Annotated in this window: 61 protein-coding genes, 1 tRNA gene and 1 pseudogene (2 of these 63 cut by a window edge); 39 read left to right on the top strand and 24 right to left on the bottom strand. The window is 55.1% G+C overall.

From position 1 onward, the window contains the following. The 8 genes from ACOCF6_RS02435 to ACOCF6_RS02470 form a co-directional block, all read right to left on the bottom strand. Positions 1-608, bottom strand: the 5' portion of a protein-coding gene (locus ACOCF6_RS02435; RefSeq protein ID WP_482458798.1) for a cytochrome c3 family protein. The gene continues 157 nt to the left of window position 1, outside the view; the window shows 608 of its 765 coding nt (coding positions 1-608); it begins with the start codon at positions 606-608; its stop codon lies beyond the left edge, outside the window. An 85-nt stretch (positions 609-693) separates the two neighbouring features. After that, the gene (locus ACOCF6_RS02440) at positions 694-2,028 is read right to left on the bottom strand and encodes a polysulfide reductase NrfD family protein (protein ID WP_482458799.1); all 1,335 of its coding nucleotides are present in this window, start codon (positions 2,026-2,028) and stop codon (positions 694-696) included. Next, entirely contained in the window at positions 2,025-2,942 is a 918-nt protein-coding gene (locus ACOCF6_RS02445; protein WP_482458800.1) for a 4Fe-4S dicluster domain-containing protein, read from the bottom strand. The genes ACOCF6_RS02440 and ACOCF6_RS02445 overlap by 4 nt, the downstream gene beginning before the upstream one ends. 47 nt (positions 2,943-2,989) lie before the next feature. Next, entirely contained in the window at positions 2,990-3,514 is a 525-nt protein-coding gene (locus ACOCF6_RS02450; protein ID WP_482458801.1) for a cytochrome c3 family protein, read from the bottom strand. 130 nt (positions 3,515-3,644) lie between these two features. Next, entirely contained in the window at positions 3,645-3,824 is a 180-nt protein-coding gene (locus ACOCF6_RS02455) for a hypothetical protein (RefSeq protein WP_482458802.1), read from the bottom strand. 66 nt (positions 3,825-3,890) lie between these two features. Beyond that, complete coding sequence (locus tag ACOCF6_RS02460) at positions 3,891-4,139, bottom strand: hypothetical protein (RefSeq protein ID WP_482458803.1); 249 nt, start codon at positions 4,137-4,139, stop codon at positions 3,891-3,893. Between the two features lie 55 nt (positions 4,140-4,194). Then, a complete protein-coding gene (locus ACOCF6_RS02465) occupies positions 4,195-4,587 on the bottom strand; it encodes a response regulator (protein WP_482458804.1) in 393 nt (130 codons plus the stop codon). Positions 4,588-4,635: 48 nt separating this feature from the next. After that, complete coding sequence (locus tag ACOCF6_RS02470) at positions 4,636-4,866, bottom strand: hypothetical protein (protein WP_482458805.1); 231 nt, start codon at positions 4,864-4,866, stop codon at positions 4,636-4,638. A gap of 535 nt (positions 4,867-5,401) precedes the next feature. On the opposite strand from ACOCF6_RS02470, the gene ACOCF6_RS02475 reads away from it, so the two are divergent. Further along, a complete protein-coding gene (locus ACOCF6_RS02475) occupies positions 5,402-6,814 on the top strand; it encodes a sigma-54-dependent transcriptional regulator (RefSeq protein WP_482458806.1) in 1,413 nt (470 codons plus the stop codon). A gap of 37 nt (positions 6,815-6,851) precedes the next feature. On the opposite strand, the gene ACOCF6_RS02480 is transcribed toward ACOCF6_RS02475, so the two are convergent. Then, positions 6,852-8,417, bottom strand: coding sequence for an ATP-binding protein (locus ACOCF6_RS02480; protein WP_482458807.1), 1,566 nt, complete (start codon positions 8,415-8,417; stop codon positions 6,852-6,854). 418 nt (positions 8,418-8,835) lie between these two features. Between ACOCF6_RS02480 and ACOCF6_RS02485 the strand changes: the two genes are divergently transcribed. The 7 genes from ACOCF6_RS02485 to ACOCF6_RS02515 all read left to right on the top strand — a co-directional run bounded on the left by ACOCF6_RS02485 (position 8,836) and on the right by ACOCF6_RS02515 (position 17,969). Beyond that, positions 8,836-9,405, top strand: coding sequence for an anthranilate synthase component II (locus tag ACOCF6_RS02485; RefSeq protein ID WP_482458808.1), 570 nt, complete (start codon positions 8,836-8,838; stop codon positions 9,403-9,405). A gap of 127 nt (positions 9,406-9,532) precedes the next feature. Then, the gene (locus ACOCF6_RS02490) at positions 9,533-9,688 is read left to right on the top strand and encodes a dienelactone hydrolase family protein (protein ID WP_482458809.1); all 156 of its coding nucleotides are present in this window, start codon (positions 9,533-9,535) and stop codon (positions 9,686-9,688) included. Between the two features lie 127 nt (positions 9,689-9,815). Continuing rightward, positions 9,816-12,479: a valine--tRNA ligase gene (locus tag ACOCF6_RS02495; protein ID WP_482463248.1), complete on the top strand. Its 2,664-nt coding sequence runs from the start codon at positions 9,816-9,818 to the stop codon at positions 12,477-12,479. 13 nt (positions 12,480-12,492) lie between these two features. Next, positions 12,493-13,350 (top strand): NAD(+)/NADH kinase, encoded by an 858-nt coding sequence (locus ACOCF6_RS02500; protein ID WP_482463250.1) that lies wholly within the window; start codon positions 12,493-12,495, stop codon positions 13,348-13,350. 7 nt (positions 13,351-13,357) lie between these two features. Further along, a complete protein-coding gene (recN, locus tag ACOCF6_RS02505) occupies positions 13,358-15,019 on the top strand; it encodes a DNA repair protein RecN (protein ID WP_482458810.1) in 1,662 nt (553 codons plus the stop codon). Positions 15,020-15,344: 325 nt separating this feature from the next. Further along, positions 15,345-15,863, top strand: a complete 519-nt coding sequence (locus ACOCF6_RS02510; RefSeq protein WP_482458811.1) for a prepilin-type N-terminal cleavage/methylation domain-containing protein — start codon at positions 15,345-15,347, stop codon at positions 15,861-15,863. Positions 15,864-15,869: 6 nt separating this feature from the next. Next, on the top strand, positions 15,870-17,969 hold the full coding sequence (locus tag ACOCF6_RS02515) for an HD-GYP domain-containing protein (protein WP_482458812.1): 2,100 nt from the start codon (positions 15,870-15,872) through the stop codon (positions 17,967-17,969). A gap of 32 nt (positions 17,970-18,001) precedes the next feature. On the opposite strand, the gene ACOCF6_RS02520 is transcribed toward ACOCF6_RS02515, so the two are convergent. From ACOCF6_RS02520 to mobA, 5 genes are all read right to left on the bottom strand, one after another. Next, positions 18,002-18,844 carry a formate dehydrogenase accessory protein FdhE gene (locus ACOCF6_RS02520; protein ID WP_482458813.1) on the bottom strand — a complete coding sequence of 281 codons (843 nt, stop codon included), beginning with the start codon at positions 18,842-18,844 and terminating at the stop codon, positions 18,002-18,004. 72 nt (positions 18,845-18,916) lie between these two features. Next, entirely contained in the window at positions 18,917-19,537 is a 621-nt protein-coding gene (locus ACOCF6_RS02525) for a formate dehydrogenase subunit gamma (RefSeq protein ID WP_482458814.1), read from the bottom strand. Beyond that, on the bottom strand, positions 19,530-20,339 hold the full coding sequence (locus tag ACOCF6_RS02530) for a 4Fe-4S dicluster domain-containing protein (RefSeq protein WP_482458815.1): 810 nt from the start codon (positions 20,337-20,339) through the stop codon (positions 19,530-19,532). The genes ACOCF6_RS02525 and ACOCF6_RS02530 overlap by 8 nt, the downstream gene beginning before the upstream one ends. Positions 20,340-20,342: 3 nt before the next feature. Next, positions 20,343-23,522, bottom strand: a complete 3,180-nt coding sequence (gene fdnG / locus ACOCF6_RS02535; RefSeq protein ID WP_482463252.1) for a formate dehydrogenase-N subunit alpha — start codon at positions 23,520-23,522, stop codon at positions 20,343-20,345. A gap of 72 nt (positions 23,523-23,594) precedes the next feature. Next, the gene (gene mobA / locus ACOCF6_RS02540; RefSeq protein ID WP_482458816.1) at positions 23,595-24,263 is read right to left on the bottom strand and encodes a molybdenum cofactor guanylyltransferase; all 669 of its coding nucleotides are present in this window, start codon (positions 24,261-24,263) and stop codon (positions 23,595-23,597) included. Between the two features lie 392 nt (positions 24,264-24,655). On the opposite strand from mobA, the gene ACOCF6_RS02545 reads away from it, so the two are divergent. The 16 genes and pseudogenes from ACOCF6_RS02545 (at position 24,656) to ACOCF6_RS02620 (ending at position 35,484) form a co-directional block, all read left to right on the top strand. Continuing rightward, the gene (locus ACOCF6_RS02545; RefSeq protein ID WP_482458817.1) at positions 24,656-26,038 is read left to right on the top strand and encodes a sigma-54-dependent transcriptional regulator; all 1,383 of its coding nucleotides are present in this window, start codon (positions 24,656-24,658) and stop codon (positions 26,036-26,038) included. 3 nt (positions 26,039-26,041) lie between these two features. Then, a complete protein-coding gene (locus tag ACOCF6_RS02550) occupies positions 26,042-28,042 on the top strand; it encodes a sensor histidine kinase (protein WP_482458818.1) in 2,001 nt (666 codons plus the stop codon). A 117-nt stretch (positions 28,043-28,159) separates the two neighbouring features. After that, positions 28,160-28,501: a cupin domain-containing protein gene (locus ACOCF6_RS02555; protein WP_482458819.1), complete on the top strand. Its 342-nt coding sequence runs from the start codon at positions 28,160-28,162 to the stop codon at positions 28,499-28,501. After that, the gene (locus ACOCF6_RS02560) at positions 28,498-29,118 is read left to right on the top strand and encodes an HAD family hydrolase (protein WP_482458820.1); all 621 of its coding nucleotides are present in this window, start codon (positions 28,498-28,500) and stop codon (positions 29,116-29,118) included. The genes ACOCF6_RS02555 and ACOCF6_RS02560 overlap by 4 nt, the downstream gene beginning before the upstream one ends. Before the next feature lie 157 nt (positions 29,119-29,275). Beyond that, entirely contained in the window at positions 29,276-30,187 is a 912-nt protein-coding gene (locus ACOCF6_RS02565; protein WP_482458821.1) for a DMT family transporter, read from the top strand. A gap of 42 nt (positions 30,188-30,229) precedes the next feature. Further along, positions 30,230-31,114 (top strand): zinc dependent phospholipase C family protein, encoded by an 885-nt coding sequence (locus ACOCF6_RS02570; RefSeq protein WP_482458822.1) that lies wholly within the window; start codon positions 30,230-30,232, stop codon positions 31,112-31,114. Between the two features lie 57 nt (positions 31,115-31,171). Further along, a complete protein-coding gene (locus ACOCF6_RS02575) occupies positions 31,172-31,624 on the top strand; it encodes a tetratricopeptide repeat protein (protein WP_482458823.1) in 453 nt (150 codons plus the stop codon). Between the two features lie 79 nt (positions 31,625-31,703). Further along, a pseudogene (locus ACOCF6_RS02580) lies at positions 31,704-31,787 on the top strand (DUF2786 domain-containing protein); the annotation flags it as partial. A 15-nt stretch (positions 31,788-31,802) separates the two neighbouring features. After that, entirely contained in the window at positions 31,803-32,375 is a 573-nt protein-coding gene (locus ACOCF6_RS02585) for a DUF7168 domain-containing protein (protein ID WP_482458824.1), read from the top strand. An 83-nt stretch (positions 32,376-32,458) separates the two neighbouring features. Further along, positions 32,459-32,546 (top strand) — tRNA-Ser (locus tag ACOCF6_RS02590). A 108-nt stretch (positions 32,547-32,654) separates the two neighbouring features. Beyond that, entirely contained in the window at positions 32,655-32,921 is a 267-nt protein-coding gene (locus ACOCF6_RS02595; RefSeq protein ID WP_482458825.1) for an HU family DNA-binding protein, read from the top strand. Positions 32,922-33,271: 350 nt separating this feature from the next. Further along, positions 33,272-33,391, top strand: a complete 120-nt coding sequence (locus tag ACOCF6_RS02600; RefSeq protein WP_482458826.1) for a DUF3309 family protein — start codon at positions 33,272-33,274, stop codon at positions 33,389-33,391. A gap of 104 nt (positions 33,392-33,495) precedes the next feature. Beyond that, positions 33,496-33,870 (top strand): carboxypeptidase-like regulatory domain-containing protein, encoded by a 375-nt coding sequence (locus tag ACOCF6_RS02605; protein ID WP_482458827.1) that lies wholly within the window; start codon positions 33,496-33,498, stop codon positions 33,868-33,870. 127 nt (positions 33,871-33,997) lie between these two features. Next, positions 33,998-34,204 carry a MerR family transcriptional regulator gene (locus tag ACOCF6_RS02610; protein WP_482458828.1) on the top strand — a complete coding sequence of 69 codons (207 nt, stop codon included), beginning with the start codon at positions 33,998-34,000 and terminating at the stop codon, positions 34,202-34,204. Positions 34,205-34,351: 147 nt separating this feature from the next. Beyond that, entirely contained in the window at positions 34,352-34,876 is a 525-nt protein-coding gene (locus ACOCF6_RS02615; RefSeq protein WP_482458829.1) for a YeeE/YedE thiosulfate transporter family protein, read from the top strand. Then, the gene (locus tag ACOCF6_RS02620) at positions 34,873-35,484 is read left to right on the top strand and encodes a YeeE/YedE thiosulfate transporter family protein (RefSeq protein ID WP_482458830.1); all 612 of its coding nucleotides are present in this window, start codon (positions 34,873-34,875) and stop codon (positions 35,482-35,484) included. The genes ACOCF6_RS02615 and ACOCF6_RS02620 overlap by 4 nt, the downstream gene beginning before the upstream one ends. Positions 35,485-35,608: 124 nt before the next feature. On the opposite strand, the gene ACOCF6_RS02625 is transcribed toward ACOCF6_RS02620, so the two are convergent. Both ACOCF6_RS02625 and ACOCF6_RS02630 read right to left on the bottom strand, forming a co-directional pair. Further along, positions 35,609-36,238, bottom strand: a complete 630-nt coding sequence (locus tag ACOCF6_RS02625) for an SOUL family heme-binding protein (RefSeq protein ID WP_482458831.1) — start codon at positions 36,236-36,238, stop codon at positions 35,609-35,611. A 120-nt stretch (positions 36,239-36,358) separates the two neighbouring features. Then, positions 36,359-37,273: an NAD(P)H-binding protein gene (locus tag ACOCF6_RS02630; protein WP_482458832.1), complete on the bottom strand. Its 915-nt coding sequence runs from the start codon at positions 37,271-37,273 to the stop codon at positions 36,359-36,361. Between the two features lie 78 nt (positions 37,274-37,351). Here ACOCF6_RS02630 and ACOCF6_RS02635 point away from each other — a divergent pair, with 78 nt between their 5' ends. The 7 genes from ACOCF6_RS02635 (at position 37,352) to ACOCF6_RS02665 (ending at position 44,806) form a co-directional block, all read left to right on the top strand. Beyond that, positions 37,352-38,719: an MFS transporter gene (locus ACOCF6_RS02635; protein WP_482458833.1), complete on the top strand. Its 1,368-nt coding sequence runs from the start codon at positions 37,352-37,354 to the stop codon at positions 38,717-38,719. 199 nt (positions 38,720-38,918) lie between these two features. Then, positions 38,919-39,272 carry a hypothetical protein gene (locus ACOCF6_RS02640; protein ID WP_482458834.1) on the top strand — a complete coding sequence of 118 codons (354 nt, stop codon included), beginning with the start codon at positions 38,919-38,921 and terminating at the stop codon, positions 39,270-39,272. Between the two features lie 294 nt (positions 39,273-39,566). Beyond that, complete coding sequence (locus ACOCF6_RS02645; protein WP_482458835.1) at positions 39,567-40,022, top strand: hypothetical protein; 456 nt, start codon at positions 39,567-39,569, stop codon at positions 40,020-40,022. Between the two features lie 398 nt (positions 40,023-40,420). Continuing rightward, the gene (gene lexA / locus ACOCF6_RS02650; protein ID WP_482458836.1) at positions 40,421-41,047 is read left to right on the top strand and encodes a transcriptional repressor LexA; all 627 of its coding nucleotides are present in this window, start codon (positions 40,421-40,423) and stop codon (positions 41,045-41,047) included. A gap of 648 nt (positions 41,048-41,695) precedes the next feature. Continuing rightward, positions 41,696-42,940, top strand: coding sequence for a DUF3300 domain-containing protein (locus ACOCF6_RS02655; protein WP_482458837.1), 1,245 nt, complete (start codon positions 41,696-41,698; stop codon positions 42,938-42,940). A gap of 44 nt (positions 42,941-42,984) precedes the next feature. Next, entirely contained in the window at positions 42,985-43,995 is a 1,011-nt protein-coding gene (locus ACOCF6_RS02660; RefSeq protein WP_482458838.1) for a DUF2950 domain-containing protein, read from the top strand. A 625-nt stretch (positions 43,996-44,620) separates the two neighbouring features. Then, entirely contained in the window at positions 44,621-44,806 is a 186-nt protein-coding gene (locus ACOCF6_RS02665; protein ID WP_482458839.1) for a hypothetical protein, read from the top strand. A gap of 44 nt (positions 44,807-44,850) precedes the next feature. Here the strand turns inward: ACOCF6_RS02665 and ACOCF6_RS02670 are convergent, their stop codons facing one another. Next, on the bottom strand, positions 44,851-45,051 hold the full coding sequence (locus tag ACOCF6_RS02670) for a cold-shock protein (RefSeq protein WP_482458840.1): 201 nt from the start codon (positions 45,049-45,051) through the stop codon (positions 44,851-44,853). A gap of 253 nt (positions 45,052-45,304) precedes the next feature. Between ACOCF6_RS02670 and ACOCF6_RS02675 the strand changes: the two genes are divergently transcribed. After that, positions 45,305-45,487 (top strand): hypothetical protein, encoded by a 183-nt coding sequence (locus tag ACOCF6_RS02675; protein ID WP_482458841.1) that lies wholly within the window; start codon positions 45,305-45,307, stop codon positions 45,485-45,487. A 42-nt stretch (positions 45,488-45,529) separates the two neighbouring features. After that, complete coding sequence (locus tag ACOCF6_RS02680) at positions 45,530-45,901, top strand: hypothetical protein (RefSeq protein ID WP_482458842.1); 372 nt, start codon at positions 45,530-45,532, stop codon at positions 45,899-45,901. Positions 45,902-46,097: 196 nt separating this feature from the next. Here the strand turns inward: ACOCF6_RS02680 and ACOCF6_RS02685 are convergent, their stop codons facing one another. Further along, the gene (locus tag ACOCF6_RS02685; RefSeq protein ID WP_482458843.1) at positions 46,098-46,727 is read right to left on the bottom strand and encodes a dTMP kinase; all 630 of its coding nucleotides are present in this window, start codon (positions 46,725-46,727) and stop codon (positions 46,098-46,100) included. Between the two features lie 327 nt (positions 46,728-47,054). Between ACOCF6_RS02685 and ACOCF6_RS02690 the strand changes: the two genes are divergently transcribed. The 5 genes from ACOCF6_RS02690 to ACOCF6_RS02710 all read left to right on the top strand — a co-directional run bounded on the left by ACOCF6_RS02690 (position 47,055) and on the right by ACOCF6_RS02710 (position 51,158). Beyond that, positions 47,055-47,687, top strand: coding sequence for a paraquat-inducible protein A (locus ACOCF6_RS02690; RefSeq protein ID WP_482458844.1), 633 nt, complete (start codon positions 47,055-47,057; stop codon positions 47,685-47,687). Further along, positions 47,684-48,319: a paraquat-inducible protein A gene (locus tag ACOCF6_RS02695; protein WP_482458845.1), complete on the top strand. Its 636-nt coding sequence runs from the start codon at positions 47,684-47,686 to the stop codon at positions 48,317-48,319. The genes ACOCF6_RS02690 and ACOCF6_RS02695 overlap by 4 nt, the downstream gene beginning before the upstream one ends. Then, on the top strand, positions 48,316-49,989 hold the full coding sequence (locus ACOCF6_RS02700) for a PqiB family protein (RefSeq protein ID WP_482458846.1): 1,674 nt from the start codon (positions 48,316-48,318) through the stop codon (positions 49,987-49,989). The genes ACOCF6_RS02695 and ACOCF6_RS02700 overlap by 4 nt, the downstream gene beginning before the upstream one ends. 2 nt (positions 49,990-49,991) lie before the next feature. Continuing rightward, a complete protein-coding gene (locus ACOCF6_RS02705) occupies positions 49,992-50,591 on the top strand; it encodes a PqiC family protein (RefSeq protein ID WP_482458847.1) in 600 nt (199 codons plus the stop codon). 177 nt (positions 50,592-50,768) lie between these two features. Beyond that, on the top strand, positions 50,769-51,158 hold the full coding sequence (locus ACOCF6_RS02710) for a bacteriohemerythrin (protein ID WP_482458848.1): 390 nt from the start codon (positions 50,769-50,771) through the stop codon (positions 51,156-51,158). Positions 51,159-51,318: 160 nt separating this feature from the next. Here ACOCF6_RS02710 and ACOCF6_RS02715 read toward each other — a convergent pair whose 3' ends face one another. Next, positions 51,319-51,759, bottom strand: coding sequence for a hypothetical protein (locus ACOCF6_RS02715; RefSeq protein WP_482458849.1), 441 nt, complete (start codon positions 51,757-51,759; stop codon positions 51,319-51,321). Between the two features lie 286 nt (positions 51,760-52,045). Here ACOCF6_RS02715 and ACOCF6_RS02720 point away from each other — a divergent pair, with 286 nt between their 5' ends. Further along, complete coding sequence (locus ACOCF6_RS02720; RefSeq protein WP_482458850.1) at positions 52,046-52,285, top strand: DUF378 domain-containing protein; 240 nt, start codon at positions 52,046-52,048, stop codon at positions 52,283-52,285. 117 nt (positions 52,286-52,402) lie between these two features. On the opposite strand, the gene ACOCF6_RS02725 is transcribed toward ACOCF6_RS02720, so the two are convergent. The 5 genes in view from ACOCF6_RS02725 to ACOCF6_RS02745 are tightly spaced (at most 31 nt apart) and all read right to left on the bottom strand, a layout consistent with a single transcriptional unit that may run on beyond the window. Further along, a complete protein-coding gene (locus ACOCF6_RS02725; RefSeq protein WP_482458851.1) occupies positions 52,403-53,221 on the bottom strand; it encodes a CoA-transferase subunit beta in 819 nt (272 codons plus the stop codon). A gap of 1 nt (position 53,222) precedes the next feature. Then, entirely contained in the window at positions 53,223-54,191 is a 969-nt protein-coding gene (locus ACOCF6_RS02730) for a CoA transferase subunit A (protein ID WP_482458852.1), read from the bottom strand. A 31-nt stretch (positions 54,192-54,222) separates the two neighbouring features. Then, complete coding sequence (locus ACOCF6_RS02735) at positions 54,223-55,449, bottom strand: acyl-CoA dehydrogenase family protein (protein ID WP_482458853.1); 1,227 nt, start codon at positions 55,447-55,449, stop codon at positions 54,223-54,225. After that, entirely contained in the window at positions 55,433-56,254 is an 822-nt protein-coding gene (locus ACOCF6_RS02740; RefSeq protein ID WP_482458854.1) for a CoA transferase, read from the bottom strand. The genes ACOCF6_RS02735 and ACOCF6_RS02740 overlap by 17 nt, the downstream gene beginning before the upstream one ends. 27 nt (positions 56,255-56,281) lie before the next feature. Beyond that, positions 56,282-56,690, bottom strand: partial view of an electron transfer flavoprotein subunit alpha/FixB family protein gene (locus ACOCF6_RS02745; RefSeq protein WP_482458855.1) — the end only. 503 nt of this gene lie beyond the right edge of the window; only the last 409 of its 912 coding nucleotides appear in the window; the start codon falls outside the window, past its right edge — the gene reads right to left on this strand; it ends in the stop codon at positions 56,282-56,284.

Below are 56,690 nucleotides of genomic sequence, written 5' to 3' on the forward strand. Positions count from 1 at the left end.
TTATACATGCCTAGATGGGATGTGTGGCTGAACGTGACATTTCCCGCATCTTTATCAACAAAGGTGAGTTCTTTGACCGGGTGACACTTGGTGCAGTTTGATAAGGCAAATGCTTTTTTGCCGTTATGGCAGGCACCACAGGATTTCCCTTTTTCCATGGAGTTCATGCTTACCCGCGGATTGGGACCTGTTTTATACAGTGCGTTATGGCATGAGCTGCATTGCGGGTTTTTCGCAAGATGGACAGAATGCTTGAATGCAACGGGCCCGGTTTCTTTGACTTTGAAAATGACATCCTTAACCTTGTGACATGCGGTGCACTTTGCCAGTGCAAAAGCCTGTTTTCCATTGTGACACTGTCCGCACGACAGCCCCTTGCCCATTTGAGCCATGGTATAATGGACGCCCTTTTTCATGGCATCATTGTGACAGGATTTGCAGCTGATGTTTGGAGTTTTGGCATTCTTCTTCTTTAAGTGAGAGGCGTGACTGAACACAACCTTACCGGCATTTTCCGTGGTAAATGTTTTGTCCTTGATATCAAGCGCCACGGCGGGGATGGTACAGCACATTATCGCTGCTGTGAGGACTATCCAGCGCAGTTTCATGATCGGTCTCCTGTCAATAGATCTGGTATGCAGCAGCTACAAAGCAACATGGGGGCCAAGCCCCCATGTACCGGCACATCAATAATTACGATGTAAGCAATTCCGTGTTTGTGAGAACCTTTGTTTCTGTTTCAGTAACAGTAGCGGTAGCATAGGCTGGTGCAACGGCTTCCGCTGTCCGCCACTGGTAAAAGATCGGAAGTCTGTAGAGTATAAAACGATATACCACAATGTAAATGCAGTACACCGTCAGTGAGATGACAAATTCTCTCCAGTGTGGAATCTCCCGGTAGGGCAGCTTCCAGTTAAAAGTAATGAGAGCGGTATTAAGTCTGTTCAGGAATATTCCGATCACGACGAGGAAAGCGCTGAAACGAATAATTGCCATATGTTTGTTGCGGATGGCATACGCAAACAATACCATCGGAATGACGACACCGATCATGATCTCAACCAGGTACCATTGTCCCCAACCGGTTGCAAAATATCCCCACTTATTATCATGGGCAATACTCACCAATTTGATGGTCAGGTAGGTTGCAAGCCCCATACTGGCGCCTTTAGCCAATGAAATCGTTATACGATCCAGGCTGTCCCTGAATCTTTTGTCGAAACGCCATGACATGGTTTTGCTGGCAATCGTGCTGACAGTAATCACCATACAGAGCCCGCCGGGCAGTGATGAGACAAAGAAGTGTATCCACTGGAACGATGACGAATACCAGAGAGGATGAACCTTACCCGGTGCATAGGTGAAAAGGGCACCAAGGGCTCCCTGGTGCAGGGTTGAGAGGATGATGCCGGATACGGTAAGCCCCAGGGTAATGCGTTTTATGCCACGCTTGCCGGCCGGAAAACCGATCCATTCGAAAAACGCGGTGGAAACCTCGGCGATCTGCACTGACAGATAGGTGGAAACATGCCAGGCAACCAGGAAGAGTACTGCTGCCGGCCCGAACGACACGACCATCGGATACGGCAAGCGCCATGGCTGCCCGAGATCGCACATCAGAAACACGACAGCGAAGAAGTATCCCAGGAGACCATTCAGGAGTCCCAGGCGTTCGATCGGTTCCAGATCATGCCGCCCGAAAAGCTCGCAGGCTGTGCCAAGCTGAAATCCTGATGACGAGAGCGGCACCATGCCGAACAGACCAAAGCCGAGAAACAATCCCCAGGCGTAGTCATTGGAGCTGTGCGTTACCCAGGAAAGACCGAAAATAAAGCGGCCGATGATTATCGGTATGCCAATCGCAAAGATAATACCGAAAATCCAGTTGAGCGGATTCCGTAAGGCCTGCCCGATGTATTGCTGCAGCGACAGACCGAGAAAAAGCTTCTCCATGATGGTCCAGTTTCGACCGGGCGATTTTTGAAGCGAATCAACCGTTACTGCCCCACTTGCGATCAAAGTTTTCATTGTTTGCCATCCTCCTGATCAGAATGGTTATGGTGATCATCACCGTGGTCCTTGTTGCGTGTGGCGAGGAGGTGGATCCCGGAAAAGAGTGCCGGCCAGATGGTCAGTACCATCGGTACCATCCCCAGGAATTCCTTGACGTTCGAAATTATCGGTTCGTTGCCGACGGTTTCATCCAGACCGATTTTTTCGGCCGGCACCTTGGAGAGATACAGCCAACTGGTACCGCCCAACTCCTTTTCACCATATACATGATCATAATAACGGTCCGGAGTAGCCCTGATCCGTTCGTGGCCGAGCTTTATCAGGTCATTGCGAAGACCGAAGGTAAGCGCTTCCTGGGGACATATTTCGACACATGCCGGCGGCTTGCCGAATTTCAGGCGGGTGTCGTAGCAGAAAATGCATTTTTTTATGAGAGGATTGATGGCGCTGGAATAACTGTAGGCCGGTATATTGAATGGGCAGGCGACCATGCAGGTACGGCATCCCACACAAACTTTGCCGTTATAGATTACGGCACCTTCTTTGGTTTTTGTATAGGCGTTGACAAAACAGGACGTCAGACAGGCAGGCTCATTGCAGTGATTGCACTGCATTTTACGATAGGGCGGTTTTTGACCGTCAGCGGCCTCATAACGATTTACAACGGTATACGCCTTTTCAGTGGTTCTGCGTTTATTTTCAAATACTGAGGTGTCGTCAAACGGAAGATCCGGTTCGGGAAGCTTTTGCTCCTTGTTGCAGGCCGCTTCACAACTCCGGCAGCCGATACAGCGAGTTGTATCCACCAGAACCCCCATTGCATCCGGGTATCCTTCGAAGGAACCGACCGCCCAGCTCTTGGATGCAGTGCCAAGAGAGGCCGCTGCTCCACTTATCAGACAGCCTTTCAGAAAATCTCTACGTTTCATGATATTCTCCTTCAGTTCGTATGTGCTTATTCCGTATATGCTGTCTGTCAGTGGCCGCCGTGTCCATTCTTGGCCGGTTTGTTTTTGGGAGCAAAAGTCCCCGAGTTATAGAAGGCGTCTCCAGCTTTTGTGCGCTGGTGACAATCCTGACAGCCAACCGGTCCGTTTGATTTTTCATGACAGCTAATACAGTTCCGATGCATGGCCGCCTTGAGGCTTGGCTTATCAAGATGATAGGCTTTCGGATCTTTTTCCTTGATGGCTGCTGCCGAGAAAGGATCTGCCCGATGGCAGCCCTTGCACGAGACTTCCTTCGTTTCGCCGCTGTTACGGTGACACCTGATGCAGTTGGGATCCTGCACCAGCGTTCCGGTGGTATGATGATGGCAATCGGAGCATTCCTTCGTTAGCTGGATATGCTTGGCATGGTTGAAATTGAATGGCTCATACAGCTTGCTTTGACCGTTCAGGATAACCGTGTCCGGAACGGATATCCCCCGGCTGGTGCCCGGAACTGCGACTAGCAACATAATGACCATTACTCCGGCGAACCAGAACCCTGTAGTTTGCATAACTGGCGTTCTCCTTTACATGCTGAGTAAGCTCTAATTTATCGTATATACAATATGGCTGCACACGCCGTAATTCAGTCAGGCGTGTGCATTTTCTATCGCTGCTGAGTGTTACGCGACGAAATTTGGCCTAATGAACGGTATCGGAGACAACAGTTTCTTCCCTTTTATTTATGTAGCGGTAAAACATGGGAAACCCGACAAAAAAGGCCACGCAGATAAGGTATTCCACGCTTTTGATATATTGGTAATAATCGACCATGGTAAAAACTTCCTTGACCTCGCCAACTGATGACAATAATTGATTCATGTTACATCTCCTTCCTTCTTGTAAATTCTAATGTTACAGACGCTTGGTCCGATAAATATGTTTGCATTACCTGGCGTTGACGGTTGCTTTTTCCTTGTCGCTGGCAACACCTTTGATCATGCCATACAGCATAATGATTGACGGAATGCACTGAACAACCACCACCAGGGCGCAGAAGCCGAGAAAAAGCAGAATCAGGGGGCCGCTTACAAAAACCTTGTTGGTTACACCCGCTGAGGCAAAGGCCCCGGTGCTGGTTGCGAGGCTGAGGGCAACGGCACTGCACACTGCTGTCAAAGTTTGTTTCACGTTCATGGTAATCTCCTTTTTGTGGGATATCTGCGTATGTCAGATGCAGAAATAAATTGCATTACGCCGGATGGAGCCGCAAGTTTTTGAAGGCACAGTGCACAGCCTGGCGGATCTCTTCACAGTCTTCACTGTCGACCGGTTTCAAAGCGTGATAAAAGATGCCTTCACTTCTCAACCTGCGGACCTGCGGCAGGGAGGCATTTGCCGAAACGACGATTATCGGAAGCTTGCGGTTGCACTGTTTCAGAAGCGGGATGATGTCGGCCGCTGTAAACTCTTCAAATTTAGTTCCAAGCAATACTACCTGCACCGTCTTCTTGAGAATGTTGTACAATGCGCCTGCGATAGAGTTGGTGGCCGTTACACGATACCCATCTTCGGTGAACATATCCGCCATCTGTGTTCGACACTCTATGTCTTCATCTACTATGAGGAGTCCTGGTTCTTGCATGGTAATTCCCCCCGTGAACCCAGTCTCACTGGCCGGTTGCGAAGCTGCTTATTTGCTGTTGGCAACCGGTGCCTTCTTGTCGGCCGGCGAGAAGATACCTTTGAGCATCCCGCCCAGAAGCATAAGTCCGGGAATGAACTGGAACATGACGATCAATACACCAAAGGCTATGAAGAATGTTGTCACCAGCCCCAGCCCTTCAATTCCGGCGCCTTCGGAAGCCAATGCATAGGTTCCGGTTACCAGCAGTGACAGTACGAATGTTAGTATGGTTTTCATGGCAGTCTCCTTTTCATACAGATTGCGTAACTCCTGACTACTTCCTGGGAGCCAGCATGCTCTCTACTGATACTAAAGCACTGAGTGTGCCAACACGGCTTCAGCGCGCAATTACGTACGTAACAAGCATGAATTACTAGATAATTAAATTAAGCGGTCATTGTTTTAGGGTGGGTCAGGTGGCGAAGGGAGGGCGACAAGTATACTGACTGTATACAATTGCACGTGCAGCCAAAAAATGGACTGTCAGCACAACATACTGTTATTGTTACGCAATATTACTGTTTCGTGCGGCAGTTGTATGCATATAAATTCTATACACCAGTAAAGAAACAGCTGAACCTTTCCTTTGTATATATGGCTCACTTTTGATGGATCCGTCGATCCATTAACAGCAGATTCGATCTGACCTGTTAAATCAAAAAGAGCAGTAAAATATTGACTTTATAGTGTAAACAGGAGTAATAATCGCTTTCAAAAATTGGCACTTTCAGTTGCTATCGGTGCTTTTGTATACGGGTGGAGGAAGTTTAAAATGGAAAAGATTGTCATCCTTGTTATAGACGATGAATCAGTTATACGTGACGGCCTTCAACGTATTCTGCAAGGGGACCGATTCGAAGTAGAAACATGCAAGAGTGGTCACATTGCTCTTGAACGTTTACAGGAAAAAGATTTTGGATTGATCATTACGGACCTGAAGATGCCGGGAATGAACGGCATAGAAGTCCTGAAAGCGGTCAAGGCCCTCCAACCCGATATTCCCGTAATCATGATTACTGGGTACGCAACGGTAGACACGGCTGTGGAGGCAATGAAAAATGGTGCCATCGATTATATCGCCAAGCCGTTTACCCCTGACCAGATACATGAAAAAATTGAACGGGCTTTAGAACTGCGAACGATCATGGTAGATGAAATCTACCTAAAAAAAGAGATTTCCAGTCACCATGGTTTTGATTCATTCGTCGGTGAAAGCCGTGAAATGCAGAAGGTATATCGTCGGATCATCCAGGTAGCGCCGACGGACAGCACTGTGTTGATTACAGGTGAGAGCGGCACCGGAAAAGAGCTGGTCGCCCGTGCCATCCACAGAAACAGCCCGCGTCGTGAACAGCCCTTCGTAGCGGTTGATTGCACGGCACTTGCAGAGAATCTTCTCGAAAGTGAACTGTTCGGCCACGTCAAGGGTTCATTTACCGGTGCGATTCAGACCAAAATGGGGCTGTTCCGGGTTGCCGACGGCGGATCACTGTTTCTGGATGAGATTTCCAACATCAGTTTAGCAACCCAGGCAAAACTGCTCAGGGTTTTACAGGAACGCCAGGTCACGCCGATTGGCAGTACCCAGCCGATTCCTATCAATATCCATCTGCTTGCTGCAACCAACAAGAACCTGAAAACCATGGTTGCAAACGGTACGTTCCGTGAGGACCTGTTTTTTCGACTCAATATCATTCCGATTGAACTTCCTGCGCTGCGGGAGCGCAAGAGCGATATCCCGCTGCTCGTCAGCCATTTCCTGAAGAAATACACGGCCGAGATCGGCAAGGAAATTCGCGGAATCGCCCCCGATGCCTTGGCTTTTCTCGAAGAGTATCCATTCCCCGGCAATGTTCGCGAGCTAGAGAACACCATTGAACGTGCCGTTGTTCTGGTTGAGGGAGATATCATCAGCAAGGATGACCTTGAGCTTGCTGATGGAGAAGAGCAGGAATCTACCCCAGGAGGCTATGTTCCGACCAGCGCGGAAGAGTTGAAAGAGATGAAGCGGCATATACGGGGCAAATCGGTAGAGACTATTGAAAAGGCCTTTGTCATGAACGCACTGGAGCGTAACAACTGGAATGTTACCCGGGCTGCTGAAGAGACCGGGATACTGCGACCTAATTTTCAAGGCATGCTGAAACGACTCGGCATTTCAATCAGGTCAATGACAGATAAATAACCAACCGCATCTTGATGTATTTTCAGGTTTCAGCGAATTAATCGTGCACCGGCAGCAGTACCGTAAAGGTTGTCCCTTTCCCAAGCCTGCTTTTCACTTCGATTTTCCCGTCATTATTTTCTACAATCCCATACGAAATGGAAAGCCCCAAACCGGTTCCTTCGGATTTTGTCGTAAAGAAGGGATCAAAAATATGGGCAAGATCCTCCTCTGAAATCCCGCATCCGGTATCCGAAAATTCTGCACAGACGAACGAGCGGTCATCGGAGAGGTAGCTTGTAATCGTCAGGGTGCCTCCCCCTACGGACATGGCCTGACTGGCATTCAGCATGATATTGATGAACACCTGCTGCATCTGCCCCAGGTCAACCAGAACATTTGGCAGGTCATCGGCATAGCATTTTTCTATGGTGATGTCATGAAAGCTTGGCTGGTTGTGAATTAGATCCAGTACCTTATCAATCAGCGAGTTCAGGGATACTGCTTCCTTGTGGGGTGTCGACTCACGGGAAAATTCGAGCAGCCTGCAGACAATATCTGCGCAGCGGCGGCTCTCAGAGATGACCTTCTCTATATCCGGTTTAAGATCACTATCCAGGCGCTTGTCACTATTTACAATGGAAGAGTACAGCAGCACCCCTGTCAGCGGGTTGTTGATCTCATGGGCGATTCCGGCCACCAGTTTTCCCAGTGACGCCAGCTTTTCAGAGCGGCGCAGATGCTGTTCAATCTGTTTGATTTCCCTGGTGCGCTCTTCGACCTTTTGCTCCAGGCTGCTGCCCCACTCTTTCAGCTCTTCCTGCGCGGTTTTCAGGTTGACTGTCATCTTGTTGACCGATTCCGAAAGTTCTCCCAGTTCATCATGCGATACAGCAGAAACCATTACATCGAGATTTCCCGATGCCACCTGATTGGCATGTTTCATCAATAGTTTTACGGGCGTATTGACCATTTTCTGAATAAGAAAATTTATCAGAATGCCGATGAACACGAGAAGAAAGCAGGTAAAAATAAAGAACTGCATCCGGTAGATATTGGATTCATTGTTCATATCTTCCAGAGATATAATAATATCCAACACTCCAAGAATACTGTGATTTTTGGGATGGAAGTGACATGCAGCGGCAACACAACTCGGCTGATTGTAAATGGCTTTGGTAAAACCCAGCACCTCAATGCCATCCTGATCGGTAAAGACGCGACTGCGATTCATCGATGTTGCATACTGCCTGGGGTTGTCATCGGATTTATGGCACATGGTACAGGCTTCGGCATTTTTATCCAGAATTCTGCCGACCTCTTTTGGTGTGCTGGAGTAAAATACCTTGCCCGACTTGTCTACCAAGCGGATATGCTTGATTGCATTGCTTTGGCCGATCTGCTTGATCATTTCATTGAGATTTTCCTTATCATTCTTCATCATGGCGTTATACGTGCTGTGATTGATAATCTCGGCAACCTGGTCGGCATTGGACACGGCATAATGAATCATGGCATTGCGGGAGTGGCGATTATTGATCTGGTCAAGCAGCGCCATGAATCCGACCAGAATCAGCGAGGTGATCAAGGTAATCTTGGTTATCAGACTGAAACCTTGTTTCACGTGAGGTATCCTTGGGGAAAGTTATGTATACACAATAAGGCCTGATGTATAGCGCTTTTGGACATATGAGTCAAGCAATGTCCAAGCGGTACCTTGCGAGGCGCACCCAGCATAGTCTATCACTCAACATCGGTGTTTGTTTGCGATCTTATAAAGTATTTTTGCAGCAAAACGCGCTGAAACAGAAACCTGTCATCTTGATGTTGAACAATGCTGCCGGAAGTTCCCCTCCACGATCTCAATGCTGCATTCAAGTATCCACCCCCGTGAGCATGTCAGAATCACTTGAGTTTAAACGCTAATACGACTATATTTTGCCTTAATGCAGTTTGTTGCAGTGAATTGATGTTAAAGTGCCGTGCGAACCATGTGGAACAGCAACACACATCTAATAAATTTCAATAGGTTATAAAATATCATGCTCCTGATGATCGATAATTATGACTCCTTTACCTACAATATTGTCCAGTATTTCTGCCAGCTGGGCGAAGAGGTGCAGGTCCATCGCAATGACAAGATCAGCCTGGCGGAGATAGAAGCACTTCAACCCGCCCGCTTGGTCATCTCTCCCGGACCCTGTTCACCGGAGGAGGCCGGGATCTCTGTTGCGGCCATCACACATTTTGCCGGTAAAATTCCCATCCTGGGCGTCTGCCTTGGACATCAATCCATTGGTGCCGCCTTCGGCGGCAATGTTGTGCGCAGCTCATCGCTCATGCATGGAAAAACCTCGCCGATTCACCATGACGGCAAAGAACTTTTCAAAGAACTGCCCAATCCTTTTCAAGCCACCCGTTACCATTCGCTGATCGTTGACCGCCCCACCCTGCCCGATTGCCTGGAGACCACCGCCTGGGTCGAGAATGGCGAGATCATGGGTTTGCGGCACAAGCTTCTGCCCCTCTGGGGGGTACAGTTCCATCCCGAATCAATTCTGACCGAAGGTGGCATGGATCTGCTGCAGAACTTCCTCGATATTAGTCGCTGATGATCCATTGCCACTGTCATGGCTGCAAACATTCGGGTACTTCGCGAGAAGTACCTTTTTTTGTCACAGATCAGAAACATCTTAATGTGAGTAAACCCAGAATCAATTAACGCACCTAAGGGCGGAGTTGGCTGGCAGTTCGTTCAACTACGGCAATACCGTTCACAGCTTCACCAACACCACCGCCGGCACAGACAACAGCAAGGGCGCCGCCTATAACGAAAAGGCCGACAGGCGCTCATGGGAGGCCATGAAGGTCTTCTTTGCAGAGATCTCCAGGTAGTATCTAGCAGTCATACTGCAGGTATTCAAATAAATAGCGGTATTTAGTCAGGGGGAGGTTGCATAATCCCCCTGTTTTTTTTATAGTGTCACTCTTGCACACACAAACACGAAAAGGTAACGACGCAATTATGAGCAGAGAACTGGCAAAAGGATATGAACCGCACGACGTTGAAAAGAGATGGTACGCCGAATGGGAAGGTAAAGGCTATTTCCATGCCGCCGCCACGTCCGACAGGAAACCGTACAGTATCGTCATCCCGCCCCCCAATGTCACAGGCGCCCTGCATATGGGACACGCCCTCAACAATACTCTACAGGACATCCTCTGCCGCTGGAAACGGATGCAGGGCTATAACGTGCTCTGGATGCCGGGCACCGACCACGCCGGCATTGCCACGCAGAACGTGGTCGAGCGCCAACTGGCGGCCGAAGGGACTGACCGCCATGATCTGGGGCGTGAAGCCTTCATCGAGCGGGTCTGGAAATGGAAGGCCGAATCAGGCGGCCAGATCATCGGCCAGCTTAAGCGCCTGGGTGCCTCCTGCGACTGGGAACGTGAACGCTTTACCATGGACGAAGGACTGTCCACAGCGGTGCGCACCGTCTTCGTCAAACTGTACCAGGACGGACTGATCTACCGCGACAACCGCCTGATCAACTGGTGCCCGCGCTGCCACACAGCCCTTTCGGACATCGAGGTCGAACATGAGGACCACAAGGGACACCTCTGGCACATCCGCTACCCGGTGGCCGGAGAACCGGGAACCTATGTTGTCGTTGCCACCACCCGCCCCGAGACCATGCTGGGCGATACGGCCGTGGCGGTCCACCCGGAGGACGAACGCTACAGGCATCTGATCGGCAAAAAGGTCATCCTGCCGCTGATCAATCGCGAGATCCCGGTTGTAGCCGATGAGTATGTGGAACTGGAGTTCGGCACCGGCGTGGTCAAGATCACCCCGGCCCACGACTTCAATGACTTCGAGGTCGGCCTGCGCCACGGCCTGGACAGGATCAATATCTTCGACGAATCGGGTGTCGTCAACTCAGCCGGCCACCAGTACGAGGGCATGGACCGCTTTGCCGCCCGCACCCGCATCGTCACCGAACTGGAAGAGGCTGGACTGCTGGAAAAGATCGACGACCATGCTATGTCCGTGGGCGGCTGTTACCGCTGCAAGACCGTGGTGGAACCCTACCTGTCGCTGCAGTGGTACGTCAAGGTTGCCCCGCTGGCCGAGCGCGCCCTGCAGGCCGTCAAGGACGGCAAAACCCGCATCCTCCCCAAGCAGTGGGAAAACACCTACTACGACTGGATGGAAAACATCCGCGACTGGTGCATCTCGCGCCAGATCTGGTGGGGTCACCGCATCCCAGCCTGGTTCTGCGACCACTGCGGCGAGATCACCGTATCCATGGAGGACCCGACCACCTGCGCGAAATGCGGCAGCGACGAGATCCGTCAGGAGACCGATGTGCTGGACACCTGGTTTTCCTCGGCCCTGTGGCCCTTCTCCACCATGGGCTGGCCGGAGAAGACTGCCGAACTGGCCAGCTTCTACCCGACCTCGTGCCTGGTGACCGGCTTCGACATCCTCTTCTTCTGGGTGGCCCGCATGATGATGATGGGGCTGCACTTCATGGACGAGGTACCCTTCACCGACGTCTACATCCACGCCCTGGTACGTGACGCACAGGGGCAGAAGATGTCCAAGTCCAAGGGCAATGTCATTGACCCGCTGACAATTATCGAACAGTACGGTACCGACGCCTTCCGCTTCACCCTGGCGGCCTTTGCCGCCCAGGGGCGCGACATCAAGCTGGCTGAGGACCGCATCGCCGGCTACCGCAATTTCTGCAACAAGGTCTGGAACGCGGCCCGCTTCACCCTGATGAACCTGGAGGGCTTCGATCCCGACAGCGTGAATCCCGATGAGCTGAACCTGTCCCAGGGGGACAAGTGGATCCTGCACCGCTTGAACGAGACCGCCCGCGAAACAGCCAAGGCCCTGGAGGAGTACCGCTACAATGAGGCTGCCATGGGGCTGTACCAGTTCACCTGGAGCGAGTTCTGCGACTGGTACCTGGAGCTGTCCAAGAAGGCCCTGTACGGCGACGACCTGGAGCGCAAGCTCGTCACCCGCTACGTGCTCTGGCATACCTTGGAGAACCTGCTGCGCCTGCTGCATCCCTTCATGCCGTTCATCACCGAGGAGATCTGGCAGGCGCTGCCCGGGAAACAAGAGACTCCCACCATCATGCAAGCCGCCTGGCCGGAGCCGTGCCGGTTCCGGGAACATCCCGAAGCGGCCGCTGACATGGAACGGGTCATGGCGGTCATCAGCGGCATCCGCAACATCCGCGGCGAGATGGAGGTGCCTCCCTCGAAGGAAATCGCCGTCATTCTGTCCTGCGGCAGCGAGGAGAGCCTGCGCCTGATGAAGCACAACGAAGGCGCCATCCTCGGCCTGGTCCGCATCTCGGATCTGGCCATCGGCCGTGCCATCGAACAGCCGCAGGACGCCTCGATCCAGGTGGCCGGAGACATCCAGATCTATGTGCCCCTGAAAGGCCTGGTGGATGTGGAAGCCGAGGAGCAGCGCCTGCTGAAAGAGATCGGCAAGATCGAGAAAGAGATCGAAATGTTCTCCAAAAAGCTGGAGAGCCCGGCCTTCGTTGACCGGGCTCCGGCCGAGATTGTTGCCAAGGAGCGCCTGAAACTGGCCGAAGTGAACGGCAAGAAGCTCGTACTTGAAGAGAGCCTTGATAAGATCCGAAACCTGAAGTAGGTGACCCATGCAGATCCAGAACGTCGCCATATTTGCCAAGGTCCATGACCCCCGTTGCCTGGGGGTCGCCAGTGACCTGATCACCTGGCTGGAAAAGCGGGACTGCACGCCTCTGCTCGGTGCGCAGCTGGCCAGCCATCTCGGCAGCCGGAAGGCCCTCTCGGAAGAGGATATTCGTGACCAGGCCGAACTGGTCGTGGTACTGGGAGGCGACGGCACGCTGATCTCGGTAGCCCGACTCTTCAGCGGCAGGGACGTCCCCATCCTGGGGGTCAACCTGGGCAGCCTCGGTTTCCTGACGGAGATCACCCTGGAAGAGCTCTACTCCCGCCTGGAAAAGTGCCTGGAAGGCAATCCGCGCGTTTCCGAACGGATGATGCTGGAGGTCACGCTCCATCGTGAGGGGCAGGAGATCGAGAAGTGCACGGTCCTGAACGACATGGTCATCAACAAGGGCGCCCTGGCCCGGATCGTTGACCTGGAAACCAAGGTCAACCGCCACTTCCTGACCACTTACAAGGCCGACGGCCTGATCGTCTCGACCCCCACCGGCTCCACCGGCTACTCACTGTCGGCCGGCGGCCCGATCATCCATCCCCTGATGAGCTGCATCGTCATCACGCCGATCTGTCCGCACACCCTGACCAACCGTCCGATCGTGGTCACGGACGAATCGACCATCTCCATCACCGTGGCCTCCTCCTTCGATGAAAAGGTCTACCTGACCCTGGACGGCCAGGTCGGCTTTGAACTGCGCGAAGGGGATTCGGTGGAGATCCGCAAAGCCCTTGAAACAACGGCCCTGGTCATGTCACGCAGCCGCGAATATTTCGAAATCCTGCGAACAAAACTGAAATGGGGGGAGCGCTGAGACCTCCATGCTGACCGACCTGTCCATCACAAATATTGCCATCATCGACAGCCTGCACCTGAGCCTGCGCCCTGGCCTGACCGTCCTGACCGGCGAGACCGGCGCCGGCAAATCGATCATCATCGATGCCGTCGGCCTGATCATGGGCGGCCGCGCCTCCGTGGACCTGATCCGCTCGGGGGTTGACGAAGCGGCAGTTGAAGCCATCTTCGACATCTCCGGGCGGCCGGAAATCCAGGAGATCCTGGAGCAGTCCGGCCTGGAAGCCGGCGCCGAACTGCTGGTCAAGCGCTCGATCTCGCGCTCCGGCAAGAACCGGATTTTCATCAACGGCAGCATGGCCACGCTGGCGCTGCTGACCGACATTGCCGGCCGCCTGATCAATATCTACGGCCAGCACGACTCCCAAACATTGCTGAGGACGGACAATCAGCTGGCCCTGCTGGATGCCTTTGCCGGCACAACCGCCCTGCGCGAGGAATTTGCAGGGATCTTCAGATCGCATAACAGCATCGTCGAGCGGCTGGAAAACCTGGATACGCAGGAGCGTGAGGCCGCCCGCAGGCTGGATCTGCTTTCGTTTCAATCCGAGGAGATCGCTGCGGCCAGCCTGAAGGCCGGTGAAGAGCAAGAGCTTCAAGAGCAGCGCCAGATTCTGGCCAGTGCCGGGAAACTGAGCAGCGTCAGCGGCGAGGCTTTCGAGGTGCTCTACGGCGGTGACGGCGCCATACTCGGCCAACTGCGCCGCATCAGCGCCTCGATCCGGGAGATCGCCGGCATCGATCATGGCCTGGCAGACCTGGCCGCAGCTCTGGAGGAAGCCTACCTGCAGCTGGAGGATTCCGCCATCAGCCTGCGCGATTATACGACCCGCGTGGAGTCCGACCCGGCCGCCCTGCAGCAGGCCGATGACCGTCTGGATCAGATAAGTCGCCTGAAACGGAAGTACGGGGTATCGGTAGAAGAGGTCCTGGCCTTTAAACAGCAGATCGACTCGGAACTGGAAGAGCTGCGCGGCCGCGAACACGACCGGCAGAAGCTGGAGGCGGAGCGGGACGGACTGTGGGAGCAGCTCCGCAAAACCGGAGCAGACCTGACGGCCCGGCGCACAAAATATGCGGCCAAACTGCAGCAGGCCCTGGAAACGGAAGCCCATCAACTGGCCATGAAAGGTGCGATTGTCGAGCCGGCGCTGGAGAGCTTGACAGAACCGCGCACAACCGGTTTCGAACGGGTCGAGTTTCTCTTTTCCCCCAACCTGGGTGAACCGCCGCGACCGCTGGCCAAGATCGCCTCAGGTGGCGAGCTTTCCCGCCTGATGCTGGCCTTCAAGCAGGTCCTGCCCGAAGGTGATGTCCCGACCCTGGTCTTTGACGAGGTCGACACCGGCATCAGCGGCGCAACATCAGAACTGGTGGGCAGAAAGCTGAAGAATGTGGCCGCCCGCCAGCAGGTGCTGTGCATCACCCATCTGCCCCAGGTGGCCTCTTTTGCGGATCAGCACCTGCGCGTTGAAAAGCAGGTCCAGGGCGGCAGAACCACCACCGGGATAACGGTTCTGGACGGCACGGAGCGTACCCGCGAGATCGCCCGCATGCTGGCCGGGGAAAAGGTTACCGACTCGGCCCTGGCCCATGCTGCCGAAATGCTGGCAGCGTCTCAGAAATAAATAACGTGCCGCCGAAAATGACTCCGGAAGAGTGAACCGATCCTTATCATCTCGCCTGCCCCCCTCATTATAATGCAGTTCCGCCATATACGGCGGTTTGTGCATCACTCCATAACGTCCTGCAAACTATCCTGCAAAGCCATTATGTTGTTATTATTTAACATTTATGCGCCAAATTTTTATTAGATTCTTGGTCAGCAACTTGCTACTATCAACAATCGAAGTCAACTCACCCAACACCGGGTAACTATATTTTTGTTATCTGATAAATCGCCCCGTAGGAGTTTTCGCGGTACTCGTGAGTGTTACAGGGGAAGGAAAAGACATGCGGCCTGAAGTTAATCAAGAATTACCGATATGCAACGTAATTCCGGCAAAAAAGCTATCAACAGCTTTCAAGCGAGGCATGACCCTCCTGGAACTACTCGTCGTTGTTGCTATCATTGCCATTCTGGCCAGCATCGCCATCCCTGCCTATAAAGGACATGTTGAAAAAGCACGTGTGAACACCGCCATAGCTGACATCAAGGGCCTGGAAGTGGATATCAACCGTTTTTATGCCGACAACATGCGCTATCCGAAAAATCTGGGGGAGTTGAATAAAGCAGTCTTGCTTGACCCCTGGGGCAGGCCTTACGAGTATCTCAATATTGCCGAGCGGGACAGCAAAGGGAAGGGCGAACTTCGCAAGGATAAAAACCTGGTGCCGATAAACTCCGATTATGACCTCTACAGCGTGGGACCAGATGGTGATAGCGTGTCACCTCTGACTGCCAAGAAAAGCCAGGACGATATCATCCGCGCAAATAATGGTGCCTATGTCGGGCTGGCATCCGGCTACTAAACCGACATGAAACTGTCCATCCCCTATCTGCGCAGCATGGTGGCCCGCCGGATCCTGGGGCTTTTCATCCTCTGTGCCATGCTGCCGATAGTGACCCTCGGCGCACTTTCCATCTATCAGGTTTCCGGTACACTTCAGAAAGCAACCCACCATCGACTGCACCTTGCGAGCAAGAATGTCGGCATGTCGATTGTTGAGGGATTAAACTTCCTCAAGGCCGATCTTGATGCACTGGGCACATCCCAAGACCGTGAAGCACTCCACCGCTTCAGGCCTTCGACACGAGATCGCAGCATCTCCCTACCGCCGCACTTTATAGCTCTATCCCTGATTGAAGATCGTTCCAGCGTTATCACCATTTCCGGCAAGACCTGCCCTCTGCCCCCTCTCAGTGACGCATCCCTAAAGAAGCTTGTTTCTGGAAGCGCCATGGTCTCTGTAGGGACTGGGGAGAAAGACGCTGGCCGGATTTTTATGACCGTCGCCAGCCCTGGTGAAAAATCAGCAGCGCGCCTGCTGGTAGGAGAAATTGATTGTGAATATCTGTGGGGACTGGTCAGCGAGACCCTGCCACCGCTAACGGAAGTGAGCATTGTCGATGGCGCAGGCAACCAGCTGTACAGTTCCCGAAGTCCTTCCCTCAGCGTTATTGCACGTGTCAGGGAGGGGCTGCGAACATCGGCATCCGGCCAGTTCGAGTGGCACGATGACGAAGGAACCTGGCTGTCTAATTATCGTTCCATTTTTCTCAAGGCAGCCTTTCTTTCCGATGACTGGACCGTACTGCTGAGTCAAACAAAAAGTGAAGCCCTGGCTGAGCTCAATACATTCACAAGAACGTTCACACTGGTTATGGCATTGACCCTGCTGGTGGTGTTGTATCTCAGCAGTGTCTATATCCGCCGCAGCCTGATTCCGCTGAAAAAACTCAGGGAAGGCACCGGCAAGATCAGCCAGGGTGACCTTGTCAGCCGGGTTGAGATAAACAGCGGCGACGAATTTGAAGAGCTGGCCCATTCGTTCAATACCATGTCGACACATCTGCAGACGCAGTTCAACTCCCTGTCGGAAATGGGTAGCATTATCCGGACCATCCTGTCAGCACTGGAGCGGGATAAAATCATTGCGGCAGTCCTTGACAACCTTCAGAACGTCATCACCTGCGATCAGGTTGCCCTGTTTCTGCTGGAGCCTGACTCTCAGGATACGGTAACTGCGTATCTGAGCGGAACAAATAATACCGATCCGCTCAGAGTGCCCTTTTCCACCGCAGAGCGACTGCGCCTGGAAACGCTGCCCGAGAATTCCCTGCTGCAGCGAAACGGCGAATTTGCCGGTCTGCTGGCTGCCATGGGAGGCATTGATCTTACCGCTTTCGCGCTTGTGCCGATCCATCTCCACCGGGTTCTGAAGGGTGTGCTGGCCATCGCTTACCGCCATGGGCCTGCACAACACCGGGAAGACCTGCTGCGTACCAGGCAGATTGCCGACCAGGTCGCGATTGCAATGGCCAATGCCGAACTGGTCAAGGAACTGGATCAACTCAACTGGGGGACGCTGGCCGCACTGGCCAGGGCAGTTGACGCCAATTCGCACTGGACCTCAGGGCATTCCGAACGGGTAACAGAAATTGCGCTGCAGATAGGACGACAGATGTGGCTTTCCCCGCTGGAACTCGAACGGATCCATCGGGGCGGACTCCTGCATGACATCGGCAAGATCGGTGTCCCCGGATATATTCTGGACAAAGCCGGCCGGCTTACGGACGAGGAATTTGCCCTGGTGAAGGAACACCCGGCCAAGGGGGTCGTAATTCTGGAACCGATCCCGTTCTATCGGGAGATCATTCCCATGGTGGCCCAGCACCATGAGCAATACAACGGCGAGGGGTATCCGCTTGGGCTGGCGGGTAATGAGATCTCGCTGGGCGCCCGCATCCTGGCTGTTGCCGATGTCTACGACGCCTTGATGTCAGATCGCCCGTACCGGCCTGGCTGGGAAGCGGATCGCGTCATTGCGTATATCGAAGAGCGGTCGGGGCAGCAGTTCGATCCGGCTGTTGTGCTGGCGTTCCTGGACTCTCTTCAGCCGCCTGCACATACATAAACCGGCATACCATTCCGCTCCGCATGCGCACCCTACTTTCCCCGTTCGAAGCCTTCCCGTACCGCCAGCAGGTCCAGATGGATCGTCAGCAGGTCCTCCACGTCCAGCGGCACATCAGCATTGCCCTTGCGGGAATCCCGCGTCTTGATGTAGCGGCTGCAGGCCGAACAGGTGTCCACCCGTGTGGCCCCCTCGCCGGCCACAAAATATGACAGCGTTTCCACCTCGTCGTTGCCGCAAAACGGACACTGCAGCCGTTTATACGGCCATCGGAAGCTGCAGGCCGAACAGCACAGGGAGCGCCTGCCTTCCTCCCCGGACAGTTCAGCCATGCCGGCCCGCGAACCGCACACCGGGCAATAGCCCTCCTGCCAGCCTGTACAGACATCCGGAGCAAGAGCCGCAGAGAACTGCTCCAGGGCGGTATTAAACGGTATCTCACAGACATATTCCAGAAGGGGCGCAGATACCCCGATCGCACGTGCCACCTCATCCACAACGGTCCGATTCCGCTCCAGGATCGATCTGAAGAGCGCTTCCAGCGGAATGGATCCGCTCTCCAGGGCCTGCCCGATCATCTCCAGCTCCGCCCCCCCTTCCCTTCCGGCACGGGCCAGCACCTGCAGTGCGCCCTTGAGAAAAGCTGTGCAGGTAACAGTATCAACAAACAGACTATCGTGCGCAAGCAGCGGAAAGCCGTTTTCGATCCTTTCCTGCAGACGCTCACGGGAGAACCGGAAGGTGATGCCCGTATCCGCTCCGGCTGCGTCGATATATTGAAACAGATCGATAAAGAGCGGGACGATTTCAGCGTATTCGGGTGATTTCAATGCTGCCTCTTGCAGACAGGCGATCTTGCAGCTGGCTGTGGCCATGGTGTCTCCCCTTTTGGATACAAAACAAAGGCGGCCGAAGCCGCCTCTTTTCAGCTCACTGGCTTCAGTATATTACGGATTCTCTCCAGTCGTCTCCTTATACCAATCAGGATGATGATGTCTGGCCCAGGCGCGTGACACCCGACCCCACAGCATGGCCTCCAGCGTCCCCGGATTGCCGATGGTGGCCAGATAGACATGCACCACCACAAACATGATCGAACCGACGAACATCAGACCGTGCAGCATCAGTGACACCTGCACGATCCAGCGCGGAAACAGCAGCGGCAGCCAGATAAAGAGCCCGGTCACCCCCAGAATTGCGGTGGCAGCACCGATGAACACCGCGAACATCTTTTGGCCGGCGTTGAATTTGCCCACCTTGAGATGCACATCATCTTTTGAAAGATAGCCGCCGTATGAGCGGACCCATTCCCGGTCATCCTCATTGAATTCAGTCACCCGGGCACGGTTATGCAGGAACAGGATCAATGAACTGAAGAAGAACAGTACCCCGGCGATCTTGTGAACCAGGATGGCGTTGCTGCCGCTGCCGAACAGGTTGAAGTAGCCGGTAAACAGGCGCGAATACAGTCCCAGGCCGGACAGCAGCAGAGAAAAGAACGTCAGGGTGACAAACCAATGCAGCACCCGCTCCTTGGTTGAAAAACGGTCGATATATCTGCTACTCATGGTGAGCCTCCTTTCCGTTGTCTTCCTCGATCTTTTTCGGGCCGATGGTCACATAGTGCAGCAGTACGGCACCGATGCTTCCCCAGAAACCCAGGATACCCAGCGGCTTGATGACATCCTTCCAGAGGAAGATCGACATTGGAATACTGGGGTTTTTCGGAAGGCCATACTGTTCCGGTGGCCCTTCCAGGGCATAGACCACCCCCAGTCCGTTGAGGCTGTCCACTCCGTAGAGCTGCTTTTTGGCCGCAGTGGCCTTGGCGATCAGGTCACTCCGTTTGCCGAACTTCAGTGTTTCGGTCGGACAGGCCTTGGCGCAGGCCGGTGTCATGCCGCCGCCGATCCGGTCAAAACAGAGATGGCATTTTGACACCTTGTCATCGGCATCATAGCGCGGGATATTGAAGGGACAGGCCGAGACACAGTACTTGCAGGAGATGCATTTCTCCTTGTTATAGGACACGATGCCGTCCTTGGTGCGGTACAGTGCTCCCGGTGACGGGCAGACCTTCATGCAGCCTGCGTCGCCGCAGTGCATGCAACGTTCGTTGAGAAATCGCCAGGTCATATCTCCGGCAACACCCGAAGCTCCCGTTGTGCCGGCCTGTTCGACGAATCTGATCCGGTTAAACAGCGCCGGCGTCAGATCCCGGGGATTCTCGAAGGTCCCCTTGTTGGAGGTGGCGTCCGCCTCCAGCTTGTTCCACTGTTTGCAGGCCACCTGGCATGATCGGCACCCGATGCAGCGCGAGGTATCAACCAACAAGCCTTTCCTGTTTTCTGCCTTGATCGTGTCAGCCATGGCTTACCCCTTTCTCTGGATGCCGGCCATAAAGGCCTTGGTCTCGGGAATCATCGTATTGGCGTCTCCAGCTGTCGGAGTCAGCAGATTGGCTGCATCGCCCACACCAGGGGTATGCCAGCCGAAACAGTACGGCAGGCCGATCTGATGGACAATCAGATCACCGATCTTGAAGGGACGTATGCGCTGAGTGACCATGGCCACCGCCTCGATTTTGCCCCGTACCGACGACACTTCGACCATGTCGCCATTGCTGATACTCTTCTCCTTGGCCAGTTCCGGACTGATCTCCACAAACTGGCGAGGCTGCAATTCCATTAGCCAGGGGGTGTTGCGGGTCATGACCCCGGTCTGCCAGTGTTCTGTCACCCGATAGGTACTTGCAACCAGCGGAAAGCGTACGTCACAGGAGGCCAGGACATCTTCCTTGACACCAGCATCGGAAAAGTTTTTCACTGCCGGATTGCTCAGCTGTTTGGACATGAAGTTTTCCGGTACCGGACACTCCACCGGTTCGTAATGCTCGGGGAAGGGGCCGTCCTTCATCCCTTTGCCGAACAACGAACCGAGTCCGTCTGCCTGCATGATGAACGGCAGTTTGCCCTCTTTTTCATTGGAAAGCGGCGGCCAGGGTCCGTCCGGAATATCACCCACCCACGCCCCAAGCGCCCCGGTAGGCTGTACGGCTGTCGGATTCCAGTAGATGACGGCCTTCTTCATGTTGTAGGGTTTGCCGTTCAGATCGACTGCGGCGCGGTTGTAGATGATGCGGCGGTTGACCGGCCAGCACCAGGACCATTCCGGGAAGAGCCCCAGTCCGGTGGGGTCCTTTTTGCCGCGGCGCGCCATCATGTTGCCCTTCTCGTTGTAGCTCTGGCAATAGATCCAGTTACCGCAGGAGGTGCTGCCGTCGACCTGCAGCTGGGCAAAACCGGCCGCCAGTTCCCCCTTCTTGCCCAATAGTTTCTTGGGATCCCACGGGTTCTTGGCCGGCAGCGGCTTGTCGCCCGGTTTCGGCGATTGCGGTTTATCCTCCACATCCTCCAGGAAATATCCGTTGATCTCCTTGGCCACCATGTGCGGATCTACGGAACGAATGCTGCCGTCGGCCCTTTTGAAGCCGTAATTCCAGGTCAGGTTGAGCAGCTGTTCCGGCAGTGCCCCCCCTTCCTTGGCATACATTTCCTTCAGCCGCTGGTACAGCTCATGGATGATCTCGGCGTCCGGCTTGCTCTGCCCCAGCGGCTTGACCGCGGCATAGCGCCACTGGGCCCAGCGGCCGGAGTTGGAGAGGCTCCCCTCTTTTTCAAACGAGGCGGCAGCAGGGAGCAGGAACACCTCGGTCTTGACCTGGGTCGGGTCCATGCCCGGCCCCTTCCAGAATGAGGCGGTTTCGTTGTCGAACAGGTTGACCGTCACCATCCACTCCAGCTTGGCCATGGCGTTGCGCACCTTGGTCGAGTTGGTGCCGGAACAGGCCGGGTTCTGCCCCCAGGCAAAGAAACCCTTCAGAGAACCGCGGATCATCTTGTCGAAGATCATCAGCCAGGAGCAGTTCATCCCCGGATCCAGTTTGGGGAGCCACTGGTAGCCGAAATCGTTTTCCTTGGTCGCCTTGGCGCCGTAGATGGCCTTCAGATAGCTGACGAAGTATTTGCCCTGGTTCTGCTTCCAGTTGGCGCTCTGGGGATCCTTGGAGACCGGTGTGACCTTGGTTGTGTAGGCAGCCAGATCCTTGAGGTCAGCCGACGGCACCGGCAGATAGCCGGGCAGAATGTGGAACAGCAGGCCATGGTCGGTGGACCCCTGGACATTGGACTCGCCGCGCAGGGCATTCACGCCGCCGCCGGCTATGCCCATGTTGCCCAGCAGCAGCTGGATGATCGACATGGCACGGATATTCTGGGTACCGACCGTATGCTGGGTCCATCCCATGGCATACATGGAGGTACCGGCCTTGTCCGGCTTGCCGGTAGTGGCATACAGCTGGTACACCTCCAGCAGCTTTTCCTTGGGTGTGCCGGTGATCCGGGAAACCAGCTCCGGCGTATACCGGCTGTAGTGCTTCCGCATCAGCTGGAATACGCAGCTGGGATCCTGCAGGGTGGGATCCTTCATGACACTGTCATCGACGTTCTTCTGGAAGTCCCAGGCCTTGGCGTTGTAGCTGCGCTTCTTGGGATCGTAGCCGGAAAAGAGCCCGGCCATCTCGCCCGGCATCCGGAAGTCGCCGTTCACCAGATAGGAGGCGTTGGTGTAGTTTTTGACATACTCTTCGAAATGGAGTTTGTTCTGCAGGATGTAGTTGATCATCCCCCCCAGGAAGGCGATGTCGGTGCCCGAGCGCAGGGACGCGTAGACATCCGCCTTGGAGGCGCTGCGGGTAAAGCGCGGATCGACACAGATCACTTTGGCGCCTGCATCTTTTGCCTTCATGATCCAGCGGAAGGAAATCGGGTGATTCTCGGCGGGATTGGCTCCCATAATCAGTATTACGTCTGCATTCTTCAGGTCAATCCAGTGGTTCGTCATTGCACCGCGTCCGAACGACTCTGCCAGAGCCGCAACTGTTGCGCTGTGTCAAATGCGGGCCTGATGTTCAATATACACCAGGCCTAACCCCCTTAGAAATTTCTGGTACAGATAGCATTCTTCATTGTCAAGGGCGGCGCTGCCGACCGAAGCCATCCCCATGGTACGGTTGACAACGGCTTCGATCTCTTTTTCGACCTCCACTGCACCGACCTTCTCCTTGATCTTGATCTTGGAGGTCGCCATGAAGGAGGTGTCGCGGGTCTTCTTGACCTTTTTGGCAATCTCGTCGATGGCCCAGTCCCAGCTGACCTCTTTCCATTCCGTTGCTCCAGCGGCGCGATACATCGGCTTGGTGATACGGGCCTTGTTGTCGCGCAGTTGATACACCGAAGAACCCTTGGGACAGAGCGCTCCCTCATTGATCGGGTGGTCCGGGTCACCTTCCACATTGATGATGTTGCCCCCCAGGGTGTGCACGATCATGCCACAACCAACGGCACAGTAGGGGCAGATCGTGGTACTCTCCTTGGCATAGCGGATCTGCAGATCCTCGGCCCTGGCCTCGACCGGCGCCAGGTTGAGCCCGAATGTGGCCGCTGCCAACCCCGATCCGGAATACTTGAAGAAGTCTCTTCGTGAAACAGACATTCCCATAAGCCCTCCTTTCAATCACGTTTTATATGTACTTCTCTCTAGGATTCTGCACCTGATGCACTACGGTCAGATGTAAACCTTCTCAAGCCGATCTTCATCGGCATACGCTTCCGGGCCGCGCTCTTTGTCGCGTAATTCAAAATAATCGCCGGGTGTGTTGATATTTTTGAAGGAATCGAATGAGGGGTCGTAACAGGCCACCTGCTCCACATTCATACGGCTGACATTGGTGCGATCAAAGAATGAGACAATCCTTCTCTGGCCACTCAGCAGGGTCGCCTCGATGGCTGCCAGACAGCCTTTGCCGTAGACCGCATGGAGCGGCTCCAGGCCGCCTGGACTTTCCGGGATCAGGACGCCGCCGGCATCGGCACGGGCAGCCAGATGCCTGAGCAGTCCTTCCACCAGGTAGGGCATATCGCAGGCAACGGCGAGGATGGCCGGATTGCTGCTGTGATACAGACCGGAATGGATTCCCGCCAGTACCCCCATCCCTTCGTACAGATCCGGCACCTTCCTGCAGGGCAGGAATTCGTACTGCTCAGGATTATTGGTGACCAGGATCACCTCGGAAAAGATACCACGCAGCAGACGGTGGATAGCCTCGACAAACCTGCCGCCCCGGTACGGCAGCAGGGCCTTGTTGCTGCCCATGCGGGATGAGTGTCCGCCGGCCAGGATAACGCCGGTGACTGCGATGATGCGATTCTGGTCTGTTGATGTGGTGGATGTCATGTCCTGCTCCAATCAATCTGACATATTTGTGTGATCCGAGACGCCGTAACAATCTTGCATTGACTTGCCCGCACAAAATAAACCATTGTATTGCATATGAAAGCCGATATTAATCCGTTGTATTCAGCTGCAATGAAATAGTTTCTGCTTATATTCAGCACAAAATATGCCAGTACGAGTTCATTTTAAAACAAATTTTTACAGAGTATAACCGCCCGTTTTTTCTCACTCCGTTTCAACAGAGCTGTGCAATGTCATGTGAGAATTCAGGCCCTTTGTATATTTGTTTCCAAGTATGTATACTTTTGATACATTTCTGAGACAGACTTCGAGACACCTTCCAGCCCTGCATGGAAGACTGTTTTTGAGAGATCACCAGGGAGGATACGGTTGTGCGACAGGTAAAAATAGCCATCTGCGACGATGAAAAAGAGATCCTGCGCTACCTGAGGAAAATTCTGCATTCGCATGGTTTTGCCGTGGACACCTATGGCGATGGCCAGACCCTGCTGGATCGCCTGGAGGCCGACCCGGCCTACACCCCCGACCTGCTGGTCCAGGACATCAACCTGCCCGGGATCAGCGGCATCGACATCCTCAGGCGGGTCCGCGACCTGCGTCCCGACCTGCCGGTCGTGATCATGACCGCCTTCGGCAGCATCGATTCGGCAGTGGAGTCGATCAAGCTGGGGGCCTACGACTACATCACCAAACCGTTTCCCAAGGAAAAACTGCTGGCGGTCCTGGAAAAGGCCCTGGAGCGCGAAACCCTGCTGATGGAGAACCGCAGCCTCAAGCAGGAACTCATCAGCAGCGCCGCCCCCGGCGAGATCATCTTCGCCAGCAGCAAGTATCGCGAGGTCTATGACATGACCCTGCAGGTCGCGGCCAGTGAAGCCAACATCCTGATCCAGGGGGAATCGGGCACCGGCAAGGAGCTGATCGCCCGCGCGATCCACTACAACAGCGCGCGCCGGGAACAGCGCTACCTGACCATCAATTGCGCCGCCCTGACTGATACCCTGCTGGAAAGCCAGCTGTTCGGCCATATGCGCGGGGCCTTCACCGGTGCCATGGCAACCCAGAAGGGGCTGCTGGAGGCGGCCGACGGGGGGACCCTTTTTCTGGACGAGATCGGCGACATGACCCTGGCCCTGCAGGCCAAACTGCTGCGGGTGATTCAGGAACGGGAGTTCACCCCCGTGGGCGCGACCGACGTCAGGAGCTGCAATATCCGCATCGTGGCCGCCACCAACAAGCAGTTGGAGCGGGAAGTGGCCGAAGGGCGCTTCCGGGAGGATCTCTACTACCGCATCAATGTCATTACCCTGCACCCCCCGCCCCTGCGGGAACGCAAGGAGGATCTGGAGCCGCTCGCCCGGCACTTCATGGCCCGCTTTTCCGCCCGGATGAAGAAGCAGGTCAACAGCATAAGCGCTGACGCCCTGCGGCTGTTGCACGACTATCACTGGCCCGGCAACATCAGGGAGCTGGAAAACATCATCGAACGGGCCGTCATCCTGGCCAGGTCAAACAACATAACCGCCGACCTTCTGCCAATCCGCGGCAGCGGTGGCGCTCCGGCCGGCCCGTATGGCGACGGCAAGGATTCGCTGGAGAGCGTTGAGCGCAATCACATCATCTGGGTCCTGAAGAAGAACAGCTATCACAAAAGCCGGAGCGCCGAGATCCTGGGCATCACCCGCAAGACCCTGGACCGCAAGATCGCCGACTATGCCCTGATCATTCCCAAGGGCAGTGCCGAAACCTGCTGACCAATGCCATTCCCGCGCCTCTCCATACGCCTGAAACTGACGATCGGCTCCCTGCTGCCGCTGTTTGTCGCCATCCTGTTCTGCTCTCTGGCCGGGATATCGATCATCAACACCCGCATCAATGTGCTGGCCCAGGAAAAGGTGCGCACTGACCTCAATTCGGCCCGCGAGGTCTACTCCAACGAAATTAGTCATATCCGCGATGTGATTCGTTTCTCCACCAGCATGCCCTATGCCGCTGAGGCAGTTATCACCGGAAACCGCGAGATAATAGCCCCGCTGCTCTCCGACATGATCATAAATGAACAGCTGGACATACTGACCATGGTGGACAGTCGCGGACGGGTCCTGTACCGGGCCGGGAATCCCCAGGCCTATGGCGACCTGCTCGACAAGGACCTGCTTGTCGCCAAAGCGCTTAATGGCGAGGTAACCGCCGGGAGCCAGATTTTTTCCCCGGACTGGCTGTCACGCGAGGGGAACAACCTGGCGCGCCAGGCGGTCATTGACGTGATTCCGACTGAACGGGCAAAACCAGGAACCAAAAAAAGTGAGCCGTCCGGCATGCTGATGGTCGCCTCGGCCCCGGTCAGGGACCGGCAGGGAACCGTTGTCGGTGCACTGTACGGCGGTGTCCTGCTGAACAGGAACAACTCGGTCGTGGACAGGATCAAGCAGATCGTTTTCGAGGGGGTTCAGTTCCAGGGCAAGGACGTGGGTACCGCCACCATCTTCCTGGATGATACCCGCATCAGCACCAACGTCCAGACACTTGAGGGAAACAGGGCGATCGGCACCCGGCTCTCGGCCGAGGTCTATAACCGCGTGAACCTGAATAAGGAAAAATGGGTCGATCGGGCCTTTGTCGTCAATGACTGGTATTTCACCGCCTACGAACCGATCTTTGACCTGGGCGGCGCGGTCATCGGTTCACTGTATGTCGGCATGCTGGAACAGCCGCACACAGCCCTGAAGAAAAAGGTCAGCCTGCTCTTTAGTGGCGTGCTGCTGGCCGGGTCGCTGTTCGGCCTGATCGTCTCCGGCTATATCGGCAGCCTGCTCTCCCGCCCGATCCGGGAGTTGAAAGGGCTGGTGCAGAGATTTTCCGCCGGAGAACGGGACCTGCGGATCGAGACGTCATCCGGGGATGAAATCGGTGAACTGGCCGAGGAGTTCAACAGCATGACCGCTGCACTCAGGCAGCGGGAATACGCTATCATACAGCTGAACAAAAACCTTGAAGTCAAAGTCCAGGAACGTACCGCCGAGCTGGAGGAGAAGAATCAGCTCCTGCTCAAGACCCAGGGCGAGCTGGTCAAGGCCGAAAAACTGGCTGCGGTCGGCGAGCTGGCCGCCGGAGTGGCCCATGAGATCAACAATCCCATGGCAATCATCCGGGGCAATGCCGAGGTCCTGCTGATGGATCTGCAGCCCGGTCATCTGAACCGTGAGGAGGCCGAGATCATCGCCCAGCAGGTGGCCCGTGTGGAAAGCATCGTCGGCAACCTGCTCTCATTTGCCCGACATCAGCGCCGAAGCCTCAAGCCGGTGTCGCTCGACCAGGTACTGGAGGAGATCCTGCAGCAGGTCAGACACCATGTGCCGCTGGACGGCATCGATGTCAGACGCGAATACGGCATGGGAACAACCGTCATCGATGGCGACGAAAACCAGCTCCGCCAGGTGTTCACCAACCTGATCGTGAATGCCGTACAAGCCATGGAGCAGGGAGGGATGCTGACGGTCCGGACCGTTATTGACACCAATGCCCAAAACTGCCGGACGGAGATCGGGGACACGGGCAACGGCATCCCGCCGGAACAGATCAAGGACATCTTTACCCCGTTTTTCACCACCCGCCAGACCGGCACCGGTCTCGGCCTCTCCGTTTCCTACGGCATCGTCAGAAACCACGGCGGCACGATCACCGTCCGGAGCGAACCGGGTAATGGCTCGCTGTTTACTGTCACGCTTCCCCTGAAACAGCCTGCACAGCCAACGTAACGTCGTTGACTTACACCTGCTACTCAGGCAATATCAAGTAACAGCTGGCGGGTGTTCCCCGCCTTTTCCTTTGGCAATCGGACACTCTTCTATATCAGGAATCACACAGGTTGAAGTATGCTTGAAATCCGTAACATACTGGCCGATCTCCCTTCCGCGCTGACGGGAGAGGTCTTCGATACCATCGCCGAATCAGCTGCCGTCAGTATCGAACGGATTGTTTCCCTGGGCCAGACCACACCTGATGGCGAATGGTACAATCAGGAACAGGCAGAATGGGTGCTGCTGCTGGCCGGCAGTGCAGAACTGCTGTTCGCAGATGAGCAGGAACCTCGTCGCCTGGTTGCCGGTGATCATCTGCTGATCCCGGCCGGCTGCCGTCACCGGGTGTCCTGGACCGACCCGACGGTGAAAACCGTCTGGCTGGCGGTACATTTCGCCCCGGAGCGCACGTCATGAACTCTGTACTGGCACATAAACTGGCCGCTTATACACACTGGGTCTTCGATCTGGACGGGACCCTGACGTTAGCGGTTCATGATTTTGCCGCCATCCGTCGGGAGCTTGACATCCCGGACGGGAGCGACATCCTTGACCACCTGACGGCTCTGCCCTCGCATCTTGCTCAGCCGCTGCATGAGCGCCTGCAGGAGATCGAACTGGAACTGGCCGCCGTGACCCAATCTGCAACCGGCGCCTACGCGCTTCTGGAACTCCTGCGGGACAGTGGTGTGCAACTGGGGATTCTGACCCGCAACACCCGAGAAAACGCCCTGCGCACACTGGAGCTGGTCGGACTGGGTGGGTTTTTCAACCCCGAGCATGTCCTGGGCAGGGATGAAGCCAGACCCAAACCGGACCCGGACGGCATCCGCCAGCTGGCCCGGCTCTGGGGCACCGGACCGGAAACAACCGTCATGGTCGGCGATTACCAGTACGATCTCCAGGCCGGGCGCTCAGCCGGCGCACTGACGGTGCATGTCGATGCATCCCGCAGCTTCCGCTGGCCGGAGCTGTCGGACGTCAGCGTGGCAACCTTGCAGGAACTCGCAGCCTGTATCAACCCCTCGCCCTGATAAACAGGATACGTGCGTTAACGAAATTATTTCTGCAAGATGCCTCAGAAATATTTTCTAGCTTACTAGCCCTGCTACGCAGGATAAGTGCGTTAACGAAATTATTTCTGCAAGATGCCTCAGAAATATTTTCTAGCTTACTAAGGAGCATTGCAGCTTGACAAACACCGCCCACCCAACCCAGGGACGCATTTACTTTTTCCTGATACTGACCACCTTTTTCTGGGGCGGCAGTTTCCTCTTCACCAAGATCGGTCTGCGTGAGATCCCGCCGCCCCTGTTTGTCTTTACCCGCTTCACACTGGCAACGCTGATCATGCTGATCGTGTTCGCCCGGAGGATCCCTGCACTCAACCGCGGCATCCTGAAGCGCGGCATCATTGTCGGTACGGCCCTGGGACTGACCAACCTCAGTTTCGTCTTCGGCGTCCAGGGCACCAGCATCTCGCGCGCCGGAGTGCTGAACAACCTGTTTGTACTGTTCATCCCGCTCATTACGCGGCTGGTCTGGAAGGATCGTATCGGCAAGACCAATCTGGGCGGCATCGCCCTGGCGGCAGCCGGCATCTGGCTGCTGGCTACCAGCGGCGGGGTCGGCTTCAACCGCGGCGACCTGCTGTCTACGATCTGCGCCCTGTTCATCGCCGGGCACATCATCACCGTGTCAAAGGTCCTGCGGGACGATGATGTCTACCTGATTTCCACCGTGCAGTTTGCCACGGTAGCGGCCATCTCCGGCATAGCGGCCCTGCTGGCCCCGAGCGCGTCCTTCAGCTTTTCCGCGACCGGATGGATGTCGGTGGTCTACTGCGCCATTTTTCCCACGGTCATCTGCTTTACCCTGCAGAACACCTTCCAGCGCTATGTCACCCCCACCCGGGCCGGGCTGATCTACACCCTGGACCCGGTCTGGAGCCTGCTGGCCGGACTTTTCGTCCTGGGAGAGCACCTCAAACCTCTCGAATGGCTGGGATGCGGCCTGATTTTCCTGGCGGCACTCCTGCCGCTGTCGATCCGCTATCTGTATGAACGGCGCCTGGTGCGACAGTATGTCCCCGGGCACCCCTGACCATGCGTTATAGACATCAGATCCTGACCCGGGTGAACAGACATGCCTAAAGAGCTGACCCACTGGATCATTGCCGACCGGGCCCTGGCCGGCCTGAGACCTGACAGCCGTCTGGGGGAGATTATCCGGTGCCACCGGGCGGTCTATCTGGGCGGAGCGGTCCTGCCCGACACGCTGCTGCACCTCTTCCGCGGCTCCCATGCTGCAGCGGCCCTGGCCCTGGCGCATGCGTTCCACAATACGTCCGGCAACAGTTTTGAGCCGCTGATCCGGACGGAAGAGCGCTATCCCGACGGCCTCCCCCCGCCCCTGCTGGCCTGCCTGCTGGGTGTCATCACGCATATTGCGGTCGACGTCGTCTTCCATCCCTTTGTTTTTGCCCGCGCTGGTACAGCCGGCATCAGGCAGCACTACCGGATCGAGACCGACATTGACGTCTGCCTGCTGCGGACGGGTGCCATACCGCCGGTACGGTACGTGGCCGACCTGTTGTTACCTGACACCCGCGACACCCTCATCAGCGCCTGCACCCTGCTCTTTGACCCGGACAGCACCCTGCCGCGCCCGGAGCTGGAAAAGGCCCTGGCACTTCACGGCCGCTTCCAGGCCATGTATGACAGCGCCTTCTGGAAACTTGCAGTCAGGGTTCTGGCCATCATCAAAGGTTCCTCCTTCAGGGATCATCGCCATCTGTTCTATCCCCTGACGAATGCGTCCGCATGCTGTATCGGAGCAGACAGCGAACAGTGGCGCCATCCGGTCAGCGGAGAGGAGCGAAACACGTCACTTGAACAGCTGGCCGATGATGCGGTCCGGCGAATAGCTGTGTTATTTGAACAGATTGAAACAGCCGGTTCACTGGCATCCGTCCTGCGCTGCCAGCCCGGTGAAAACCTCCTGACCGGCATGCATACTGCATGTCAGTAGAACTGCTACACGATTGATCCGATTGACATACCATGCAGTGAAATCCAGGAGGTTCAAATGGATCCCCAATCGGCTGCAATAGCCCAGAAGGAATTCGATCAGGCAGAGCGGGAACTTGAGCGGAACAATGTCCTGGCTGCACTGGCCAGCCTGGAACGGGCACTCGCCATCTGGGACGACCCGCTCTGGCATTCCCGTCTCGGTTTCTGCATCGCCAAGGAGCGCGGCCAGCTCACGCGGGCCTTCCAACTATGCCACACGGCAATGCAACACGACCCGGATAATCCGCTGCACTACCTGTATTTCGGCAAGGTACAGCTGATTGCAGGACAAACAGCCGAAGCACTCCAGTCCTTCAGGCAGGGCATGACACTGGGCGGTCATCCGGAGATAAAGCGGGAGCTTGATGCCATCGGCACCAGAAAACCTCCGGTCATCAGGTTTCTTTCGCGCGACAACCCGTTGAACAAGTATCTGGGCATTCTCCTCAAACGTATGGGACGGAGATAGTCCCATGCCATTCCCATGATGTTTTCTGGGGCAGAATCAGGAGAGCGAAACCATTAAAACCACACCCGTCATAGAAAAAATCAAGAAGCTCCTGGCCCTGGCTAATTCCAGCAACGAACACGAAGCCGCACTGGCAGCGGCCCACGCCCAGCGGCTGTTATCCGAGCACAACCTGGGCATGGCCGATATCGACTCGTCGCACAAACCGGACAAGGCCGACAGGATCGAACTGGAGGCGGCCAAAAGCCTGCCTAAATGGCTCAGGCATCTCAGCGCGGGGGTCTGCAGCGCCTTCGATTGCCAGGCCGTCCACCACCCCGCAAACGGCAAACTGACATTCATCGGCGTTGGCGCAGATGCGCAGGTTGCCGCCTATACCTTTACCTATCTGGTCAGAACCGTCAAAAAACTCTGCAGCGTGTACATGAAACTGCATGCCAACGACACGCTGGCCGCGCGACACCGGGAACTCAGACGACAGTCATATTACCTGGGGGCCGTATCCACCATCACAGTGCGTTTGGGAGAGCAGAAGGCCTGTACACCGGTTACCAGCACCGCTCTGGTACCGATCAAAGAGGCCCTGATCAAGCAGGCCATGAACGAGATCGGCAATATCCGGACCATGCACAGCCGCAGGAGCTACATCCATTCCGATGCGTATTTCAAGGGTCAGAACGACGGCAGGCAGGTCGGAATCCATCAGGGTGTCGAGCAGGCAGCATCGCAGCGCAAGGGGCTGCTGCAATAATTGTGCAGTCCGGAAGCAATAGCGGTCTTGAATTTCTCGCAGGAATGGGGTATAAAGCGACTCCGCTTTGAAACGGATCCAGTGGAGAGGTGTCCGAGTGGTCGATGGTGCCTGACTCGAAATCAGGTGTACGGCAACGTACCTAGGGTTCGAATCCCTACCTCTCCGCCACTAAAACAATGGGTTACAGCGACAAACTGTAACCCTTTTTGTTGCACGCTGAAAAGCGGAGCCAAATAATGCGGGGGATATCATCCCTTACAAAAACAAGGAGACAACATGACAAAAGCAGAATTTGTGGCAGCCGTAGCAGCAGAACTGGACGTACCCAAGAACGTAGCAGCAGAGACAGTCGAGGCATTTATTACGGTCACCACCAACTTGTTGAAGGCCGGAGACAAGATCACATTCCCCGGCTTCGGTACATTCAGTGTTTCAGAACGCGCTGCCCGTAAAGGACGCAATCCGCAGACAGGTGCTGAACTTCAGATCGCTGCATCAAAAAGCGGTAAATTTTCGGCAGGCAAGGATCTGAAAGGGCTGTAAGGCTGGGGTTGACAAACGTCAGCTGAATTTCAGATGTAAGATTTTTGAGAAGGCTGCGCCTAGATGGTGCAGCCTTCTCTGTTTTGTTCGGTCTACCTTGCCTTAATAGTTCACACCTCATTAAACCCGAATTTATTTTTAACCCGTCACGCTTAACGCAACTGCCAAATATGACGGGTGTCCATGACGGCTACCCCTTCACGCTGAACCTTTTACCCGATTGAAACCCATAAAAATCAGATCCTTGAGAGCGCAATCTCTGCAATTATTCTACGGCACGTTAGTTGCGATATCTCTTCTTGGCAGAACATGAGCACTGCCATGTGCATCAATCTACGTTTTGGGAAGACATGATCAAGGAGAGCCTTACCACGTGGCCTCACAGACGTCAGTGGGGTTACTTTCCGAGTGGCGGGTTTGGCTTGGTCTCTCTTATTCTGATCATCCTGTTGCTGACTGGTAGGCTTTAATTAGCCGCTTAGCACGTATGGTGCCTTCGATCTTTTGTCCAGAACACCCGCATTGACGGGTACTCCAGGAAAATCGAGTCACCTCACAAATAAAGGAGAACGTCATGAAAAACTTTTTGAAAATCACAGTTATCTCGTCACTGCTTATTGTTGCATGTTTACTGATCAGTGCCTGCGGCGATGACACCGAAAATTTTGTCCAGGGGAATGGTAAAATCGACGTTACTGTCACAAACAGTGCTGGATTGGCGTTATCGGGTGTACAAATTGAAGTCAGAAAAGTTTCTGCTACGGACCCTAATGTTGTAAGTCGCGGGACTACTGACTCATTAGGCAAAGCTACATTTCAAGAGACTATTGCTACGGATTACTACTTTACATTCATAGCAGCCGGATACGCGACGCAAAACTATAGTAATAACCCGGTAAGGCCAGAGCTGACCGTGACGAAAACCGTCAATGTAGTGATGGTTCCATAGCAAGAAGCAATGGCTGAATCCGAACATGTGCACCTCAAATCAAGTTTCCCCCGGCTCAACCGGGGGGGTTAGCTGCAGCAAATATTCATCGTTACATATTGTTTCAAAACATAAAAGGAGATTAGCCATGTCAACTGAAACTACCTGGACGTCACTTGAAAATGCGGTCGCAACATATAGCCTGGAAACGTCACTTATCCTGGAATGGGTGGATGACGGTTCGATTTGTGCTGAACATCACGATACCCGTTCGATGCGGGTCAGGGTCGATGATCTGATTCAAAAGATACAACACGTTACGAAGTCAAAACAAGACTTCCTTGATTGCGATTGAGTCAAGATTCGAATGATGCCGGCTATCCAATATACTTAGGTGGCTCGCCGTTGTGATCATGTCCCTGGCAGGAGGACTCCTGATCTGGTCGCTCTTTACCGGAAAGGCGTCATAATTGAAATAATCGGGGAAGGATTTAGATTCACAATGACGAAAGAATCGAAAGAATATATGAATCCCTATTGGGCTGGTTTTGGCCTGGGGTTGGTACTTCTGTCCTCGTATCTGCTCATGGGGCGCGGACTGGGTGCTTCCGGAGCCTTTGCTTCGCTTGTTTCATGGATAATGAGCAACATTACCCCCGACCATATCGCAGGTAATGGATTTTTTGAGAAGTATCTCGACCCTGAACGTGCCTCGCACCCTCTGAAGGAGTGGCTGGTATTCGAAGTAATCGGCGTCCTGCTGGGCGGCCTGATCTCCGGATTGATTGCCGGCAGGGTCAGGCTCTCGATCGACCGTGGCCCTCGGGTCTCGATTGCTTCAAGATTGGGTCTGGCGTTTACCGGCGGTATACTGATGGCGGTCGGTGCCCAGTTAGCCCGCGGCTGCACAAGCGGCCAGGCACTTTCGGGTGGTGCGCTGCTGAACCTGGGAAGCTGGATGTTCATGATGTGTGTATTCGGTGGAGCCTACCTGATGGCCTACTTCGTAAGGAGGCAATGGCTATGACAGCTCCGTTGGTACTTAATGATGTGATACCAGCTGGCTGCAGCCTTTGGTTGGCCGTACTGATCGGGATCGGGATGGGATTCTTCCTGGAGCGCGCCGGTTTTGGCAGTGCAAAGAAACTGGCTGCTCAGTTTTTCCTGTATGACATGGCGGTATTCAAGGTCATGGGCACAGCTGTTGTGACCGCAATGGTGGTCATTTTCCTGCTTTCCACGACCGCTTATCTGGATCTCGGCCAGGTTTCGATGGTTGGTACATATGTCTGGCCCCAGGTGATTGGCGGACTTATTCTGGGGGTCGGTTTTGTGGTGGGGGGCTACTGCCCCGGCACATCAGTCGTGGCATGTGTAACCGGAAAACTGGATGGGATGATGTTCGCTGGTGGCTTGGTCGCCGGTATGTTTATGTACGGCGAGATGTATCCATTTATTCAATGCTTCGCGGATTCTTCGTCCCTCGGAAGACAGACCCTCTACGGCTTTTTAAACATCCCGTATGGTGCGGTGGTGCTGCTTGTCATTGCACTGGCAGCAGGAGGATTCTGGGGGGCAACCATCCTCGAAAATAGGTTTGCCCGCCTGAAGCCTCAGGATCAGCCGTCAGAATAAACCCGAATCAATAAAATTTTCTTAAAATAGGGAGAAATACCGCACGATTGCGGCATCAATAGGCTCTGTTAGCATTAAACGCCCGGCTCACTGCAACCACAGCTGCTTTTGGAACTGTAAAGAGCTAACGGCCATCTTCAGCCACCGGAATGAGGATCTCGTTTCGACGCATAAACCAGGGGGTAAAAGGGGGATTGTAACGGGCCCAGACCGGTTCTCCCACAACGGTAAACCCGTTTTTGCGTATCCACTGTTCCAGCTTTCTGCTGTTAAGCATATAGTTATCCTCACTCCATAATCCGGAGTAACGCACTGCGGCGATTCTTTGAGCAGTAACCTGGTGAAGTGTGATGCCAGGATCATCGGGGACCGGCAAGGTTTCCAGGGTATAGGTTGCCGGCATCATGAAACTGACAGCCCACTTCCCTTTCATACGCTGCTGACTGACGGGAGCGGTCATGGAGATTTTCTCCCCCTTTTGTTCCTGTGACACGGGAGCGGTCATCGCAATCTTGCTGCGTGTCCGATTATCGCCGGAGATGTAGCGAAAAAGTCGCCTGAATGCCTTACTCCCGGCACCTTCAAGATCACCATCCACGATGATTTCAGCGAGGATGTGAGGGGCATATTCACGCAGCTCGAAAATGTCGTCGGCTTTCAAAACCTTGTAGGGTGCTTCTTCAGTTGCCATGGCATTAGTCGCTCCTATAAGCATAAATGCAGTTGCAAGCATGATGCGTCTAATCCGTTTCATTGCCACCACCTTGATCATTTTCCCTGAATGAGTTGTTGCCTACTTATTCTTGCTACCTTTTAGAACGAATCATCAATTCAGACATCAAACCATCAGCAATGCCGGCCCGGCGTCATGTCTCTAGCAGCACGGTTTCTTCGGCAGTTCTGCTGCAAGTGACCGGCGAACAGCTTCGTCATAGGACGTCAACTGAAACGGTATAAGCGAGCGAATGGCGTGTTCCCGGCAAATCACCTCGTTTTTGAGCCCTTCAATCAGCGGCATCGAGACTGAAGGGGCAACGGGCGTAATAAATCCGACCCAGTACGATGAAAGCCGCGGGGTCAATACAGGCACCGGCAGGATATAGAGTGTTCGTCCCCTGATACGACCAAAACGCTCCATCATATCCTTGTAGGTGATTACATCCGGCCCACCGATATCGAACGTCCCGCCGGCCGTGCGTTCATCCTTCAGGCAGCCGACCAGATATCTGATCACATCCTCCACCGCAATCGGCTGACATAACGTCGTAACCCAGCGCGGTGTGATCATGACCGGCAATCGCTCGACCAATGCCTTGACCATCTCAAACGAGGCCCCGCCGGCACCGATGATAATCGCGGCCCGCAGAAAGGTTGTGGCGAATTTCCCTGAGCGCAGGATGTCTGCTACCTCCAGTCGGCTTTTCAAATGTTCAGAAAGATCATCGCCGGTTTCCCCCAGTCCACCCAGATAGATTACACGCCGAACGCCGGCCTTTTCGGCCGCGCGGACAAAGTTCTCAGCGGCGTCACGGTCACGACGTTCAAAACCGGCCCGACCGCCTGCCATGGCATGCACCAGGTAGTAAGCGGTGTCAACCCCTGCCATGGCCGCCGGCAACGTAGCCGGCTCAAGCAGATCCCCCTGCACTGTTTCGATTGAGTTGGCTACAGGCGGGCACGCTTTCCGCACCAGACAGCGCACACGCACATCTTCTGCCTGAAGCGCCTTTGTCAACAGGCGTCCGATAAAACCGTTTGCTCCGGTCACCAGTACCGTTTTGATATCCACTGTTTCCCCTCTCCCGCACTGAATTGAATGCGTAATCGCTTCAATGAATACGATGAGTATCGTCCCTATCATAAATAAATGTTTAATGACAATTCTATTTGGTTTTTTATGTATAATGCGCCCATGGCTTTATCTGGAATTAAAACCCTGCTTCGGGCATTGCGCTCCAGGAACTTCCGGCTTTTCATGGCTGGTCAGAGTGTTTCTCTTATCGGAACTTGGATGCAATCGGTGGCCATGAGCTGGCTGGTCTACCGTTTAACCGGTTCGGCCTTCCTGCTTGGCGTTGTCGGTTTCACCAGTCAGATCCCAACGTTTCTACTGTCTCCTGTAGCCGGAGTGCTTGCCGACAGGTGGAATCGTCACCACCTCTTAATGGCAACACAGGCACTTGCCATGCTGCAGGCAGCGGTACTGGCTGCAGCAGTCCTCACCGGAGTTGTTCAAGTCTGGCATATCATTGTGCTAAGCCTGCTCCTGGGGGTCGTCAACGCCTTCGACATTCCGATTCGCCAGTCATTTATCGTTGAACTGGTTTCAGAGCGGGAAGATTTGAGTAATGCCATCGCCCTAAACTCATCAATTGTACAAGCCGCCCGTCTCATTGGCCCTGCAATAGCCGGTCTTCTCGTTGCTTCTGCTGGAGAGGGGGTTTGTTTCGTCCTGAACTGTGTCAGCTACTTGGCAGTATTGTTGGCACTTGTTGCCATGAAACTTGACTCCAGTCCCCAAAGCGGAAAGCCGCGACGGAACGTTCTGCATGAACTGCGGGAGGGCTTCAACTATGCTTTTGGATTTGGGCCGATCCGGAGTATTTTGCTGATGGTCGCCCTGATTAGTCTGACAGGGATACCTTATTCCGTTCTCATTCCGGTCTTTGCAAAGGAAATCCTGCACGGTGGAGCTCACACCTTCGGTTTTCTTATGACCGCTGGCGGATGCGGTGCATTAGCCGCCACCATCTATCTTGCCTCACGCAAAAGCGTTCTTGGTCTTGGCAAACTCATTGTCCTTGCAGGATTCTTGTTTGCTGTCGGGGTTGCTTCCTTTGCCGTTTCCACCAATATCAACGTCTCGTTTGCATCTCTGGTTGTTGCCGGGTTCGGTGGAATTACAATGATTGCATCCAGCAACACGATTCTTCAGACAATCCTTGATGAGCATATGCGGGGCAGGGTCATGAGTTTCTTCGCCGTTGCATTTCTTGGGATGGCCCCTTTCGGCAGCTTCGGAGTCGGAACAATGGCAGGAATTATCGGCCCCCGTGAGACGTTACTGGTAGGAGCCGTGTGCTGTCTCGGCGCTACATTATTGTTTGCCCGTCAACTTCCTGAAATCAGAGAAGTTGTCAGGCCGATTTACGTAAGAATGGGAATTATCAAGGAAGTTGCTGAAGGCATGGAATCTGCGGCAGAGCAACCGATGATACCGGACAACCGGAAGTGATATCCCCATTCCGGTGGATTACCAGCCTGGTGGTCTGCTGAACAGCTTGACACTCCTTAGGCCAGAACCTTTTCGACTCCCACGCTCCGGGTCTTCTCCATTCTATGATTACCGTCATTCTCTTTATTGACACTTTGTCATGCTCTGGTATCGTTATCAAAACGAATATTTATTTCGAGATATATGCCAAGGATAACTTATGACCAGAACAAGTATGACCCAGGACTGCAAGCTGCTCGACTCTATTAGTGAGGCCTGTGTTGAAATCCAGCAATCACTTAATGTCCACCTTGAGACAACTACCAGCTCCCAATACAAAGCGGATATTGAAAAAGATCTGGTAACTCTTGAAAACCTGAAACTGATATCGATCGCAGTTAAACAGGATATTGAATCAGACAGAATCGGAGCCAGTGCGGAGTTACTGCTAAGAATTGCTGCCAATGACTTTAAAAATAAATTGGCGCTTATTCCGGAGAAGAAATCGCTGCGCAAGGAAATCATGAAACTTCTTAATGACGTACACCGTGATATATTGCATAAGACTATGTAATTTCGGTTACATCTAAATCCAATGACATTGTATCGCGGCACATACAACCTCAATCAATACCCTGCAGACCGTCCTTACCACAACTCTCTCCAGCATTCCTGATTCCATCAACTGATCCGATTCATGGAAGCCAGCCGCTCTGCAGGCGTGCGTCATCGCGGCGTTCTGCTTTGTTTTGTTGTATCCCATCCAGGGAAAGGGTAGATTTAGAAAGTACAAGGTCGAGGGTCACCAGCAAATTCAACTGGTAACGGGAATCGAAAAATACTATCCGAGGCAAGGAGAAACAACGTAATGGCAAAGGTAACCGAGAAATCTTTGAAAGCCCGATGTACAGAGATCAATATGGGACCGCTGAAAAACACCACCTTCGGCATCCGATTCAACCGGACGTCGAAGGGTTATACTGTGGAGCTCCAGTACCGGGACTCTACGCCGCCCCAGATACTTGTTGCGGATGTCACCGCATCGGAGGCAGCTGCAGCCGTCGAAGGTGCCGTTATTGGTGCGGTAGCCGTCAAGGCCGCCGGCGGGGATAAACCGGAATTTGCGACACGGGAAACATTTATCCGTCAAGGTGGCGAGCGTTGCCCGAAGTGCCAGACAAAAGATATCGCCGCCGGGCACCTGTCGGCCGTGAAGGGGACAATGACCCAGCAATGCTCCTGCCAACGCTGCGGGTTATCCTGGAGCAGCATCTATCGGCTCGATGACTATGAAGCGGCTGTGGCGGTCGAAGCAGCGGCATGAAACCACATGTCAGGATCTGTCAATGAAGACGATCCCGTTCTGCAAACAGACCGGATTACCCTGAGAACGGCAAGGAGATGTTTCTCAGGCCCGGCCGACAGACGCACATCTCCTGGTCGATTTATTCAACAAGTTGTCTCCTGCTTCTCGTTGCCTGCGCTTTCTGCCGCACCACCAAGCCCTTCCGGATGATCGAAAACCAGCCTGCGAATGTGATCCATCCGATGGAAGCCTCCCGTGTACCGGTCTGAATGCCGGTCCGGATGCCGTACAACCAAACCGCTGCCCAGTCTGTCCTTGTGTTCCCCTGCACCTTCCAGTAAAGAAATGATGATCTTCCACTCAAATAACAGTTCTGATCTCTTGACATATCTGATCACATTCCGTATGGTAGTCATATGACTACCTACGGACTGAACCCCCAAAATGAACTCACCCAGCGCCAGCGCCAGGTCCTGCAGTTCATCACTTCATTCGCGGACAATAACGGCTATCCCCCCAGCCAGCGGGAAATAGCCGGACACTTGAATGTGTCCGGCACCTTACCGGTTATGAAACATCTCAGTGCGTTGGAGCGTAAGGGGTATATCAAACGGGAACATGTGAATCGCGGGATCACCCTGAAGGTACCGAACAGTCGTCCCGTCTCCCTGCCGATCGTTGGGACAGTCCGTGCCGGTCAGCTCTCCACGGCAATTGAAGACATCCAGGGGTATTTTTCGGTCGATCAGATGGCAGTCAAGGGAGCCGATTGCTTCTTCCTGAAGGTCAGTGGCGACTCCATGATCAATGCCGGCATTTTAGACGGTGATCTGGCCCTCGTACGTCCGCAGCCGACCGCTCACAACAAGGACACTGTGATTGCCATGGTTGATGGCGAGGCAACGGTGAAGTGGTTCTACAAGGAGCATGACCACATCCGCCTGCAACCGGCGAATTCGAACATGGGTCCTATCCTCATTTACCCTGAAGACGGTGAAGTGACGATCGTCGGCAAGGTGATAGGCGTCTACCGCAGTATGTAGATTCAGTTGATAATCAGCATTACAGACCAAGAAATCAGGAGATCGAGCGATGGAACCAATTACCCTGTGTGGAGCAGTGATTGTTGCGTACGGATTATGGGTGGAGTTTGAGCCAAGAGTAAGGGTGGTTGTGAAAGTGATCTGCAAGAGCAGGTTTTTTTCAGAGATGATTTCACAATCAACCGTCAAGAAACCTGTTTATGTGAGAAGAATGCCTATATGCGTAGCCAAGGCCTTTCATCACTGAGACGACGGCGGAATGAGATAGCAGCTGCGCCTGCCAGAGAAGCCCCCTTACAATTCGCGGACCACCATGTCCGCGACTTCCCCCCTCCCCTGCAGCATACAACCAGTTGGCATCCTGTCCCGAAAAACAAAAAGCCCCCAGATTGATCCGAGGGCTCAGAAATCAGAAACAGCATCTTGCTTTTCCCATGTTATAAGCTTTTTCATCTCTTATATTAGGTACTTGGTCTTGGTGCTGCTTCCTGATTCAAGTATACGCTTTTCACTTTTTAATGCAACCAGGAATTTCAAAAGCAATTTCATGTAACCTATTTCAAGACTCCGCCGTCTATGCAATAAACTGGTATACTATGAGTGTCTGAACTACGTACAGAGACCAGCTACTACGTCAAAGGAGACCTTATGAAAGCTGCAAGACTAGCTTTGTGCGGGATGGCGGTGATCATGCTTGCCATGGCCGTGATGACGTCCGGGGTCCTGGCACAGGAGTCCGGGGAGGTTGATCAGCCCTACCGCTTCAGCAAGGAAGAGCTGACCCAGATGCTGGCGCCGATCGCGCTCTATCCCGATGCCCTGACCGCCCAGATCCTGATGGCGTCCACCTACCCGCTGGAGGTGGTAGAGGCTGACCGCTGGCGCAGCAAGAACAACCGGCTGGGCGAAAGCGAGCTGGACAGCGCTCTGCAGGACAAGCCCTGGGACCCCAGTATCAAGGCGCTCTGCCACTTCCCCCAGATCCTCGCCTCCATGAGCGAAAAACTGGACCAGACCCGCAAACTGGGGGATGCCTTTCTGGGACAGGAGCAGGAGGTAATGACCACAGTTCAGGAACTGCGCCGCAAGGCTCAGGAACAGGGGCACCTCAAGAACACCGCCGAACAGAAGGTGATCGTGGAGCCGGAAGCCATCCGGATCGAACCGGTCAACCCGGAGGTTGTCTACGTGCCGGTCTTTGATCCGGCCTACGTTTACGGCCCCTGGTGGTATCCGAACTATCCCCCCTATTACTGGTACTACCCACCCGGGTTCTACAGCAGTGCCTACATCAGCTTCAGTCCCGGCATCTACCTCGGTTTCGACCTGTTCTCCTGGGCATGGTTCGACTGGGGTGTTCATCGCATCCATGTCGATGTAAACCGGACCAGCAGGTTCCATCGCCACCACATTGACCGGCGGGTTCAGACAGGAACGTTCTGGCGGCACAACCCGGAACACCGCCGAGGGGTTGCCTATCGCGACAGCAGAACCAGCGACCGCTTTGGATCACGACCGACGCGTGTAGCACCATACAATCAGGAACGTCGCGGCTATCCGCAGCAGATCGACCGTCAGCAGAGAACACCGCAGGTCACTGCTCCGCGCGGGGAACGGACAGCGCCGCCCGCGGTGCGCCAGGAGCCGACCCGGCAACGGACGCCTGAAATCCGACAGGAGCGGATAGATACGCCCCGGATCAGGATCGAAGATGCCAGGCCGCAGCGCCAGGAGATGCGCGAATCATCACCCTTCCGGGGGATCGGTGATGGGGGGTTCGAGCGCCGGGCCGGTGAACGTGGCGGGATCAGCACCGGCGGCGGCCAGTTCCAGCAGCGGCAGGAGAGCGGTGAAGGGCGCGGCGGTGGTTCGCGCGGCGGCGGACGGAGATGACGGCCGCCCCGCTTCAGCACGCAGACACCCAACAGGGAGGATGTATGAATATACCAGAGAACGTGTGTACGAAGTTCGCACAGGGATGGCTGGCGGTGCTGGCCGGTTTCAGCGCCGTGCTGCTGACGGTGGTTCTGGCCGTTGATTGCCAGGCAGCCGGGGTGCGGCAGAAACGTTTCGCGACCCCCGAGCAGGCGGTCCAGGCGCTGGTCGAGGCATCCAGAACCGATGATCTGAAGGGGATGCTGGCCATCCTGGGACCGGGCAGCCGGGAGTTGATCTATTCAGGCGACGGTGTGGCCGACAATGCGGGACGGGACCGATTTGTGGCGGCCTACGAGCAGAAGCATTCCCTGGCAGTAAAAAACGACAGCACCCGGATCCTGCAGATCGGCGCCGATAACTGGTCCCTGCCGATCCCGATCGTCAAGCGCTCGAACGGCTGGGTTTTCGATGCCGGCAAGGGCAAGAAGGAGATCCTGAACCGCAGGATCGGCCGCAATGAACTGCAGGTAATCGAGGTGCTGGACGCCTATGTGGATGCCCAGCAGGAATACGCCAGCAAGGATTGCAGAGGGACCGGGAAGGTGGAATTCGCCCAGCGCATCATCAGCACCCCCGGTTCCCATGACGGTCTGTACTGGGAAGCCGGGGCGGGCGAACAACAGAGTCCGCTGGGACCACTGATGGCACGTGCGGCCAAGGAAGGCTATGACACCAGGGACGGCAGCCTGTCTCCATTCCACGGCTATTATTTCAAGATACTGACCGGCCAGGGCCCCAACGCCACCGGCGGTAACTACCAGTACGTGGTCAAGGGGAAGATGATCCTCGGCTTTGCCCTGATCGCCTACCCGGCTGAATACGGCAATTCCGGCGTCATGACCTTTATGGTCAATCAGGAGGGTGTTATCTACGAGAAAGATCTTGGCAAGGGCACGCTCCGGTTCGCCGAGGCTGCCACCCTGTTCAATCCTGACAAGGGGTGGAAAAGGGTGACACGGGCAGAACCATCCGGACAGAAAACAACTCCACCGGCAGGGCAGATGCAATGAGTCCGGACAGGTTGATTGTCAGTTGCCAGGCAGAGCGGACACCTTTGATCTGACAGAAAAAGCCCCGGATAAATTTCCGGGGCTTTTTTTATACAACAATTGGCGCTGCCTGTGATGCTTTATCCCGATCCGTCGGCAACTCCCTTTACACTGTCGAATGGTACGCCCGCTTTCGGACCGCACCAACCAGGTTAACCTTAGGGTTCGCCTTTTTTAAGCGGTTTATACGCGCTTGACGGATGGCTTAGGACGCTTTCGCGTTGTCGCAGCAGCGCCAATAATGTTTGCTCCGGAATACCGTTAGACCGTTTGAGCATACGTCCTTTGTTCACTATCACCCGAATAACGCATCAGCCGCTTTTCTCCGCAACGGGTCTGCATACCGCGTTTAATTCCAGGTTATCTTCCGTTAGGTATCGACAGGTTCCTCAATAGCGTGTTCGCGCATATCCCAGAGCAAATATCAAAGAGCAGCACTTCTTACAGTCTTATTGTACCGCCAAACATTGATTTTGTCTAACATTGAAGCAAGGAGTGCCCTGCACACCATGGATGCTGATATTTTTATGGAGATGTGGGATAATTTAAGCAGCAAGCAGCAGTCAAGATAAAGGTGGTGTTTTGCATGTCAGCTCAGACAGCTGTAGAAGAGGCGGAAATAATCGAGAAACTTGCCGAAGAAGCCGCCATCCTGGTAGAGGGAGACGACACAAAGAAAGACCTGAAAGAGAAGCGGGGAATCTTGAAACAAACCTTGTACGATGGTTCGCGTAAACTGAAACACACGATCCCGAAAGGTAAACACCTGTAGCGATACAAAAGCCTCTGAAAATCAGAGGCTTTTGTACAACGTACTCAAATTTTCCTAACGTTTGCCGCCTGGAGGCCTTTGGGGCCTTTGACGATTTCAAATTCAACATCATCCCCTTCTTGCAGAGACTTGAAACCATCACCCGTGATTGCGGAAAAATGACAGAAAACATCTTCACCGCTTTCCTGTTCGAGAAAACCAAACCCCTTTGAATCATTGAACCATTTCACTTTTCCTTTAACCATGTGCTTGTAACTCCTGACATTTTATTTTACCCGCAAAACGCACCGGGCATAGTAAACCGTATCAGCAATACCAGCATTGTCAAGCCTCATAGCAATTAAATGCAACTTAATTATACAACCCCCTGAAAAAGATCACATAAAGGTCAATATTCCCTGTCAAGTTAAACGGAATCTACGTGTATACTGTAGGCATCAGGCAATACAATTGCTGACAGGTTGTGACAAGCTGACAACCTGTAAAGGCGATGTGACCATGGATAAAGATAAAGCAGGGTGCACGGACAGCGATAAAAATTGCGGCGTGACGGTCTGCGCATGCGATAGCGGGGAACAGCTTCGCTATTGGTGCGAAACCTGCCAGCGTTTTGGTGCGGATAAACGCTGCCCGGGCTGCGGCCTGAAGTGTCGCAGGGTCCAGCGGAGCGGCAAGGGGTGAAACACGCATTTCCGTGACGGAACAGCTCCATTTTGGTAAAATATGTCCATAGGTGCAACCAACCGTAAAGAGGAGTCAGCCATGAAAAACCTATGTGTTGCGCTTGCATTAGTGGCGGCATCTGTGTCGTTTTCAACTATGGCTCTGTCCGAAGAGAAAACAACAGTACTGCCTGAAGGGTATGATCAGTACAAGGCTTCAGAACTGAACAGCCAAAAGGACATCTGCCTGATTATGGCTAAAAACTGCAGCGGCGGAGAGGATAACGTTTTGAAAAGGGTCAATCGGCTCAATAAGGAAATTGAGAAAGGGTCCTCTGTTTACTCCCCTGAAGAGCTGAAAAATTTCCAGGAACAGTTGAACTGGATTTATTACGAGAGCAATGAGTTCCCGGCTGTCAGGTTAGACGGTTAGGGAAATGGCGAAGCAAACTTGGAAAGGAACTGTAATCGCCCCTGATGGGGGAGGCTCTGCAGAGCGCACCACGCGCAAATCAACATGACGGCTTGAACTGCAGCGGCGTACAGCCCGGACACAACAAAGGCGTCCACACGGCCGCCTTTGTTGTGTCCGGGCAAGGCAGTACCCGGGCCTTTCCGTTGTTGCGTGGCTAGAGGATACTCTTGACCAGCTCCAACGCCTCGGCTGCAATCGACTCAGCCGGATGCGTGGCATTGATGATACCGACCTTGGCGGCCGGAAGCTTTGCCAGCTCCCGCTTGTAACAGACAGACTGCCGGCGGATATCCTCCGGCGTGAAGAGTCCCTCGATTCTCAATCCCAGATTGTCCAGGGCAATCTCCGGAGCAACGTCCAGATATATGGTCAGGTCAGGTGCAACCTCGCCCCCGAAATTCAGACCGCGGGCACGTGCCTCAAGTTTGTCGAATTCCTCTGTGTACCAATCGTGCCCTTTGAGTTCTGCATAAGCAATCGAGGCGAGCGTGAAGTTCTTGCAGAGGACAATCTTGCCGGAACGGATTTCATCGCGGATCACACTGCAGGCCCGGGCCCTGGAGGCAAGTTCGTAGAAGAAATCGGGTTTGAACAAACCATAGCGCCAGCCGCAATCCAGGTCCAGCGCTCCCATGAGCTGCGCCCGGCCGGTATCGGGGCTGTCGATCTCGTACACCTCGTGCCCCTGACGCACCAGCGCCTCCCGTAACTTATCAGCCAGAACCACCGCATACTTGCCCGCTCCGTAAATGCCTTCGATGACGACCAGTTTTCCTGTTTTCATGGTGACTCCTTCCGTGTGATACTGCTGGCGGCAGCAATGGCACCGCGCCATTCATGTGGATGATCTTATTAGAGTATAGCATATAAACCAGGTATCTGATGCAGCAGCACGTCATGAGCAGAAAAAACGTCCGCCATAAAGCTGACCGGGAAGGGAAGGAGGTCCGAGTGGAACCGGATATTCATCCTGATCCTGGCAGAATGAAAACCTCAACAAAAATTCGATGCAACGTCTTGTCGTTATTTCCCGGCGGGCTGTTTTCGTGTACAGTGGCTTTGCGGATACTGCATCAGGATGAGACCTTACGGACGAGGAGCGCTTTTCAGGATGGACCAACAGCCAGCACAACTCATTGCTTGCCACGACTGTGACCTGCTCCAGCGGGAGATTCCCCTCAAACCGGGTTGTGCGGCCAGCTGCAGCCGCTGCGGAGCGGTGCTGTATCGAAACGCCACCGACAGCATCGACCGCACGCTGGCCTTCACCATTTCAGCCTTCGTGCTGTTCATGATCGCCAATGTCTTTCCCATCTTCGCGATCGAACTCCAGGGCTCCCACAGCGAGATCAACCTTCTGGGCGCCGTGAGTTCCCTCTGGGACCAGCAGATGCAGTTTATCGCTCTGATTGTATTGGTGACCACCATCCTGATTCCGGCCCTGGAGCTGATCACCATGACCTATCTCCTGCTGCCGCTCAAATTCCGGCACATCCCGGCCGGATACATACACTTCCTGCGCATGATGCGGATTGCCAAACCGTGGGGCATGGTCGAGGTGTTCATGCTCGGCGTACTGGTTTCGCTGGTCAAGCTTACCAGCTCGTTCAAAGTCATCCCCGGTATCGCCCTCTGGTCGTTCGGCGCCCTGACCCTTTTGCTGGCAGCCGCAGCCGCTTCGTTCAGCACCCGCGATGTCTGGGCGCGCCTGGAGAGAAAAGCGGACACGGAGGCAGCGGCATGACCGAACTGACGCAGAGCGCCGCAGAACAGGGTCTGTGTGCCTGTCACGTCTGCAACCTTGTATCCAGACGGGAACGGACGCCGAAACCGGCACACTGCCCCCGCTGCGGCGCCTCCCTGCACTTCCGCAAGCCCGGCAGCGTATCGCGCTGCTGGGCGCTGCTGATCAGTGCCTATATCCTGTATATCCCCGCGAACCTCCTGACGATCATGGAGACCAGTTCGCTTTTCAGCTACCGCAAGGACACCATCGTAAGCGGCGTGGTCGAACTGTGGAGAACCGGTTCCTGGGCGATTGCCATAATCGTATTCGTCGCCAGCGTCACGATCCCGCTGCTCAAACTGATCTCGCTGACCCTGCTGCTCGTATCGGTGCAGCGCCGCTCGCGCTGGCACCCCCGGCAGCGCACGCGCCTGTACCGGCTGGTGGAACTGGTCGGCCGCTGGTCCATGCTGGATATCTATGTTGTAACGCTCCTGGCTGCACTGGTGCAGCTCGGCTCCATGGCAACGGTCAAGGCCGGTCCGGCAGCACTAGCCTTTGGTGCCGTGGTGGTACTGACCATGCTGGCGTCCATGCAATTCGATCCGCGCCTGATCTGGGATCCCCTTCAGAAAGAGAGTACTTCATGAACGATACACCACAACTTCCCGAACACTCCGATATTCCCGACGCAGTCAGCGAAACGCGGCGGCGCTTCTCGATCCAGCTGGTCTGGATCATCCCCATTATCGCGGCTCTGATCGGCCTTTCACTTGCGGTCCAGGCCTACATAAACCGTGGAGAGACCATCACGATCACCTTTCAAACCGGAGAAGGTCTGGCGGTGGGCAAAACCAAGATCAAGTACAAGGATGTGCAGATCGGCGAGGTCAAGGAACTGGCCATTGCCAAGGACCGCTCTCACGTGGTTGTGACCGCCGAACTGACCAAGGATGCCCGGGGGCTGCTGGTGAAGGACACCCGCTTCTGGGTGGTACGGGCGCGGATTTCAGGCGGAAGTGTCTCCGGGCTCAGCACCCTGATCGGCGGAACCTACATCGGCGTCGATGCCGGCACCTCGACCGAAAGCAGGGATGATTTCATCGGCAGCGAGACGCCGCCGGCCGTATCCCTGGACGTGCCCGGTCGCCAGTTTATCCTGCACGCCGATGACGCCGGTTCGCTCGACACCTCTTCGCCGATATTTTCCCGACGCATGCAGGTGGGTCAGGTGATCGCCACCGAACTGGACAAGGACGGCAAAGGGGTAACCATACGCATCTTCATCCGGGCCCCCTACGATAAGTATGTCAAGACCAACACCATCTTCTGGCACGCCAGCGGCGTTGATCTGACCCTCAACGCCAGCGGGGTGAAGATCAACACGGAATCCATGCTCTCAATCCTTCTGGGAGGCATTTCCTTCCAGAACCCGCAGGACCGGCCCGAGGCACCGGCCGCCTCCCCCGACACGGTCTTCCCCCTGTTCCCGACCAAGGATGAGGCCCTGAAGCATGCCGATGCGGTCGAAAGCTACCTCCTGGCATTCAAGGAATCGGTGCGCGGCCTGCAGGTCGGCGCTCCGGTGGATTTGCGGGGCGTGACCGTGGGAGAGGTGACCAGGATCGATGTGACAATGGACCCCAGGAATCCGGAGATCTCCGTCCCGGTCCAGATTCAGCTTTACCCGGAGCGACTGGGTGCCCGCTACCGCAGCGTAGCGCAGCAGGGTAAGACCCTGGATTCCCGGGCACTTCTGGACTCTCTCGTCGCACGCGGTTTCCGGGCCGAAATCAAAAGCGGGAGCCTCTTGACCGGGCAGCTGTATATCGAGCTGGATTTCCATCCCAAGGCCAAGCCGGCAAAAATTGACTGGAGCTCAAAACCACCCAGGTTTCCCGTGGTTCCCGGCTCCATGGGGCAGTTGCAACAGAGCCTGACACAGCTCGCCCAGAAGTTTGAGAAAATGCCGCTTGAAGAGCTGGCCGGCGACGCCCGGAAATCGATCCAGTCTCTGGACGCCACCCTGAAGAGCGCCGAAAAACTCTTGAAAAACGTGGACAGTGCGATAATTCCGGAGGCCCGCGTGGTGCTGGTAGAGACGCGCCAATCACTGGAGGATGTACGCACAACACTGGCAGAGGCGCGCAAGACGCTGGGCGGAGCAAACCGGGTTCTGGGATCTGATGCGCCGGTGCAGCTGGACCTGCGCGAGACCCTGCGTGAGGTGTCGCGCGCCGCACAGTCACTGCGGGTGCTCAGCGAGTACCTGGAGCAGCACCCGGAATCCTTGATTCGCGGCAAACAGGAGGACAAGTAATTATGCGAAGGATTTATTTCTGGATAGTCGCCGCCAGCCTGGCCGTCGTTACGGCCGGCTGCAGCAGATCACCGCGGGTAACCTTCTACACCCTGGAGCCAGCTGCACAGGCCGGGACTGCTGACGCAGTCACGGCACTGCCGACGATTGCCGTCGGACCGGTCACGCTTCCCGAAGTTGTCGATCGGCCACAGCTCGTGGTACGGGTTGCCGCCAACCGGATGGAGATCCTGGAGTCGCAGCGCTGGGCCGAACCGCTCAAGAGCGAGATTCCCCGTCTTATAGCGGAGAACCTGCAGCGCCTGCTCGGGTCGCGCCGGGTGTCGTCCTATCTTCAGCATGCCGGGGCGGATGCGGATTACCGGGTACTGGTGGACATCCAGCGCTTTGAATCGGTAGCTGGGGAGTCCGTCACCATCGAGGCGATCTGGTCCCTGCGGCGTGCAGCGGGGGGCGCTCCCAAAACCGGACGCTCCGTGGTACGAGAACCTGTGGATGCTGTCGGCTATGACCCTCTGGTGGCAGCCTACGGCCGGGCACTCTTCGCCGTGAGCCGCGATCTGGCAACGGCAATCCGTGCAGAAACTGTCCTCGCGCAGTGACCCGGGAGGACATAACGGTTCACAGATCTTCAGCAGTCACAATCGCAACCCCGGCCGGAAGCGATTATTCGGGGCATGTACATACCAAAGGAAACATGGTCAGCACTTTGCATGCAGTATGCATGTGTCAGTGTGTTTAAGGGATGGAGTGATCATTTCGGCTGGAGGTATGCTCAGATGCCATTACTAAACTGGAGAGCAGAATATTCCGTGAATCAGGATGTGCTTGACAGCCACCATAAGCAGTTGTTCTCACTGCTTAATACTGTGTATGAAAATGTCATGAATTCACTGGAAGTCTGTTCGGTCCTTCCGTTGATTGACGAGTTGACGGAGTACACGAAAAGTCATTTCACGATGGAAGAGCAGCACATGAGAGACAAAGGATATCAGGAAATTGATACCCATATTTCAAAACATAGGGAGTTTACCCATACGATAGAGGCAATCAAGTCGCATTACCATGGGAACAATCTGGAAGCTGCCCGGGAACTGATGGTGGTGCTTGGAGAATGGCTGCTGCAACACGTCCTCAAGGAGGACATGAAGTATTCCAAAGAGAGATGAAACAGCCGTCACGAGCCGTTCACCAGGCTCAGCGATTTCATGCAAAAAAGGGTTACAGCGAAAAGCTGCAGCCCTTTTTCATTTTCAATCCAAACAGGTGAACGCTGAACGATCGGCAACTGCGCTATTCCGCTGAGATCAATACGTAGCAGGAGGATGGCTAAATGGAATCAACTGCGTGCTGTAACATGGCAATGTGACCGTGGCTGAACTCAACCATCACGTCCAGCAGTCGTGACAGCTCCGGATTGACAATCTGTTTACTGGCTTCAACATGGTAATTCTCGACAGATTTCTCCAGAATCAGCGCCAGCATATACGCTTCCCTCAAAGAGGGCGGGTTGTTTCTGATACTTTCGTGAAGCATATCTACCTGCTCCACTATCATCTTGAGCATGTAATTCTCACTGTCGAAACACGTATAATTATTGCAATGGATGGCCCTGGCCATCCTGAACTCTTCGGCATGACACTCTTCCTCCAGGGCCATTTCTGTCCAGAGCGCCGTCACCTGGGGTGAGTCGGAAAAAATCCCGGCCAAGGCGTAATAGATGGATGCACAGGACTCCTCAATCAGAACGCAGGCATCGAGAGTGCTCATTCCTTTCCACATCGCAGAAGTCGAATCTGTCATTGGCCACACCTCACGGAGTTTCGCCTGCCCTTATTTCCTGGTTTTATCCTACCACACAAGCTGCACATGTAAATCATTGATGCCCTAATCAATAATGGCTTCAACATGTCGCACCCTGAAAAAACCGGACAGGTAACAGGCCTCTGACGAAAATTCTCAATCTAAAGCGGTTCGAGAAGCGTATAATCAATAGCAGAGGAAGTACAATGATTCCTGAAACGTAAAGGATCAGCAGAAGGGAGAAGGTGAGGTTATGAAAGTCCTCGATATAGTTGTGACGGTGTTACTTGTCATTGGTGCCCTTAACTGGGGCCTGGTCGGTTTCTTCGGATTTAACCTGGTTGGAACGCTGTTCGGTGAAACAGCTGCCCTTACACGTCTGATATATGCAGCAGTCGGGGTATGCGGTCTGTATGAAGCATACAATTTCACCGTTGGCTATGATGCTATGCACCATCGCTGGTGTGACATGTCAGGAGCAATGAAACATTAACATACCTCCCGCACTCCGGGAGATAAAAACAGCCGCTCCGGAACGGGGCGGCTGTTTTTGTGTCCAACAAAAACTCATTGTGAATAAGACGACATAAACAGGACGAATGGGACGGGGCTAGTTTTTCTTTACCTTGGGAATAAAGATTTCATCCGGGTCAAGCACTTCATGAATGATACGCAACTCTTCCCGGGTGGGAACCCGGGTTTCGCCGGCAACCCGGGAGATATCCAGGTCAAACTGGCACATGTCGCGGATTTCAGCCGGGCTCTTGCCGGGATGACAGGTATCCAGGTACATCCGGCCGCTGCCCTCGTCAAAACGGAAGACGCCGGCAGTGCTTATCACTGCAGACGGACCGCCGCGAAAGGCAGCGCCGTAGAGCTCACGACGGTGGACAAACTCGCCCCCCGGCCATTTTTTGACCCGCCAGCCGGGACTGGTGATGTAACTGACGTTCTCCACGAAACGGCGCTTTTCATGCACCATGATGAAGACCGTTCGTTTGGCGAAGGAGTTGATATCCGGGTTGCCGCCGCTGCCGGTCAGGCGCAGTTCGGGATTGAGATAGTCACCAATGCAGGTGGTGTTGACGTTGCCGAACAGATCGACCTCGGCCCCCCCCAGGAAGCCCAGGTCCACCAGGCCGCGCTGGGCAATACTGAAGGCGTCGTTCAGCCCCGAGGAGCGTGAAGCCCCCATCTCGCAGCGGGCATCGCCGACCGAGGTGGGAAGCTCGGGGGGACGACCGTCCAGGGTGCCGGCTTCAAAGATCAGTTTCAGATTGGGGGCATGGGTCTTCTGGGCCAGCATGATTGCAACCATCGGCAGGCCGGTGCCGGCAAAGACGATCTCGTGGTCACCTACTTCGCGGGAGGCGGCACAGCAGAGCAGGTCAGCCAATCCGTATTCTTCCGGTTGAGCGTACTCAGACATATCAATTCCCTCCCTTTTTTTCGCGAGGACTGTAATTCATGGCACTGTTGGCCTTCATCTTCAGCATCCGCGGCCACCCCAGCTTTTCCAGATACGTCATGTGATCCAGACCAAAGATCCATTCCTTGGCGAACTCGTCAAAGCCCTCCTGGGTGCGGGTCATGCTGTAGAAATCCTTGAGGAAATAGCCATCCACATCGTAGCGACCGAACATGCCGGTCGGATGGGCGCCATAAGGGCACTCCAGAATGTAATCCACCTCAAAGCTGGGGATGGTGTTCTGGTCGGCATTGCGGCGCAGATACTCTTCCGGCACGATCTCCTCGGCGATGGCAATGGTAATGTCCGCGGTCCGGGCGACCTCGGGGTCGGAGTAGTACTGGCCGTTGACCCGCACTGTACCTTCTTCGCCCACCTGCTGCACGCTGAGAATCGCCACGTCCACCTTGGCCGCCGGGACCAGCACCTGGGCACCGGCGCCGAAAAAGGGATCTTCGGTAAAGACATACTTATGCTTCGCAATCCGCTGGCCGTCACGTTTCCCGGCCCTGCCGAGCATGTCGTACTCCGGATTGTGGATATCGGTCCCCAGCGCAGTCTGGGTAACGGCATAGGCGGCCCCCTGGGCAGCGGCGGCGAACCGGAACATCATCTCGGCATGACTGTAATCCTCGACAATGATCTCCTTGTTGCCGACCTTGCGCGACAGGTTGGCGCCGTACTTGCCGTACAGTTCGTGGCCGACCCAGCACGATTCCCAGATATCGACACAGCCGGCGCCGACCAGAAATTCGGTTTGCGGCCCGCCGTTGACCTCGATCAGATGGAGGCCGCGGCGATGCTGGCGGATCAGTTCATAGATCAGGGCAAAAGGACGCCGCCAGATCGTGAATCCTGAAAACGTGAGGCTGGAACCGTTTTTGACCACTTCGGCCGCCTGCTGCAGGGTGATGCGTTTGCTGTTGCTCATGCGTCCCTCCTTTTCTTAAAGGCTTTCGTTATCAGTTGAAATTCCTCAAGATCTCCCTGGAAATAATCAGCCGCTGGATCTCGCTGGTGCCCTCATAGATGGAGGTTATCCGCGCATCACGTGTGTAGCGCTCGATCGGATAATCCTGGGTATAGCCATAGCCCCCCAGCATCTGCATCGCTTTGTAGCAGGCCCGGTTGGCGGACTCGGTGGCAAACAGCTTGGCCATGGAGGCCTCTTTGGCAAAGCTCTTGCCGGTCTCCTTGCGCCAGGCAGCGCTCATCAGCAGCAGCCGGGCCGCCTCAAGCTCGGTGTAGCCGTCCGCCATCATCCATTGCAGGGCCTGGAAACTGCTGATCTTTTGACCGAACTGGGTCCGCTCGGTGGTGTACCTGGTGGAGTAGTCCATGGCAGCCAGCCCTACCCCGAGCGCCAGAGAACCGATGCCGATGCGGCCACCGGTCAGTTCAGCCACGGCAATGCGGAAGCCGTCATTAAGCTTGCCCATCATGGCGCTGGCCGGGATGCGGCAGTTGTCAAAGATCAGTTCATTGGTGGCCGAGGCGTGCTGCCCCATTTTCCGCTCTTCCTTGCCGATGATCAGGCCGGGGGTGCCGCCTTCTATAAGGAAACAGCTGATCCCTTTCCCCTTGGGGGCATCCTTGTCGGTAACGGCCCAGACAACGAACACGCCGGCATAAGGGGCGCTGGTAATAAAGATTTTGGCACCATTGAGGATATACGCGTCTCCATCCCGGGTCGCCTGGGTACACATTGCCGAAGGATCTGAACCGGCCCCGGTCTCGGTCAGGCCGAAGCCGCCGGCGGCATACTCGCCGGAGCAGATTTTTGGGATGTACCGCATTTTCTGTTCTTCGTTGCCGACCGCCTGGATCACTTCGCAGACCATGTTGTTGACCGACAGCGTCACAGCGGTGGAGGCGCAGGCACGGGCGATTTCGGTTATCGCCACACTGAAGGCAACCACCCCTGCCTCGCATCCGCCATACTGTTCCTTGACGTTCAGCCCCATGAAACCGAGCTCCGCCAGTTTCCTGAGGTTCGCCAACAGCGCAGTACGGTCATGTCCGCTGTCGAGCGCGGCCGCCACCGGCTCCAGCTCTGCCCGGGCAAAATCTCTGGCAGTATCCTGGATCAACTTCTGCTCTTCCGTCAGATCGAGATACATGTACGCCCCCTCTGCTTTGTTGTATTCAAACAGGATTGAACTGCGCTCCGGTTTATCTGACGGTTTCAATCGGCACATCCTGCTGCTTGCCCCATTCCTGCCAGTAAGCGGAACTCTGACTGCTAAAGGCAGCCCGGTACTCTTCCGGGGTGGCAACCTGCAGCGCATCCTCCAGCCGGTTTTTGAAATGCGGCTCCAGCGCCGCCACAGCCACCCAGCCGTCCGCAGTCCGGTAGATGTTGTATTCCGGGATCCCACCCCCCAGCGAGGCTCCGGGGATCGTGCTGCCATACTGCAGCGGTTCGGCAAAGGCGTTGACCGCTTCCGAAAGCGCCACAATTTCATGACCGCCGTTCCCGCTCCGCTCCCGTTTGAAGAGCAGGGCCAGGGCAGCGGATATCGAGCGCTCGGCACCCGCCATATCGGACAGCAGGGTGCGCGGCATATGGGGCGGATCGATCAGCCCCATGGACGCCTGATAGGTCAGGTCATGGCCGGCTTCATTGTCGCGCGGTCCCGGATACCCGACAATCACCACCTGGCAGAGTCGCGGAAACAGCTGCTGCAACGTATCGGGATCAAGCCCCAGACGCGCCATGGCGGATGGACGGGTTGCGGTAATCAACACATCAGCGCACGCCAGCAGATCGAGCAGTTGCTGTTTCCCTTCCGGGCCCTTGAGATCGATCCGCAGGACCGTATGGCCGGCCGCCATATCGCGATACCAATCGGGGTAATAGATCTCCATCGGATCCCCGGACGGGGCTTCCACCTTGATCACCTCGGCACCCATCCGGCTCAGGCGCTGTGCAGCAGCCGGCCCCGGCAGGTTGGCAGCCAGATTGATGATTTTTACGCCCTTGAGTATACCCATGCTGTATTCTCCCAAGCCAACAAGCGGTCAGCGTGTCAGCGCCGTTGTCAGTGCCGGCGCAAACTGCAGCACATCGGCCACCACCAGTACGTCGGCGATTTCTCCAATGGGTGCGTCCTTGTCCTTGTTGATGGCGATGATGAAATCGGATTTCTTCATGCCGGCCAGATGCTGGATGGCGCCCGAGATGCCGCAGGCCACGTACAGCTTGGGCGATACGGTCTGGCCGGTGGTGCCGACCTGATGATCATGGGCCACCCATTCAGCGTCGACGACCGGGCGGCTGGCGCCCAGTTCGCCACCCAGGGCCTTGGCCAGGGCAGCGATGACCGCTACGTTATCCTTTTTGCCGATGCCGCGGCCGGCGCTGACGATGACGTCGGCCTTGGCCAGATCGATCTCTTTCTTCTCGGCCGGCTCGTAGCCGCTGAATTGG

This window comes from Geobacter psychrophilus (assembly GCF_056821595.1).

Bases quoted from the DNA above. Each gene is read 5' to 3' on its own strand.
- ACOCF6_RS02605 (WP_482458827.1), top strand. From the start codon at position 33,496: ATGAAAAACTTTTTGAAAATCACAGTTATCTCGTCACTGCTTATTGTT.
- ACOCF6_RS02455 (WP_482458802.1), bottom strand. From the start codon at position 3,824: ATGAATCAATTATTGTCATCAGTTGGCGAGGTCAAGGAAGTTTTTACC.
- ACOCF6_RS02470 (WP_482458805.1), bottom strand. From the start codon at position 4,866: ATGAAAACCATACTAACATTCGTACTGTCACTGCTGGTAACCGGAACC.
- ACOCF6_RS02695 (WP_482458845.1), top strand. From the start codon at position 47,684: ATGACCGAACTGACGCAGAGCGCCGCAGAACAGGGTCTGTGTGCCTGT.
- ACOCF6_RS02610 (WP_482458828.1), top strand. From the start codon at position 33,998: ATGTCAACTGAAACTACCTGGACGTCACTTGAAAATGCGGTCGCAACA.
- ACOCF6_RS02640 (WP_482458834.1), top strand. From the start codon at position 38,919: ATGACCAGAACAAGTATGACCCAGGACTGCAAGCTGCTCGACTCTATT.
- ACOCF6_RS02620 (WP_482458830.1), top strand. From the start codon at position 34,873: ATGACAGCTCCGTTGGTACTTAATGATGTGATACCAGCTGGCTGCAGC.
- ACOCF6_RS02725 (WP_482458851.1), bottom strand. From the start codon at position 53,221: ATGTCTGAGTACGCTCAACCGGAAGAATACGGATTGGCTGACCTGCTC.
- ACOCF6_RS02530 (WP_482458815.1), bottom strand. From the start codon at position 20,339: ATGGCTGACACGATCAAGGCAGAAAACAGGAAAGGCTTGTTGGTTGAT.
- ACOCF6_RS02615 (WP_482458829.1), top strand. From the start codon at position 34,352: ATGACGAAAGAATCGAAAGAATATATGAATCCCTATTGGGCTGGTTTT.
- ACOCF6_RS02570 (WP_482458822.1), top strand. From the start codon at position 30,230: ATGCCTAAAGAGCTGACCCACTGGATCATTGCCGACCGGGCCCTGGCC.
- ACOCF6_RS02510 (WP_482458811.1), top strand. From the start codon at position 15,345: ATGCGGCCTGAAGTTAATCAAGAATTACCGATATGCAACGTAATTCCG.
- ACOCF6_RS02560 (WP_482458820.1), top strand. From the start codon at position 28,498: ATGAACTCTGTACTGGCACATAAACTGGCCGCTTATACACACTGGGTC.
- ACOCF6_RS02475 (WP_482458806.1), top strand. From the start codon at position 5,402: ATGGAAAAGATTGTCATCCTTGTTATAGACGATGAATCAGTTATACGT.
- ACOCF6_RS02600 (WP_482458826.1), top strand. From the start codon at position 33,272: ATGATCAAGGAGAGCCTTACCACGTGGCCTCACAGACGTCAGTGGGGT.
- ACOCF6_RS02705 (WP_482458847.1), top strand. From the start codon at position 49,992: ATGCGAAGGATTTATTTCTGGATAGTCGCCGCCAGCCTGGCCGTCGTT.
- ACOCF6_RS02465 (WP_482458804.1), bottom strand. From the start codon at position 4,587: ATGCAAGAACCAGGACTCCTCATAGTAGATGAAGACATAGAGTGTCGA.
- mobA (WP_482458816.1), bottom strand. From the start codon at position 24,263: ATGACATCCACCACATCAACAGACCAGAATCGCATCATCGCAGTCACC.
- ACOCF6_RS02525 (WP_482458814.1), bottom strand. From the start codon at position 19,537: ATGAGTAGCAGATATATCGACCGTTTTTCAACCAAGGAGCGGGTGCTG.
- ACOCF6_RS02450 (WP_482458801.1), bottom strand. From the start codon at position 3,514: ATGCAAACTACAGGGTTCTGGTTCGCCGGAGTAATGGTCATTATGTTG.
- ACOCF6_RS02440 (WP_482458799.1), bottom strand. From the start codon at position 2,028: ATGAAAACTTTGATCGCAAGTGGGGCAGTAACGGTTGATTCGCTTCAA.
- ACOCF6_RS02710 (WP_482458848.1), top strand. From the start codon at position 50,769: ATGCCATTACTAAACTGGAGAGCAGAATATTCCGTGAATCAGGATGTG.
- ACOCF6_RS02635 (WP_482458833.1), top strand. From the start codon at position 37,352: ATGTTTAATGACAATTCTATTTGGTTTTTTATGTATAATGCGCCCATG.
- ACOCF6_RS02740 (WP_482458854.1), bottom strand. From the start codon at position 56,254: ATGGGTATACTCAAGGGCGTAAAAATCATCAATCTGGCTGCCAACCTG.
- ACOCF6_RS02625 (WP_482458831.1), bottom strand. From the start codon at position 36,238: ATGAAACGGATTAGACGCATCATGCTTGCAACTGCATTTATGCTTATA.
- ACOCF6_RS02585 (WP_482458824.1), top strand. From the start codon at position 31,803: ATGGCCGATATCGACTCGTCGCACAAACCGGACAAGGCCGACAGGATC.
- ACOCF6_RS02515 (WP_482458812.1), top strand. From the start codon at position 15,870: ATGAAACTGTCCATCCCCTATCTGCGCAGCATGGTGGCCCGCCGGATC.
- ACOCF6_RS02700 (WP_482458846.1), top strand. From the start codon at position 48,316: ATGAACGATACACCACAACTTCCCGAACACTCCGATATTCCCGACGCA.
- ACOCF6_RS02715 (WP_482458849.1), bottom strand. From the start codon at position 51,759: ATGAGCACTCTCGATGCCTGCGTTCTGATTGAGGAGTCCTGTGCATCC.
- ACOCF6_RS02550 (WP_482458818.1), top strand. From the start codon at position 26,042: ATGCCATTCCCGCGCCTCTCCATACGCCTGAAACTGACGATCGGCTCC.
- ACOCF6_RS02645 (WP_482458835.1), top strand. From the start codon at position 39,567: ATGGCAAAGGTAACCGAGAAATCTTTGAAAGCCCGATGTACAGAGATC.
- ACOCF6_RS02660 (WP_482458838.1), top strand. From the start codon at position 42,985: ATGAATATACCAGAGAACGTGTGTACGAAGTTCGCACAGGGATGGCTG.
- ACOCF6_RS02680 (WP_482458842.1), top strand. From the start codon at position 45,530: ATGTCCATAGGTGCAACCAACCGTAAAGAGGAGTCAGCCATGAAAAAC.
- ACOCF6_RS02665 (WP_482458839.1), top strand. From the start codon at position 44,621: ATGTCAGCTCAGACAGCTGTAGAAGAGGCGGAAATAATCGAGAAACTT.
- ACOCF6_RS02685 (WP_482458843.1), bottom strand. From the start codon at position 46,727: ATGAAAACAGGAAAACTGGTCGTCATCGAAGGCATTTACGGAGCGGGC.
- recN (WP_482458810.1), top strand. From the start codon at position 13,358: ATGCTGACCGACCTGTCCATCACAAATATTGCCATCATCGACAGCCTG.
- ACOCF6_RS02675 (WP_482458841.1), top strand. From the start codon at position 45,305: ATGGATAAAGATAAAGCAGGGTGCACGGACAGCGATAAAAATTGCGGC.
- ACOCF6_RS02595 (WP_482458825.1), top strand. From the start codon at position 32,655: ATGACAAAAGCAGAATTTGTGGCAGCCGTAGCAGCAGAACTGGACGTA.
- ACOCF6_RS02445 (WP_482458800.1), bottom strand. From the start codon at position 2,942: ATGAAACGTAGAGATTTTCTGAAAGGCTGTCTGATAAGTGGAGCAGCG.
- ACOCF6_RS02690 (WP_482458844.1), top strand. From the start codon at position 47,055: ATGGACCAACAGCCAGCACAACTCATTGCTTGCCACGACTGTGACCTG.
- lexA (WP_482458836.1), top strand. From the start codon at position 40,421: ATGACTACCTACGGACTGAACCCCCAAAATGAACTCACCCAGCGCCAG.
- ACOCF6_RS02730 (WP_482458852.1), bottom strand. From the start codon at position 54,191: ATGAGCAACAGCAAACGCATCACCCTGCAGCAGGCGGCCGAAGTGGTC.
- ACOCF6_RS02520 (WP_482458813.1), bottom strand. From the start codon at position 18,844: ATGGCCACAGCCAGCTGCAAGATCGCCTGTCTGCAAGAGGCAGCATTG.
- ACOCF6_RS02720 (WP_482458850.1), top strand. From the start codon at position 52,046: ATGAAAGTCCTCGATATAGTTGTGACGGTGTTACTTGTCATTGGTGCC.
- ACOCF6_RS02460 (WP_482458803.1), bottom strand. From the start codon at position 4,139: ATGAACGTGAAACAAACTTTGACAGCAGTGTGCAGTGCCGTTGCCCTC.
- ACOCF6_RS02575 (WP_482458823.1), top strand. From the start codon at position 31,172: ATGGATCCCCAATCGGCTGCAATAGCCCAGAAGGAATTCGATCAGGCA.
- ACOCF6_RS02555 (WP_482458819.1), top strand. From the start codon at position 28,160: ATGCTTGAAATCCGTAACATACTGGCCGATCTCCCTTCCGCGCTGACG.
- ACOCF6_RS02485 (WP_482458808.1), top strand. From the start codon at position 8,836: ATGCTCCTGATGATCGATAATTATGACTCCTTTACCTACAATATTGTC.
- ACOCF6_RS02655 (WP_482458837.1), top strand. From the start codon at position 41,696: ATGAAAGCTGCAAGACTAGCTTTGTGCGGGATGGCGGTGATCATGCTT.
- ACOCF6_RS02670 (WP_482458840.1), bottom strand. From the start codon at position 45,051: ATGGTTAAAGGAAAAGTGAAATGGTTCAATGATTCAAAGGGGTTTGGT.